Source organism: Scytonema hankhaensis NUACC26, assembly GCF_045865695.1.
Lineage (GTDB): Bacteria > Cyanobacteriota > Cyanobacteriia > Cyanobacteriales > Nostocaceae > Scytonema.
In genome coordinates this window covers 1-57,671 of record NZ_BAACAP010000217.1, presented here as the reverse complement: position 1 = coordinate 57,671, position 57,671 = coordinate 1, and the positions used below count along the sequence as shown (strand labels likewise).

51 protein-coding genes, 1 pseudogene and 3 CRISPR repeat arrays (1 of these 55 running past the window's edge) are annotated in these 57,671 nt (G+C 40.7%); of the genes and pseudogenes, 28 read left to right on the top strand and 24 right to left on the bottom strand.

Going from position 1 to position 57,671, the window contains the following annotated elements:
* The 3 genes from ACKTT2_RS29230 to ACKTT2_RS29220 all read left to right on the top strand — a co-directional run.
* Positions 1-112: the 3' end of a Uma2 family endonuclease gene (locus tag ACKTT2_RS29230; protein ID WP_407893255.1), read on the top strand. Its footprint begins 893 nt before the window's first position; the window shows 112 of its 1,005 coding nt (coding positions 894-1,005); its start codon lies beyond the left edge, outside the window; its stop codon occupies positions 110-112.
* 105 nt (positions 113-217) lie between these two features.
* On the top strand, positions 218-535 hold the full coding sequence (locus ACKTT2_RS29225; RefSeq protein ID WP_407893253.1) for a hypothetical protein: 318 nt from the start codon (positions 218-220) through the stop codon (positions 533-535).
* Between the two features lie 188 nt (positions 536-723).
* Positions 724-1,119 (top strand): alpha/beta hydrolase family protein, encoded by a 396-nt coding sequence (locus ACKTT2_RS29220; protein ID WP_407893251.1) that lies wholly within the window; start codon positions 724-726, stop codon positions 1,117-1,119.
* 36 nt (positions 1,120-1,155) lie between these two features.
* Here ACKTT2_RS29220 and ACKTT2_RS29215 read toward each other — a convergent pair whose 3' ends face one another.
* From ACKTT2_RS29215 to cas1 (ACKTT2_RS29185), 7 genes are all read right to left on the bottom strand, one after another.
* A complete protein-coding gene (locus ACKTT2_RS29215) occupies positions 1,156-2,946 on the bottom strand; it encodes a diguanylate cyclase domain-containing protein (RefSeq protein WP_407893248.1) in 1,791 nt (596 codons plus the stop codon).
* A gap of 9 nt (positions 2,947-2,955) precedes the next feature.
* Positions 2,956-3,936, bottom strand: a complete 981-nt coding sequence (locus ACKTT2_RS29210) for an ABC transporter substrate-binding protein (RefSeq protein WP_407893246.1) — start codon at positions 3,934-3,936, stop codon at positions 2,956-2,958.
* Between the two features lie 407 nt (positions 3,937-4,343).
* Positions 4,344-4,631, bottom strand: a complete 288-nt coding sequence (locus ACKTT2_RS29205; protein ID WP_407893244.1) for a type II toxin-antitoxin system TacA family antitoxin — start codon at positions 4,629-4,631, stop codon at positions 4,344-4,346.
* A 321-nt stretch (positions 4,632-4,952) separates the two neighbouring features.
* On the bottom strand, positions 4,953-5,246 hold the full coding sequence (locus ACKTT2_RS29200; protein ID WP_407893317.1) for a hypothetical protein: 294 nt from the start codon (positions 5,244-5,246) through the stop codon (positions 4,953-4,955).
* Positions 5,247-5,267: 21 nt separating this feature from the next.
* On the bottom strand, positions 5,268-5,528 hold the full coding sequence (locus ACKTT2_RS29195; protein WP_407893242.1) for a hypothetical protein: 261 nt from the start codon (positions 5,526-5,528) through the stop codon (positions 5,268-5,270).
* Positions 5,529-5,850: 322 nt separating this feature from the next.
* Positions 5,851-6,129, bottom strand: a complete 279-nt coding sequence (cas2, locus tag ACKTT2_RS29190; protein WP_407893240.1) for a CRISPR-associated endonuclease Cas2 — start codon at positions 6,127-6,129, stop codon at positions 5,851-5,853.
* A 2-nt stretch (positions 6,130-6,131) separates the two neighbouring features.
* Positions 6,132-7,157 (bottom strand): CRISPR-associated endonuclease Cas1, encoded by a 1,026-nt coding sequence (gene cas1 / locus ACKTT2_RS29185; RefSeq protein WP_407893238.1) that lies wholly within the window; start codon positions 7,155-7,157, stop codon positions 6,132-6,134.
* 243 nt (positions 7,158-7,400) lie between these two features.
* Between cas1 (ACKTT2_RS29185) and ACKTT2_RS29180 the strand changes: the two genes are divergently transcribed.
* A complete protein-coding gene (locus ACKTT2_RS29180) occupies positions 7,401-8,975 on the top strand; it encodes an ATP-binding protein (protein WP_407893236.1) in 1,575 nt (524 codons plus the stop codon).
* A 74-nt stretch (positions 8,976-9,049) separates the two neighbouring features.
* Here the strand turns inward: ACKTT2_RS29180 and ACKTT2_RS29175 are convergent, their stop codons facing one another.
* Together ACKTT2_RS29175 and cas1 (ACKTT2_RS29170) are read right to left on the bottom strand one after the other, a co-directional pair.
* Positions 9,050-9,211 carry a type II toxin-antitoxin system TacA family antitoxin gene (locus tag ACKTT2_RS29175; protein ID WP_407893234.1) on the bottom strand — a complete coding sequence of 54 codons (162 nt, stop codon included), beginning with the start codon at positions 9,209-9,211 and terminating at the stop codon, positions 9,050-9,052.
* Between the two features lie 108 nt (positions 9,212-9,319).
* Positions 9,320-10,376: a CRISPR direct-repeat array (repeat unit 35 nt; unit sequence GTTTCCGTCCCCGTGAGGGGAAGAAGAATTAAAAC).
* 679 nt (positions 10,377-11,055) lie between these two features.
* Entirely contained in the window at positions 11,056-13,074 is a 2,019-nt protein-coding gene (gene cas1, locus ACKTT2_RS29170) for a CRISPR-associated endonuclease Cas1 (RefSeq protein ID WP_407893231.1), read from the bottom strand.
* 136 nt (positions 13,075-13,210) lie between these two features.
* Here cas1 (ACKTT2_RS29170) and ACKTT2_RS29165 point away from each other — a divergent pair, with 136 nt between their 5' ends.
* The 6 genes from ACKTT2_RS29165 (at position 13,211) to ACKTT2_RS29140 (ending at position 26,276) form a co-directional block, all read left to right on the top strand.
* Complete coding sequence (locus ACKTT2_RS29165; protein ID WP_407893229.1) at positions 13,211-13,963, top strand: DUF4384 domain-containing protein; 753 nt, start codon at positions 13,211-13,213, stop codon at positions 13,961-13,963.
* Positions 13,964-14,008: 45 nt separating this feature from the next.
* Positions 14,009-17,791, top strand: a complete 3,783-nt coding sequence (locus ACKTT2_RS29160) for a tetratricopeptide repeat protein (RefSeq protein WP_407893227.1) — start codon at positions 14,009-14,011, stop codon at positions 17,789-17,791.
* A gap of 461 nt (positions 17,792-18,252) precedes the next feature.
* Positions 18,253-19,808: a CRISPR direct-repeat array (repeat unit 35 nt; unit sequence GTTTACATTTCTCTTCCCCTCACGGGGACGGAAAC).
* 70 nt (positions 19,809-19,878) lie between these two features.
* Entirely contained in the window at positions 19,879-20,022 is a 144-nt protein-coding gene (locus ACKTT2_RS29155) for a hypothetical protein (protein WP_407893225.1), read from the top strand.
* A gap of 454 nt (positions 20,023-20,476) precedes the next feature.
* Positions 20,477-21,070 (top strand): MarC family protein, encoded by a 594-nt coding sequence (locus ACKTT2_RS29150; protein ID WP_407893223.1) that lies wholly within the window; start codon positions 20,477-20,479, stop codon positions 21,068-21,070.
* Positions 21,071-22,129: 1,059 nt separating this feature from the next.
* Positions 22,130-25,093 carry a zinc-dependent metalloprotease gene (locus tag ACKTT2_RS29145; protein WP_407893221.1) on the top strand — a complete coding sequence of 988 codons (2,964 nt, stop codon included), beginning with the start codon at positions 22,130-22,132 and terminating at the stop codon, positions 25,091-25,093.
* 295 nt (positions 25,094-25,388) lie between these two features.
* Positions 25,389-26,276, top strand: coding sequence for a DUF4388 domain-containing protein (locus ACKTT2_RS29140; RefSeq protein ID WP_407893220.1), 888 nt, complete (start codon positions 25,389-25,391; stop codon positions 26,274-26,276).
* A gap of 6 nt (positions 26,277-26,282) precedes the next feature.
* On the opposite strand, the gene ACKTT2_RS29135 is transcribed toward ACKTT2_RS29140, so the two are convergent.
* The gene (locus ACKTT2_RS29135) at positions 26,283-27,017 is read right to left on the bottom strand and encodes a DUF1995 family protein (RefSeq protein WP_407893218.1); all 735 of its coding nucleotides are present in this window, start codon (positions 27,015-27,017) and stop codon (positions 26,283-26,285) included.
* Between the two features lie 256 nt (positions 27,018-27,273).
* Positions 27,274-27,705: a peptide-methionine (R)-S-oxide reductase MsrB gene (msrB, locus tag ACKTT2_RS29130; protein WP_407893216.1), complete on the bottom strand. Its 432-nt coding sequence runs from the start codon at positions 27,703-27,705 to the stop codon at positions 27,274-27,276.
* A gap of 674 nt (positions 27,706-28,379) precedes the next feature.
* Here msrB and ACKTT2_RS29125 point away from each other — a divergent pair.
* A complete protein-coding gene (locus ACKTT2_RS29125) occupies positions 28,380-28,568 on the top strand; it encodes a hypothetical protein (RefSeq protein ID WP_407893214.1) in 189 nt (62 codons plus the stop codon).
* On the opposite strand, the gene ACKTT2_RS29120 is transcribed toward ACKTT2_RS29125, so the two are convergent.
* Positions 28,565-28,846: a DUF7219 family protein gene (locus ACKTT2_RS29120; protein WP_407893212.1), complete on the bottom strand. Its 282-nt coding sequence runs from the start codon at positions 28,844-28,846 to the stop codon at positions 28,565-28,567. The genes ACKTT2_RS29125 and ACKTT2_RS29120 overlap by 4 nt on opposite strands.
* Positions 28,847-29,092: 246 nt before the next feature.
* Between ACKTT2_RS29120 and ACKTT2_RS29115 the strand changes: the two genes are divergently transcribed.
* From ACKTT2_RS29115 to ACKTT2_RS29105, 3 genes are all read left to right on the top strand, one after another.
* A complete protein-coding gene (locus ACKTT2_RS29115) occupies positions 29,093-29,734 on the top strand; it encodes an IS607 family transposase (protein WP_407893210.1) in 642 nt (213 codons plus the stop codon).
* Position 29,735: 1 nt separating this feature from the next.
* Complete coding sequence (locus ACKTT2_RS29110; RefSeq protein WP_407893208.1) at positions 29,736-30,881, top strand: RNA-guided endonuclease InsQ/TnpB family protein; 1,146 nt, start codon at positions 29,736-29,738, stop codon at positions 30,879-30,881.
* Between the two features lie 175 nt (positions 30,882-31,056).
* Positions 31,057-31,623 carry a GNAT family N-acetyltransferase gene (locus ACKTT2_RS29105; protein WP_407893206.1) on the top strand — a complete coding sequence of 189 codons (567 nt, stop codon included), beginning with the start codon at positions 31,057-31,059 and terminating at the stop codon, positions 31,621-31,623.
* Positions 31,624-31,994: 371 nt separating this feature from the next.
* Here the strand turns inward: ACKTT2_RS29105 and ACKTT2_RS29100 are convergent, their stop codons facing one another.
* Positions 31,995-32,339 (bottom strand): antibiotic biosynthesis monooxygenase, encoded by a 345-nt coding sequence (locus ACKTT2_RS29100; protein WP_407893204.1) that lies wholly within the window; start codon positions 32,337-32,339, stop codon positions 31,995-31,997.
* 65 nt (positions 32,340-32,404) lie between these two features.
* Here ACKTT2_RS29100 and ACKTT2_RS29095 point away from each other — a divergent pair, with 65 nt between their 5' ends.
* Entirely contained in the window at positions 32,405-32,530 is a 126-nt protein-coding gene (locus tag ACKTT2_RS29095) for a hypothetical protein (RefSeq protein WP_407893202.1), read from the top strand.
* 225 nt (positions 32,531-32,755) lie between these two features.
* Here the strand turns inward: ACKTT2_RS29095 and ACKTT2_RS29090 are convergent, their stop codons facing one another.
* From ACKTT2_RS29090 to ACKTT2_RS29070, 5 genes are all read right to left on the bottom strand, one after another.
* The gene (locus ACKTT2_RS29090; protein ID WP_407893200.1) at positions 32,756-34,105 is read right to left on the bottom strand and encodes a TMEM143 family protein; all 1,350 of its coding nucleotides are present in this window, start codon (positions 34,103-34,105) and stop codon (positions 32,756-32,758) included.
* 223 nt (positions 34,106-34,328) lie between these two features.
* Complete coding sequence (locus ACKTT2_RS29085) at positions 34,329-34,607, bottom strand: hypothetical protein (protein ID WP_407893198.1); 279 nt, start codon at positions 34,605-34,607, stop codon at positions 34,329-34,331.
* Between the two features lie 41 nt (positions 34,608-34,648).
* Entirely contained in the window at positions 34,649-39,331 is a 4,683-nt protein-coding gene (locus ACKTT2_RS29080; RefSeq protein WP_407893196.1) for an nSTAND1 domain-containing NTPase, read from the bottom strand.
* A gap of 182 nt (positions 39,332-39,513) precedes the next feature.
* A complete protein-coding gene (locus tag ACKTT2_RS29075; protein WP_407893194.1) occupies positions 39,514-40,557 on the bottom strand; it encodes a DUF1822 family protein in 1,044 nt (347 codons plus the stop codon).
* A 31-nt stretch (positions 40,558-40,588) separates the two neighbouring features.
* Positions 40,589-42,013 (bottom strand): hypothetical protein, encoded by a 1,425-nt coding sequence (locus tag ACKTT2_RS29070; RefSeq protein ID WP_407893191.1) that lies wholly within the window; start codon positions 42,011-42,013, stop codon positions 40,589-40,591.
* A gap of 181 nt (positions 42,014-42,194) precedes the next feature.
* Between ACKTT2_RS29070 and ACKTT2_RS29065 the strand changes: the two genes are divergently transcribed.
* The 4 genes from ACKTT2_RS29065 (at position 42,195) to ACKTT2_RS29050 (ending at position 45,004) form a co-directional block, all read left to right on the top strand.
* The gene (locus ACKTT2_RS29065) at positions 42,195-42,917 is read left to right on the top strand and encodes a pyridoxine 5'-phosphate synthase (protein WP_407893189.1); all 723 of its coding nucleotides are present in this window, start codon (positions 42,195-42,197) and stop codon (positions 42,915-42,917) included.
* A 176-nt stretch (positions 42,918-43,093) separates the two neighbouring features.
* Positions 43,094-43,750, top strand: coding sequence for an ester cyclase (locus ACKTT2_RS29060; RefSeq protein WP_407893187.1), 657 nt, complete (start codon positions 43,094-43,096; stop codon positions 43,748-43,750).
* A gap of 186 nt (positions 43,751-43,936) precedes the next feature.
* Positions 43,937-44,266 (top strand): MgPME-cyclase complex family protein, encoded by a 330-nt coding sequence (locus ACKTT2_RS29055; protein ID WP_407893185.1) that lies wholly within the window; start codon positions 43,937-43,939, stop codon positions 44,264-44,266.
* Between the two features lie 60 nt (positions 44,267-44,326).
* On the top strand, positions 44,327-45,004 hold the full coding sequence (locus ACKTT2_RS29050) for a hypothetical protein (protein WP_407893183.1): 678 nt from the start codon (positions 44,327-44,329) through the stop codon (positions 45,002-45,004).
* A 78-nt stretch (positions 45,005-45,082) separates the two neighbouring features.
* Here ACKTT2_RS29050 and ACKTT2_RS29045 read toward each other — a convergent pair whose 3' ends face one another.
* The 3 genes from ACKTT2_RS29045 to folD form a co-directional block, all read right to left on the bottom strand.
* A complete protein-coding gene (locus ACKTT2_RS29045; RefSeq protein ID WP_407893181.1) occupies positions 45,083-45,556 on the bottom strand; it encodes a divergent PAP2 family protein in 474 nt (157 codons plus the stop codon).
* Positions 45,557-45,657: 101 nt separating this feature from the next.
* Positions 45,658-46,584 carry a geranylgeranyl diphosphate synthase CrtE gene (gene crtE, locus ACKTT2_RS29040; RefSeq protein ID WP_407893179.1) on the bottom strand — a complete coding sequence of 309 codons (927 nt, stop codon included), beginning with the start codon at positions 46,582-46,584 and terminating at the stop codon, positions 45,658-45,660.
* 151 nt (positions 46,585-46,735) lie between these two features.
* Positions 46,736-47,614: a bifunctional methylenetetrahydrofolate dehydrogenase/methenyltetrahydrofolate cyclohydrolase FolD gene (gene folD, locus ACKTT2_RS29035; RefSeq protein ID WP_407893315.1), complete on the bottom strand. Its 879-nt coding sequence runs from the start codon at positions 47,612-47,614 to the stop codon at positions 46,736-46,738.
* Positions 47,615-47,896: 282 nt separating this feature from the next.
* On the opposite strand from folD, the gene ACKTT2_RS29030 reads away from it, so the two are divergent.
* From ACKTT2_RS29030 to ACKTT2_RS29010, 5 genes are all read left to right on the top strand, one after another.
* The gene (locus tag ACKTT2_RS29030; protein ID WP_407893177.1) at positions 47,897-48,304 is read left to right on the top strand and encodes a hypothetical protein; all 408 of its coding nucleotides are present in this window, start codon (positions 47,897-47,899) and stop codon (positions 48,302-48,304) included.
* Positions 48,305-48,371: 67 nt separating this feature from the next.
* A complete protein-coding gene (locus ACKTT2_RS29025) occupies positions 48,372-48,821 on the top strand; it encodes an NUDIX hydrolase (protein WP_407893175.1) in 450 nt (149 codons plus the stop codon).
* A 49-nt stretch (positions 48,822-48,870) separates the two neighbouring features.
* Positions 48,871-49,989, top strand: a complete 1,119-nt coding sequence (locus ACKTT2_RS29020; protein WP_407893173.1) for an AI-2E family transporter — start codon at positions 48,871-48,873, stop codon at positions 49,987-49,989.
* A 31-nt stretch (positions 49,990-50,020) separates the two neighbouring features.
* Positions 50,021-51,202, top strand: a complete 1,182-nt coding sequence (locus ACKTT2_RS29015) for an AAA family ATPase (RefSeq protein ID WP_407893170.1) — start codon at positions 50,021-50,023, stop codon at positions 51,200-51,202.
* Positions 51,196-51,828 carry a DUF4276 family protein gene (locus ACKTT2_RS29010; protein WP_407893168.1) on the top strand — a complete coding sequence of 211 codons (633 nt, stop codon included), beginning with the start codon at positions 51,196-51,198 and terminating at the stop codon, positions 51,826-51,828. Before ACKTT2_RS29015 ends, ACKTT2_RS29010 begins: the two co-directional genes overlap by 7 nt.
* Positions 51,829-51,883: 55 nt before the next feature.
* A CRISPR array of direct repeats spans positions 51,884-52,431; the repeat unit is 35 nt; unit sequence TGTTTCCAATTATTCCGAATTAACCCAATCGGTGG.
* A 743-nt stretch (positions 52,432-53,174) separates the two neighbouring features.
* Here the strand turns inward: ACKTT2_RS29010 and ACKTT2_RS29005 are convergent.
* Together ACKTT2_RS29005 and ACKTT2_RS29000 are read right to left on the bottom strand one after the other, a co-directional pair.
* On the bottom strand, positions 53,175-53,639 hold the full coding sequence (locus tag ACKTT2_RS29005; RefSeq protein WP_407893166.1) for a GNAT family N-acetyltransferase: 465 nt from the start codon (positions 53,637-53,639) through the stop codon (positions 53,175-53,177).
* Between the two features lie 22 nt (positions 53,640-53,661).
* Positions 53,662-54,615 (bottom strand): MDR/zinc-dependent alcohol dehydrogenase-like family protein, encoded by a 954-nt coding sequence (locus ACKTT2_RS29000; RefSeq protein WP_407893163.1) that lies wholly within the window; start codon positions 54,613-54,615, stop codon positions 53,662-53,664.
* Positions 54,616-55,005: 390 nt separating this feature from the next.
* Here ACKTT2_RS29000 and ACKTT2_RS52395 point away from each other — a divergent pair.
* Positions 55,006-55,565: pseudogene (locus ACKTT2_RS52395) on the top strand (transposase family protein); the annotation flags it as partial.
* Here ACKTT2_RS52395 and ACKTT2_RS28990 read toward each other — a convergent pair.
* Complete coding sequence (locus ACKTT2_RS28990; RefSeq protein WP_407893159.1) at positions 55,451-55,687, bottom strand: hypothetical protein; 237 nt, start codon at positions 55,685-55,687, stop codon at positions 55,451-55,453. The pseudogene ACKTT2_RS52395 and the gene ACKTT2_RS28990 overlap by 115 nt on opposite strands.
* A 204-nt stretch (positions 55,688-55,891) precedes the next feature.
* Between ACKTT2_RS28990 and ACKTT2_RS28985 the strand changes: the two genes are divergently transcribed.
* The 3 genes from ACKTT2_RS28985 to ACKTT2_RS28975 all read left to right on the top strand — a co-directional run bounded on the left by ACKTT2_RS28985 (position 55,892) and on the right by ACKTT2_RS28975 (position 57,576).
* Positions 55,892-56,314 carry a restriction endonuclease fold toxin-2 domain-containing protein gene (locus ACKTT2_RS28985; RefSeq protein ID WP_407893157.1) on the top strand — a complete coding sequence of 141 codons (423 nt, stop codon included), beginning with the start codon at positions 55,892-55,894 and terminating at the stop codon, positions 56,312-56,314.
* Between the two features lie 22 nt (positions 56,315-56,336).
* On the top strand, positions 56,337-56,723 hold the full coding sequence (locus ACKTT2_RS28980) for a hypothetical protein (protein WP_407893155.1): 387 nt from the start codon (positions 56,337-56,339) through the stop codon (positions 56,721-56,723).
* A 490-nt stretch (positions 56,724-57,213) separates the two neighbouring features.
* Positions 57,214-57,576: a hypothetical protein gene (locus tag ACKTT2_RS28975; protein WP_407893153.1), complete on the top strand. Its 363-nt coding sequence runs from the start codon at positions 57,214-57,216 to the stop codon at positions 57,574-57,576.
* Positions 57,577-57,671: the final 95 nt, after the last annotated feature.

The following is a 57,671-nucleotide window of genomic DNA, read 5'->3' as shown; positions in this document are numbered from 1 at the left end:
GCAATTGCTACAGGTAGTGCGAAATTTACTTGAGATAGGAATGTCAATCACACAAGTTAGCCAACTTACTGGATTACCTGAAATGGAAGTGCAAAAGTTGCAAGAATTCTAAATGAGCTACATGCTCAACTTAAAGAAAGACAAATGTTTGTTACAAGCACCGTAAAACTTTTTTTGATAAAATTGATTTCAGAACGTAAAAATATAGAGAAACCAAATGACAGAAATATCTTCTAAGAAAAAATTCCAGCAGAGAAGAACCCTTCCAGGACACAAATTATCTCTGGGGGAAAAATTAAAATTGCCAGCTGAATCTGAAGCGTTTTATCAGCGTTGTTATGTGATTTTTGAGAAATTACGTCCTGAGTTGATGTCACAGCATTACAACTGGTTTCTTTCTATTGAACCAGATACTGGGGATTATATCATTGCCCCCAATAGGGACAATCTGTTGTTACAAAGTTGTCAGAAATATCCACACAAACGGTCTTTTATCTTTCGGCTGAATGAGACTGGAGTCTGCGGCATAATATGATTCAAGGCGAGTTTGATGATGAGGTCAAACTGTTTTTTGTTATTGATTTAATTGACACTGAGGTGAGCCTATTGAAGTTAATGCCATGTTAGATACAGGTTTTACAGACTGGTTAACTATGAACAATTCAGAGAACGTGTAAAACAAATTACTCAGGAGTTAATCGGTGGATATAAAATTGAATTTAGATGAAAGACCGTCCACGTATCCAGTCGTGTGAAGATACTAAAAAGTACTTCACCAACTCAGATACTTTTCCTTTCCTTGCATTTGAGAATTACTTTTGCAGTTTGGTCGCTGAGAGTGCGCGAATTAGCAACCAGCGCAGAAATGTTGAAGGAGGAGGGCTTTATATTTGCGACCCGAAGATCCTATTTGATATACCTATATGTGTGATTACAGGCGACCAAGACCCGCGCCATCCTCGTGAGGTAGATGCTCTAACTGCAAAATACTTCGGTGGTGATTTTATTTGGCTTCCGGACGTTGGACTCCCAGGTCACGGTCATATGCAAATGCTTGAACACGGTAACTTAGCTATTGCTGAGGTGTTTATCAATTGGCTGCATAGCAAAGGTCTATAGTTGGCAAGCAACAAATAACTAAACTCAAACCAATAATTAATCTAAATGAGTACAATAGCGATCGCGCCCCTTTTGTTTGGCATTGTACAGTGCTTTATCGGCTGAAGCGATGAGTGTATCTGGCTTGATATCGCCAGTGGGTATGACAGAAGTAATACCCAAACTAATTGTGACGATCTCCTTGATATCAGACTTTGCATGGGGAATGGCCCGAGCGTGAATTGCTTGTTGAATACTTTGTGCTACTTCGATCGCTCCTACTAAGTCAGTATTGGAGAGGAGTACCACAAATTCTTCTCCTCCGTAACGTGCTACTAGATCGGCAGGACGATGAACCATCTGTTGCAGTGTTTGCCCTATCCCGATTAGACACTCATCGCCTGCAAGATGACCATAGTAGTCGTTGTAAGATTTGAATTTATCAACATCGAATAAAATCAGTGACAGGGGTTGTTGTTCTCGTGCAAGACGTTTCCATTCTGCTTGCAGTCGTTCATCGAAGCAGCGACGGTTAGCCACCTGAGTCAAACCATCTATATTTACCAATTGTTCTAGTTTCTGATTTGCATCTTCTGCTTTTTCTTTAGCAATTACTAACTCTGCTGTTTTTTCCTGTACCCGTTGTTCCAAAGTTTCAAAAGATGTTTGTAACTGAAGTGCCATGTTGTTAAACGATTTTGCCAGTTGACCTATTTCGTCTTTTGAGCTAATTTGGGCGCGGATATCTAAGTTACCTGCGGTCAACTGGAAAACTATATTGGTAAGGTAAATTATTGGCTTTGTTAGCAGTTGCCCAATGGCACAAGCGATGATTGTCACTACTCCAGCGATAAATGCAAATAGAAACATTGCGTCACGAATTTGCTTTTCTACAGGTGCTAGGGCAACAACAAGGGGCTGTGCGAACAACACAGACCAAGGTTTATATTTTAAATGAGCGATCGCAATCAGATTTACCTGATTACCTGTTGCTGACAAAGATGCAATTAAATACGACTGTTTATTATCCAATGCTTGCTTAAGTTTTAAGTCATTAGTTGCCAATTCTTGGACAGGAGAATTAGGCAAACGCCCTGCTTGTTGAAGTTGAATTACAACATCGGAAGGCAGAGGCACAACTGATTTGAAAAGTAGTTCTGATGCAGTGCCATGTGCGAGATAAATATTATTTTCATCTAAAAGAATAGCAAAGGATTTTGCCCCACCGCGTTCAGTTTGTCGATTGACTAACTGTTGGACAACAGTAGCATTATATGAAACACGCAATACACCCAATATATCTCCCTTAGTATTGCGAACCGGACTGCTGAAAAAGAGGGCAACAAGGTTAGGAATTGTCGGCGCTCCCTTCATGCTAGAAACAAAGGGTAACCCAGTTTCCACTGTTTTTTTAAAATAATTTTGAACTGATTCATCTTTGCTAATGTTCGATGTATGCGTATCCAATACATTTTTCCCTTTTAAGTCGAGCAAAGCATAGGAGAGAATATGGAGCATATCTTTGCGACTGAGGCGGATTAATGTTTCTGTCGCCAATTGCATTTCGGGGCTGTCATCTCGCTGTTTTGGATTTAGGCTGAGGTAGCGTGCCAAACCTGGTAAAATCGCCTCTCCGCGCACGGCATTGAGATTTTCATCAATAAAGGCATCTATTCTGTTAGCAGTTTCGTTAGCCGCTGCAGATAGAACTTGTTGGGCGTTTTCAGTTAGTGCTTTTTCAGTTGTCTGTTTGTTGATAAATGCCAATAATAGCAAAGGAATCAAAGCAACAATAAGAAAAGAGGCGATCAACTTTCTACGGATACCGCCTAAAAAAAGCTGCTGCATGGCTTGAAACTAGGAGGGAGGGTTCAAGAAGGAAGAATTGAACAAACTTTTTAGCTCGGGAATGCGCGTCACGTTTCCAGAGCGAATAAAAAAGTCTCTATATATCTTGGCAGTTTTGTAGATGGAGTTAGGGTTGCTAGATTGAAAGAATTTTTGATTTTCAGCTAAATCAGTTAGGTTTACTCCCTCCAGAGAGATTGTATTGCTAGGAATTTTTAAAGCTTTGCTGATGATAGCGTTTCCTTCCCGAACATTTGCTTTCCAGTAAGTCGCAGCTTGCAGCCATCCTCGCACAAATGCACGAATGTCTTCAGGGCGAGCGCGGATTATATCACCGCGAAAGACAATCATGTCTATAATCAAGCTAGGAGTTTGTTTGCTGGTAAATAGGATATGTCCCCCTAATTTAATAGCTTCAGAAAGATGGGGTTCCCAAGTGTGTCCGGCTTGAATAACATTATTTTTGAGGTATTGAGGAATTTCTAAAGCCTCTAATTTAACCAATTTCACATCATCGCTGGTTAAGTTGGCAGTTTTCAACATCTCAATCGCGAAAACTTCGCTAAAACCGCCTAGATTTGTACCCAGCTTTTTCCCTTTCAAGCCAGCAACGGTTTTAATTTGTGATTGGGCGACTACCACATCTGCTCCTGTTGATTCACCTATAACGAGCACGCCTTGTATATCTGGATTTGCAGCACTCAAGATTATCACACTTCCCAAGGACAATGTAATACCATCATACTTACCCGCACTGAAATTTGCTTGTTCCAATCTATTGAATTGTTTATAAATTAGTTCTACATTTACCCCTTGGGCTTTGAAGAACCCTTTTTTTTGAGCAATGATGCCGGGATACTCTCCAACAAAAGATGTAAATTCCACTTTCAAGTGAGGGCGTTTGAATTCGGTCGGGGCTGAAGCATGACAAGCAAATAGCAAACAGACGGTAATGAGAAAAATACTAACGTATTTAAGTATTTTGAACATATAATATTTGATATTTTCTAATCATTGCTGATGAAATATTCAACTAAATCAGCTATCTGTTCAAATTCAAATTGACTGACAAATTTTGTTAAATATTTGATGAAAAAATTTTTCATTTTAGAAGTTTATCTAATTAATACAAGGGACTGGTGAAATTGCACAGCTAGCATCCTAATTCGCTCGATAATTTACTTGAAATGAATTTCAAAACCCGATATACAATTGGATAACATGGTAAAATTATAAGCAAGAGCAAGTTAATTAAGTAAATTTATTGTAATGTATTAGGAATCATTCGTGATAATAGAAGATAAAATTATTTTTGTCAAGTAGTAATAATGAGGAATTGGTTCAACGCTTCATTACCACAGTCAAAGCCATCGCGATCGTGATGCTTACCTAACAGTTCAATGACTCTCACTAAAAAATTCCTTATATTTTCGCATTGCCACTTTTAATCTTGTATTAGGTGCAGGAGGATTCTCAATCAAGCTAAATACCTTGTCAACATCTGAAACTGACAAAATTATCAGCTTTTCATCTTCTATGATTTTTTTTGCTTCTTTCAATGCGGCCTGAACCATAAATTGATTTAAGGTAGCACCAGACAACTCTGCTGCTCTTGCTAGAGTTTCTTGAACGCTCATAGGAATTCTGGCTATGATCCGGACTGTATTTTCGTGACTGTTAGGCATATGCAATCAAACAAGATATTATCTGAACTCTAACTCAGCGGTGTCATTTTGGCACTATCGATGTGTATATCCTTTTCGTCCGTCATAGTGCTCAAAAGCCGCTTTCACTGGAAGAAGAGTGACATTGCCCCACACTTTAGGCGGAGCCTCTAAAGAAGGCATTCCCAGGCAGAGCCTGGGAACGAGGTGAGGGGTCTGACTCACCATTCGCCAACAGCATCCTTTTAGGTTAGGAGATTCAGGTCTGTCTAACTCACGTTTGAATTACCTGGTCATTGCTCATTGGTCACTCGTTACTGGTCATTGGTCACTGCTCACTGGTCACTGAAAGTGCAGCCAGTGCAAAACCTGTTCGGGGATTTCCTCAAAGTGTTCTAGGAAAAAATCCATCAGAGCAAGATGCAGCAGATCGTTATGCGTGGGATAGCGTCGATTACCATCGCTCCTAAACCAGCCGCGAACTGTTGAATTGGAACGGGAACAGACTAAAGCCATTTGTTCGTAACTGACAGCCCACTTGTCATAAAATTGAGTTGGTGTCATGCCAAACTCCCAGTTGCTGTAAAGTGAAATGATCTTCTGTTCTCGTGGGGTGATTCGACGAGGATTGTACATCATAAAAAAAGTAATTGTGTACTAGTGCGAATCTAAATGCGTGATGAGAATGCTGTGTTCCTCCATGTAACGCCAATAAAATCGTTTTGCCATCGAAGCGGAAGAACTCCAAATATCATCGTCTTTGCAGCGATATCGATGGGTTCTCAAGCTAGGATAAACAGGACCATTATTTGCTAAACATTCAAAAGCTTTATCGTACTGCTTGCGGTCTTTTGAGGATAATGAATCAAGTTGTTTTTGAACTTTGCCAACAAAAATCAAACGAAACTTGATATGCATTGGCGCTATGTGTAGAATCCAAACCAATACCAATTTGAACAAAGAAGGCGACAGATAGTTGGTTGAAATCAAGTCTAGGCAAGACTTTCTCAATCCAAAATCTAAAATCTAAAATCCAAAATGGTATAACCGCGCACAGAGATTGCACAACGGTGGAGCGCGTGCTTTTTTGCAAATGTTCATTTGGTTATAAAGAAAATGCTGTGTGTCATACCAATTTGAACAAAGAATGCGATAGATAGTTGGTCGAAATTAAGTCTAGGTATGACTTTCTCAATCCGAAATCCAAAATCTAAAATCCAAAATGGTGTAATGGCTGTAATTAGACGATAAACGCTGCGTCGTCTACTATAAATTCAGGTTGCGTTCCCATGACTGCGACTTTACAACGATTGTGTGCTGACATGGGGTAAAATCTCACTTGGTCTTCGCGTTTGTTAACCAGTCGTGTGAGGTATTTGGATACGGTTTCGTACTGCTTCTCATCCAACACGCACTCAAAAACAGACTTTTGCACCCGCAATCCATAACTTTCAAGGATTTTCGACACCTTATTACGACGGCGATCGCTAACAATGTCATAGCAAACTAAGTAAAACATGACTACTTCACCAAAGCTAATGGTGCTTTTTCAGGTTCAGCGACATTGAAAGTAGGATTTGGGTGAAACTTCAAGGCTAAGGGACGGTAAAAATCCACTTCGCCCAACAGACAAGCAAGATATTCGCGCACCTGCAAGTCGAGACACTGACGGTAGCTGACTTCCCCAGAGTAGGGATGCAGTACAAAAGTCCGAAGTTTTGCTTCCCACTGCTGGAGGAAAGATTGTAGCAAGCCGTGTGGCTGACTCTTACCGTTTCCGTTGGTGTTAGGAAGATTTCGTACAAAATTGAGTACCAAATCATCAACGATAGGGGCGCGAAATTCTGCTGTAAAGTCCCACGCTAAAGGGAGGTCGTAATGCGTGTCCCGGTGTAATATTGCATAGTCAGGGTGAAGTTCTCTAGTATTGAGAAGCGCGTATATATATTGATGCAGCAGTTGATTTCCCAAGTTACAAAATTGGCTAATTCGCTTTGCAGTTGTCTGCGGACACTGGCTGTAGAAGTTGAGTAGGGAAGCAATAGCCCAATAGTAAACCTTATCAGCTTCCTCGCTATATTCCCGCAATTCGCTCAGAGATTTTGCGATCGGTAGACTGTCCATCAACAGCATTAAGTAATTTAACGCTCGTTGGTTGACGTGGTTTATGTGATGGCGAGTCCAACTTTGTAAAAAAACGTGTTGATTGTGTAATTTTGCCCAGATAATACTTTCAGCAGTTGCACGTAAAAACTCAAAATCGCGCACGCGCTTGCGTTGGTAGGTTAAGTATTTTGGTTGGAGTTGAGATGGGTTTTCTAATCGTCCTAAATATTCACCTGTTTGGGTTAAATATAAGACGGGAATGTTGTGCGATCGCAAGAGTTTAATAATATCTTGTGGTAGATTGACATTACCAAAGATAATAAGTTGAGTGAGATTGCGAAGTGGTATGCTAATGCGTTGTTCCTGTTGATGAAACACCTTTAAATAACGGTGTTGAATTTTGAACGATACATCTTGTTCCGTGATGTAAATTGTAGACATAAATGAAAACCAACTAGGTTTGTTTGTAGATAAGAAAGTTTGCTTTTCTTATCTATATTTCTATTTTTTCAGATAGCTATATGAGTTCGTATCTGTGTAGAAGCAATTTTTATATGACTTCGTATATGAGTTATATGAGTTGCCAGTCCGATTCGGAACGAATCTTGAAAACTGTTTTTATGTCGAACTCAGGTTAAAGTAAGGTAAACTCATAGAGTATCCGCCTGAACGTAGTTTTGTTCCATGTCTCGTTGGTTCAACATCGCAGGTCCTTGCCAAGACGATATCCACTATATGCTACCGCCAACTGCTCGGTTGCCGGATTTAGACGAGCTCATTCAACAGCGGAGTTATTTTGTAGTTCATGCACCCCGACAAACAGGGAAAACAACCGCGATGCTAGCCCTGGCAAAACAGCTGACTCTAAGTGGGCGCTACACAGCAGTCACCGTATCAGTAGAAGTCGGAAGCGCTTTTAATAATGATGTCGGTGCAGCAGAATTAGCGATTCTTGGAACATGGCGCGATACAGTTGCAGATATATTACCCAAAGAGCTACAACCACCAGTTTGGAATACAGAAGAACCCGGACGGAGAATTCAAGCTTCTTTACGAGCTTGGGCGCAGGCTTCACCCCGACCTTTGGTAATATTTATCGATGAAATTGATTCGCTACAAAATGAAACCTTGATTTCAGTTTTACGCCAGTTACGTGATGGTTATCCCAGGCGTCCTAATAACTTCCCTTTATCTGTAGGGTTGATTGGCTTACGTGACGTGCGTGATTATAAAGTCGCATCCGGTGGTAGCGTTCGCGAAGCGTCTCCTACGGAGAATCGCTTAAACACGGCGAGTCCCTTCAATATTAAAGTGAGTTCCCTAACACTGAGAAACTTTCACGCTGAGGAAGTGGCAGAATTATATCAACACCATACTGACGAGACTGAGCAAGTTTTCACCCAACTTGCAAAAGCAACAGCATTTGATTTGACTCAGGGACAACCTTGGTTAGTCAATGCCCTCGCCAAAGAAGTTGTTGAAAAAATGGTAAAAGATAGAAGTATTACCATTACCCACGAACATATATTAAAAGCCAAAGAAATTCTCATTGCACGTCAGGATACCCATTTAGACTCCTTGGCAGAAAAACTTCGCGAAAAACGAGTCAAAGATATTATTGAACCGATGCTTGCTGGAGGAGCCTTAGGGGATACGACCGCAGATGACCGACAATATTTAATTGATTTAGGATTGTTGCGACGCGACCCCGCAGGAGGACTCGTGATTGCCAATCCCATTTATCGCGAGGTCATTCCCCGTGTTTTAGTGCAGGGGACTCAGGATAGTTTACCCCACATTAGCCCCAGTTGGTTGACGGACTCTGGAGAGCTAAACATTGATGACTTACTACAAGCATTTATGAGATTTTGGCGTCAGCATGGCGAACCACTCTTAGGCAGTACTGGATATCATGAAATTGCGCCTCACATAGTACTGATGGCATTTTTACATCGCGTCGTTAATGGTGGTGGAACCTTAGAGCGGGAATATGCTATTGGTAGCGATCGCATGGATTTATGTTTAAGATATGGTTCTACGACTTTAGGTATCGAATTAAAAGTATGGCGCGAGAAGAAAGGCGATCCCCAAGATGAAGGGCTTGAACAATTGGATTCATACTTAGCGAGATTGGGATTAGATTTTGGTTGGTTATTTGTATTTGACCGACGGAAAAATGCACCGCCGATGGAAGAAAGAATATCAACCCAAATTGTTACCACAAAAAATCACCGCTCTATTACTGTTATCCGTGCTTAAGAAGTTCTTTTTTACTCATCTACAAAACATAACCACAGTCAAAGCCATCGCGATCGTGATGCTTACCTAACAGTTCAATGACTCTCACTAAAAAATTCCTTATATTTTCGCATTGCTGCTTTTAATCTCGTATTGGGTGCAGGAGGATTCTCAATCAAGCTAAATACCTTGTCAGCATCTGAAACTGACAAAATTATCAGCTTTTCATCTTCTATATTTCTTTTATACAGCATCATTGCCTTTGTTGATTGTTTCCGCTCTAAAGAACTCGGCAAAATGGCCCCGTAACTTCGGTATATGATAAACGCATCACCGCCTTTGTTGATTATACAGTTATCAATCGTGTTTTCGTCCCCGTGAGGGGAAGAAGAATTAAAACAGAATAAACTTAGAAGAGTAAGGCCTTTGTGGCTGCAAGGTTTCCGTCCCCGTGAGGGGAAGAAGAATTAAAACGGAAACTTTGCAGTAAAATAAAATCTGTTTTTCAAGTTTCCGTCCCCGTGAGGGGAAGAAGAATTAAAACTTAATAGATCTGGAAAACAGGTACAACCTGGCTAGGTTCTGTTTCCGTCCCCGTGAGGGGAAGAAGAATTAAAACGATTTTGTTTACATTAGAAAATTCTTAGGAGTCTGTACGTTTCCGTCCCCGTGAGGGGAAGAAGAATTAAAACTCCTTCCGGAGAAGGTAAACCTCCGGCAACAAAGAGTTTCCGTCCCCGTGAGGGGAAGAAGAATTAAAACAGTTCTATTCCAGGTTGTAGGACCAATAGATTGGAGAGGTTTCCGTCCCCGTGAGGGGAAGAAGAATTAAAACCCCAGGAAATGCTAGTACTGAAGTTAATGCGCTACAAAAGTTTCCGTCCCCGTGAGGGGAAGAAGAATTAAAACATAAGTTAATCCAGTGGGGAGAAATTTTCTACCTCCCTGTGTTTCCGTCCCCGTGAGGGGAAGAAGAATTAAAACCGCACAAGCGCTCTAGTTCTACCTCTTACTGAGGTAGGTAGTTTCCGTCCCCGTGAGGGGAAGAAGAATTAAAACCTTATGTTCAAGGAGGTAAGGACTACCCCAACTATAGTTTCCGTCCCCGTGAGGGGAAGAAGAATTAAAACAAGACAAAGACGTCACAATAGGTGGATCAGCATCAGTTTCCGTCCCCGTGAGGGGAAGAAGAATTAAAACAAAAAATTCCTCCTACAAAGAGGGAGGATCAGATGAGTTTCCGTCCCCGTGAGGGGAAGAAGAATTAAAACTCTCAGAAAACTTTTACTTGACGCTATCAGCGTGGAGTAATGTTTCCGTCCCCGTGAGGGGAAGAAGAATTAAAACAGGCTATACTCTGGAGTGCTTCCTGGTTTGGGACAGCAAAGTTTCCGTCCCCGTGAGGGGAAGAAGAATTAAAACCCTACCCTGATAGAACCCTTACTACAATTGGGTTTGAAGATGGCATTTTCGCGGGGGGTGTAGTTTCACTGTCAACAGGCGTGTTTTAGTGTCAATAACTCATCCCCACACCCATCTCAAACTCTTACACTACAGACTTTCCGAGGGGGTCAACGAAATCATAAGCTTTCCAGCGATCGCCATACCCCCGCGAAAAGCTTGCGTGTAGAAAGCAAAAAGTAATACCTTCGCTTTCAATTGGAAACTTTAGGGGAATTGCAAAAGACAAATTTTCCCCTCTTATGGAACAAGCATTGCGATCGCTATCTTAATGAACAACGGGCAAGACACGCTATTCCACTAGAAAACTTGGGACATTTTTTGTTTGGAAGTCTCTTATATTAAACTGTCAAGGTTCTGTTTTTTGAAGTATAACAAATTACTCTTCATTTTTAAAGCACGGTTTGTCAACTTAACATAAATTTTTACTCTTGACTCAGATAGAGATAGTTACTCGTGTAAACTGCGAGTCAGAGCCTCTCAAGAAGGCATTCCCAGGCGGAGCCTGGGAACGAGGTCACTGGTCACTGGTCACTGGTCACTGGTCACTGGTCACTGAAGTATAGTTACCAATATACATACGCCTATTGGTCACTGGTCACTGGTCACTGGTCACTGGGTACTGGTCACCGGTCACTGATTACTTTTCCCAAACCATTGGACGGTAAACTTCCACTTCTCCTTTCAAACAGGAGATGTACTCGCGTACCTGTAACTCGATCGCACGACGAAACACCACTTTTTGTCCACTGTGAGGGTGTGTTAATTCAGATTGCAATTTTTCTTCCCAATGCTTGAGAAACTTTTTGAGGGCGTGCGGCTGAAAATACACCCCGCCTCGTTCATCAGGTAACGTAAAATCATCAATCGTAAAAATTTGAGAATTTACCAAATAAGCCACCAGAGAATCAACCGACGCCCTCCACTCCTCAACAAGATCGCTGACGAGGGCAGGATGGTTGTCTCTTGGAACGTGAAGATTGCCAAAGTGAGTATGCAACCCTATTGTTTGAACGAAAGAAAAAACATTTTGACTTAACAAAGTGTACCCCAAACTGAACATACTATTAATTGGGTCAGTAGGCGGACGCTTGGTACGCTTTTCAAATTTAAACGAACCAGAAAATAAACTTCCCAGTGCTTGAAAATAAATTGTCGCCGCCTTTCCTTCATATCCCCGCAGCATATCCATATTCTCTGCAAAAGGTAATTTGCTCATTAAAATCTCTAGATCGCGAGCCGCCGTTTTGATAACTGTTTCATCTACATCTTGAGATTTACGACGACGGTTTAACCTCATGAGCAAGATTCGCGAGTTATGCAACTTGGCTCTGACTATGGCTTCAGCTTGACGGCGTGTGAAATCAGGATTTTGACAGCACTCAACCTGTCGCATCAAATATTCAACTTTTGCATCACCTTCTACTTGTAACCTCCCAAAATATCTTCCCTTCTGGGACAAATACATAATTGGTATCCGTCGCTGCAACGCCATACTGACCGCACCATGTGATACATTGCAACAACCAAATAAAACAACATTACTGACCCTGCTGACTGGAAGCTTAATCCGTAACTCTCCCTGATAGAATACTTGAAACTGCTGATTTTTGACACTTAGATAAGCGCCTTGATCGGTTACGTATAATGTAGACATAGACTCCTGCCAAAGATGAGAAATTGGTGCTGAAGGAAATTTGATAGGCTTATCGGTACTGCAAGCTTTTGGAGGACGGGAAACAAATTTTACAGGGCGTTCCTTGGGACGAAAATAAGGTAAACCTGATTCGTTTGTCACCCATACCCCTTCACGAGTAATGACTGGTGGGGGTGGTGCGTAAACTTCACCTTTAGCAAAGCGATACCCAAGAAAGGTAAATTCGTCACCAGGAGCAAAAATCTGGGTTTTTTCTAGCTGAAGATTTAAATACAATTCCCCCAACCAAGCAGCCACCTTATCTAGAGTGCGAGTCGCTTCCTGGAAACTGCTACAAGCAATTGCAAAATCATCTCCGTACCGAACTAGATTGATAGACTGATTAAGGCATTTTTTGTCAAATTCATTCAGGTATAAATTTGCCAATGCTCCAGATAAAACCCCACCTTGCAACACTCCTTTACCTGGGTAAATCGGTTTACCATTGATGACAATTCCCGATCGCAATTGCCCTTCAAGCAATTGAACTACAATTGGTTCGAGCAGCAGTTTTTCCAAAGCAGTTAACAGTAAAGCCCAAGACAAACTGTCAAAAAACTCAGCAATGTCAGCCTTAATAATCCACTTTGGTTGCAAGTGGTAGTATGAATATAAATGCTGTACTGCTTGCTGTATATTCCGTCCGGGACGATAAGCGTAGCTGCAATCAAGAAACGTATCTTCCAATGGAAAATACAGTTCCTCTAGTAGCAAACGTTGCACAATTCTGTCCCGAACGGTAGGAATACCAACCAAACGCTTGCCACCACTGCTTTTAGTGAGATAAAATCCTTTAGCAGGGCTAGCGTGGTAAGATTCTTGTTGTAATTGATGCAAAAGAATGCGTAACTGGTCATTGACAGCAGATGCAAATAAGTCAACATCAATTCCATCTACACCTGCACTTTTAGTTCCCGCACGGACAAGAAGCCATGCAGAAGTGATTTGTTCAATAGTGAACATAATTAAGTAGTTAGAAAATTTGTATTGCCCTTAAATCTAATTGTTGCAGTCGCGTATATGAGTACGTATATGAGTTATTGACTTCGATATATGACTTCGTGTATGAGTTGATGTAGTTGGGTTTTTACGATAGGCTATGAATCAGCGCTCAGTTATTGCATCGCCAGAAGGCATCAGTCGCGCTAAAGCCGCCTTAGCTCGTCAAAATTTCAATCAAAAGGCTTTTGCTTTAAAAGTAGGGCTTGCTTACTCAACAGTCAATCATTTTTTTACTAGAGTACCGATCTACCGCACCAATTTTGAGGAAATTTGCAAATTTCTCGATCTAGACTGGCAAGAGATCGTCGCAAAATCTGAATCTGTAGAAGAAACTCAAAAACTGTCACCTCTCGATAAACTTTGGCAGCAACTTCAAACACTTGGCTCACCTACGGAAAAAATGGGACTCGTCTTGGTACAAGAAAACACATTAAGCTGGAACTGGCAAACTCCGAGTCCTTATGAAAAATCTGTACGTGTGGGTAACCACATTCAATTTGAAATCAATTTTGATAAGCCCGGTTATTTATTGCTTCTACAAAAAGATACATCGGGAGAAGTGTGGTGTTTTTGTCCCTCATGTTTTGCTTCCCAACCATACCTAAATACAGGTAAAACCATTTTGCCCCAGGAAGGTTCCTCCATGAGAGCTTTTCCAATTGAAGGGACTCCAGGTCAAGAGGAAATTTTAGCAGTTGTTACTAAAACAATGCCCAGTTTGGATTGGCTACCTCAAGAGAGCGACGATCCTTTGCAAATAGAAGCAAGTCATTTAAGCCGATTATTAGAATATATTAATCAAACTGGAGAGTACCAGGTTATGTATACACAATATATGATTACAGAATAATTTCCTCTTATCGAAATAAAACGTTCAAGTTGGATTTACCCTCATATGACACACATAATTGAGCGCTTAAACACTCTGAACGCGCAAGTTGTACAACTATTTGGACAAGGTGACTTAGAGCAAGCAGTTATTGTTGCCAAGCAAGCCATCTTGCTAGCACAAAGTACACAAACTACCGAACATCCGGTTTATTGCGATAGCGTGAATAATCTAGCAGAATTATATCGCATACAAGAACGTTATTCAGAAGCAGAATCTTTATATCAACAAGCTTTAAATACGAGAAAAAGATTATTTGGGGAAGAACATATAGATGTTGCACAATCTTTAAACAATCTAGCAGCACTTTATGTATCACAAGGGCATTATTCTCAAGCCGAACAATATTTCTTAACTACCTTAAATCTTTGGAAACAGTTGCTAGGAGATGAACATCCTCAAGTTTTAATTGTTCTCAATAATATAGCAAACGTTTATCGAGAGCAAGGACGTTATCAAGAGGCAGAAAATCTCTATTTACAAATTATCAAAATCCAAAAGAAGAATCCGAGTGAATATGAATCTCACGATATCTGGCGGACATTAAACAATTTTGCTGTACTCTATGAGTCTCAAGGACGTTATCAAGAGGCAGAAAATAAGCATTTAGAAGCCATAGATAGAATCAAACATCTTCAGGGTTCAGAACATCATGATATAGCTGTCAGCTTAAATAACATAGCAGTACTGTACGATTTACAAGGACATTACTCCCAAGCAGAAGAAAACTATCTGCAAGCCTTGGCAATCTTGAAAAAATTGCTAGGTGACGAGCATTCCTATATTGCATCAACTTTAAATAATATAGCAGGAAATTACAAAGAGCAGGGACGCTATTTGGAAGCAGAAAAAAAATTCATAGAAGCTTTGGTAATGAGAAAAAGCGTCTTTGGAGACGAGCATCCTGAAGTGGCAGCTAGCTTGAGTAATTTAGCAGAAATTTATCTTCTACAAGGACGTTACCCAGAAGCAGAGAAAAATTATCTAGCAGCCTATTCTATGAGGAAACGTTTGTTTACTTCAGAACATCCCAATATTGCAGAGAGTTTAAATAATCTCGCAGTGCTCTACTTCTATCAAGGACGCTACACTCAAGCAGAGCAAATGCATTTCGAATCATTATCAATGTGCGAACGTTTACTAGGTAAACAGAATCCTGACTACGCCGACTATTTAAACAATCTGGGAAAGCTTTATCAAAATCAAGGACGTTACTCGGAAGCCGAACAAAAGTATTTGGAAGTTTTAGGAATTAGAAAAATATTGCTAGGTGAGGACCATTCTTCTATTGCGGAGATATTTAACGATCTAGCAGAAGTTTATCGTTTTCAAGGGCGATATGTTCAATCCGAGCAAATGCACCTAGCAGCATTAGCCATGAGAAAAAAATTGCTAGGAGAACAGCATCCCGATGTGGCTGCAAGTCTCAATAGCTTAGCAGTATTATATAACACTCAGTTTAAATATTCTCAAGCCGAGTCATTATTTTTAGAAGCTTTGACAATTTTCAAAGTCGCGTTTGGGGATCGACATCCACAAGTCGCAAGCAGTATGAATAATTTAGCGGATATTTATGGTTCTCAAGGGCGCTATCTGGAAGCCGCACAGATGTATACGGAAGTGTTAAAGATGAGAAAATCTTTATTAGGAGAAGAGCATCCTGATGTGGCTCGCAGTTTAAATAATTTGGCAGAAATAGACTTTTCGCTTGGGCGATATTTTGAAGCAGAGCGGAAATACTCGGAAGCTTTGGAACTGAGAAAACGTCTACTAGGCGAAGAACATCCAGATGTTGCACGAAGTTTGAATCATCTTGCCACTATATTAACAGCTAGCGATCGCCCTGCTGAAGCTTTGTCTTACCGTATCCAAGCAAGTTATATTAATGATAAATTAATTAGTAGAGTTTTTGCCTTTAGTTCCGATAACGATCGCTTCGCATTGATTGAAAAACTTCGAGGCAATTTTGATTTATTTCTCTCCTTAATATACAAGCATCTGTTTGACTCAGATAGCGCCAAGCAGCAAGCATTGGACTTTGTTCTGAAACGCAAAGCTCTAACAACTGCTTCCCTAGCTGCTCAAAACCAAGCCTTAGGAAGCGATCGCTATCCTCATCTTCAAGACAAGTTTCATCAACTGAGCGAGTTGAACGCGCAGTTAGTCACCTTGACTTTCTCCGCTTCTCGAATCAACGATTTCACTGCGTATCAAGAACAGTTAGCGCAACTTGAAGAGCAACACGATCGCCTACAAAAGCAACTCGCATTAGAAATTCCAGAAATTCAACTCTCCGAGCAACTTCCCAACCGTTTTGCGGTAGCTGAAGCATTACCAACCCATTCGATTTTAATTGAATTTGTCCGCTGCGATGTTTTCGATTTTCATGCAGTCCGGGCTAAGGGAGATACACAATGGTATGCTCCTCGTTATCTGGCGTTCATTCTACCATCTGGGCAACCGGATGCAGTACAAATGATAGATTTAGGAGAAGTAGAACGAACTGATAACCTCATTCAAGTATTTCATTCACAGGTATCTGACCATACCAAAAAAACACTAGCAGTGGGAAAATCCGTTTCTCTACCTAAGTTGCACGTTAAACAATATGATTCCAAAACAGCTATTAAACTCAGTCAAAGACTTTTTCAGCCAATCCTTGAGGGAGTCAGAGGCTACAAACATTTGATATTTGCACCAGATGGAAACCTCAACTTAGTGCCGTTTCAAACTTTACCACTTGATGAGACAGGTACGCATCTTCTTATGGACGAATACACTATCTCGTATTTAGGAGTTGGACGCGATATTCTCCGCTCTAGAGTTCAGACAAAAAGTACTGCGAACACATCTATAATAATAGCCGATCCAGATTTTGATTTAGCTAGCGAGCCGATAAGATGGGGAGTGGGGAGTGGGGAGTGGGGAATGGAGAAAAGGTCACACAACACTCAAGTTAAAACTGCGATCGCTTCACAGCAACCTTCAAACGAAGAATTTATCAACACTCTTGATGGTAAACTTTTGTCCCCCACTCCCAGTACAAGATTTCTTGGTGAAAGTGTTGCCAAAAAGCTCAAAAATGTACGTTTATATGTAGGAACAGAAGCACTTGAAACGCACTTCACCACTCATGAATGTCCCAACATCATGCTCATCGCTACTCACGGTTTGTTCTTACCAGACGTACAACAAGAACCACCCAAGGTAGGGAGTGAAGAGTTCGAGCATTTTGTATCAACAGTAAAAAATCCCATGATGCGATCCGGACTTGCTCTAGCAGGAGCTAATACTTGGCTCTCTGGTGGGACTCTACCTCCGGAAGCAGGTAAAGGATTTCTCTTAGCCCAAGATATTGCCAGTTTAGACTTGTGGGGGAACGAACTCACTGTGCTATCCGCCTGCGATACTGGTAGAGGAGACATCAAAATTGGCGAAGGCGTATTTGGATTGCGTCGGGCTTTTGTCGTAGCAGGAGCAAAAACATTAATTATGAGTTTGTGGAAAGTTCCTGACACAGCAACTGCATTGCTGATGGAGCGTTTCTTCGACAACTTACAGAACGGGATGAATCGTGCAGAAGCGTTACAGAATGCTCAGAATTACATTCGTAAGCTGACAGTAAAAGAATTGCGACAGTCTACTTTGGGTCTTGAAGTCTTAAAAGATCTGTTGAAAGTTAACAAATTGTCACAACAAAGCAAAATTGATTGTAACGAAGAAGATACGCCTCTTGAGCATCCTTTCTACTGGGGAGCATGGATTTGTCAGGGAGACACAAATCAGTGACCAGTGACCAGTGACCAGTGACCAGTGACCAGTGACCAGTGACTAGTGACTAGTAAGCAGTTTTGGGCATCCCGATATTTTTTGGATAAAAAATTATGTAAAACAATAGAACATTCGCGAAGTTAGCAAGGTGGGTGTTGAAAAGTGAGAAGTAATTAGTTATACTATGAGAAATTTAAGCCAAACTTCAACAGAACCTTGACAATTAGATAATAAGTTTCCAAATGAAGGAAAGAGTGTTGTTTTTGACTTTTAACACTTAGGTTTTTCGCGGGGGTCTAGCGATGGGTGAAACCCTTGTAGTTTCGTTGACCCCCTCGAAAGCCGGATACTCTAAGGATTTAAAGTGGTTGGAACAGCCATTTTTTGTCAATAAACTCAAGCTTATTGACACGACAAGTACACCGCCGCGAAAATAGCACCTTCAAAGTCAATCCTGGTAAGGTTTCTAGAACGGTAGGGTTTACATTTCTCTTCCCCTCACGGGGACGGAAACGTTGTAAGGCCGGACGTGCCTTACAGATTGGACAAAAAGTTTACATTTCTCTTCCCCTCACGGGGACGGAAACGAATTTTCCCTTGAGGAAAGGCGTACTCAATAAGCTTAGTTTACATTTCTCTTCCCCTCACGGGGACGGAAACGAGTTTTCTCTCATAGTAGTAACATGTTCTTCTGGTTTACATTTCTCTTCCCCTCACGGGGACGGAAACCCCCCAGCCTGGGCCGGAAGAGAATAAAAAAACAAAAGTTTACATTTCTCTTCCCCTCACGGGGACGGAAACTGGCTCATAGAAATTGATTTCCCAGTAGATTTGCTCTAGTTTACATTTCTCTTCCCCTCACGGGGACGGAAACCTCATCTAAGAGATAGAGTACGAGGCCTCCACCTGCTAGTTTACATTTCTCTTCCCCTCACGGGGACGGAAACCGGGAGACAAGGGGAGCTGCCCTTGGTTATTCGCAGGTTTACATTTCTCTTCCCCTCACGGGGACGGAAACGGAAAGGGTGTTAGAGTGGTCAGGATTTGCCACATTTAGTTTACATTTCTCTTCCCCTCACGGGGACGGAAACCGCTCGCTAAACCGATAAGGTCGATTTGAGGAAATTGGGTTTACATTTCTCTTCCCCTCACGGGGACGGAAACCATTTGCATTTTGGAGCTGCAATTGGCGATATTTGTTTACATTTCTCTTCCCCTCACGGGGACGGAAACTCCAATTTAAACGGAACATTTGGGCTGACAATTGTTACGTTTACATTTCTCTTCCCCTCACGGGGACGGAAACAGTAGTAGCACCACCTTGCGTAACTTCTTCAGCAAAAACAGTTTACATTTCTCTTCCCCTCACGGGGACGGAAACTTGATTTTCGTCCGGAAACTAGATTCCAAGCAAAAAATGTTTACATTTCTCTTCCCCTCACGGGGACGGAAACGAGAGGTAAGCTCATTGGTCCATCAATCAATAATAGTTTACATTTCTCTTCCCCTCACGGGGACGGAAACTTGAGGCAGAATTGCCCGTCCCATGGGGCAATAACATAGTTTACATTTCTCTTCCCCTCACGGGGACGGAAACCTTTCGCCGGGAAAGCTCTTCAGCCATCGCAGCGAGTTTACATTTCTCTTCCCCTCACGGGGACGGAAACCTGGGCCAAAACAGATCCGGCACCGCTAAAGCCAACAAGTTTACATTTCTCTTCCCCTCACGGGGACGGAAACTCTCGAGCCCTTTCCCATCCGCATACTTAATTACTTGTTTACATTTCTCTTCCCCTCACGGGGACGGAAACAGAAAGAAGTGCTCTAGATCGATTGCCTCTGGATAGAGCTGTTTACATTTCTCTTCCCCTCACGGGGACGGAAACAAGGACACGGAGACCGATAAGGGCTACTAAACCAGCAAAAGTTTACATTTCTCTTCCCCTCACGGGGACGGAAACTATCAAAGTTCTTTGGTTGATAACCGGGCGGAAATTCTGGTTTACATTTTTCTTCCCCTCACAGGAATGGAAACAATTGTCACAGTTGTATCTAAACTTTTTAGCATCAAGCGTTTAGGCGTTGCTGAATCAAAATATGAATCAGTGGATGAAGACAGAATCGCGATCGCAGGCTCTTCTTTTGGTGGAATTCAAACCGTACTTGCAACTGAGAAAGAACTTGGTTTGCGGGCTACCATTGCCTTTGCTCCGAAGGAACCGCAGCCTATAGCAGATGAACACAGATAAATCTGTACTTCATTCAAGTGAGAACCGCTATAATGACCTAGTTACAGCAGTTTTCACCTAAATGAACTACACCATATGTAAGGGCGCAAGGCCGCCGTGCCTCTACAGCTGTGGTCTATTTACCTGAAAATGGCTGTAGGACGTACTTTCTGCCAACTTTAGGCAGATTCGAGATGACTCTGGTTTGATAAAGTTGAGCTTGTAATATTTTTCTTTTCTTGTTGCCGTTTACGCCATTTATCAGCGACTTTTTTAAATTCTTCTATTTCTTCAAAATCAACTTGTACAGACGCATTTTTAAATTTTATACCTAGTGCTTCACTGACATCTAGGATTTCTAGAAAAAACTAGTAATATCATACTTTGTTAAGGTAATTTTTTAACCTACAGATTGAGTGAAAGCACTCCTAATTCAAGTACCTTTGTTAGAGTAACCTGGTTTGAGCTACCTAGTGTGGACACATCTATTCTACTTAAAACCTTTCTTGCTGTCTTTGTGCTTGCAGATGCTATAGGAAATATACCCATACTGTTGGTTTTAACTAAGGGTATGGAACCAGATGACAGAAACAAAGTTATAGACAAAGCTATTTTGATAGCAATAGCAGTTCTTTTAGTTTTTGCCTTCGGCGGTAGATTTATCTTAAGTTACTTGGATATTAGTTTGGGATCTTTGCGAGTAGCAGGAGGATTGCTGCTGTTGTTAATTGCTTTACAAATGCTCCAAGGAGATATGGATACACCAATTATCGATCGCGATCGCGATGTTGCAATCACGCCATTAGCTTTGCCATTGCTAGCGGGACCTGGTACACTCTCAACAGTAATGCTACTTATGTCTGAATCTCCTAGCCCACACCTCAGTGTAATTGCAGGTATTGTGGGAGCAATGTTTCTGAGTTGGTTGATTTTGCGTTTATCAATTTATATTGATAAATGGATTGGCGCGGAAGGAGAGGTAATTATTACTCAGCTTTTAGGTTTCTTGTTAGCTGCACTAGCAATAGAAATTGGGAGTACGGGGATTAAAGAATTATTTTTGACGTAGCTCATACTGATACTTTTAATCCAAACAACTTCTGACATCTAGGACATCATCGGACAGGCTCTCTTTTTTACATTTGCTGCAAGAAATGTAATATCGTTTCTTAAAATGTTAGCGAGGGACGATCGCCCCTTGAAAAGAGAGAAAAATACTTTCACTCGTCCCCCTTTTCAAGGAAATCTAGGGCGATCGCTTTGCGAAATATAAAATCTTTTATCTTATTTTTCATGAATTGTTACTAATAATGACATTTTTTTAACATTGAGAGGTTGTTTGAAAAGTAGTTGGCTGTGATTTTAGGTACTTATCGATCCCCCCTAGCCCCCCTTAAAAAGGGGGGAAAATACTCTCACTCGTCCCCCTTAAAAAGGGGGGAAAATACTCTCACTCGTCCCCCTTAAAAAGAGGGGAGAATACTCTCACTCGTCCCCCTTAAAAAGAGGGGAGAATACTCTCACTCGTCCCCCTTTTTAAGAGGGGAGAATACTCTCACTCGTCCCCCTTTTTAAGAGGGGAGAATACTCTCACTCGTCCCCTTTTTAAGGGGGAGAATACTCTCACTCGTCCCCCTTTTCAAGGGGGATTTAGGGGGATCTTGAATTTTTTGCTACTAATAAAAGGACTTTTCAAACATCCTCTAAGAGATGTAGCTTCCAATATCCTTGGCATACTAAGTTTTTTGGCGCTGACTCCAAAAGTTGCCAAAGTTGAGATAAATTTAAAGTAGGTCTATATTTTATACTAAACTACCACGGAAAATTATTCAACAACTAAAATTTGGTCACTGGTCACTGGTCACTGGTCACTGGTGACTGATTACTGGTCACTAGTCAGGTGATTACTGAAAAAAATAATACGTATTATGTGAGACAGAAGCCATTATTGGGAAAAATATTACAGTAAGACACAGCAACAAAGTTAAGCAACTGACTCCAGAAATTTGACTATCTGGCGTACAGCAGCTACGGATATTTTCCAGATCGCCTCTAAGGTGAAGCGAAATTAGCTTTGTTGGGCACGTATTAAACAGAGTAGATGGGAGCAACACTGGAGATAGATTGAATGAAAAAATTGACCTTTTACGTTGTTTTGTTGCATTGCTTATTTTTGGGAATGTCATCTGCTAGAGCAACGGATGGCAAACCAGATGTAACGCGGGTAACGGATGTGGTAGATAGGTTATCTGTGAAGGATACTGATGTCTTATCTACTACAAAATATACTGATAAATCCATTCTTGACACATCCTCTCGCACGGGGTTAAAGCAAAACCAAGTCTGGGTTCTCGACCAAAAAAAGCCGCAAGCACAACGCAAACCTTTTACTTGGGTTGTTAATGATACCAAAAAAGTCGGTCAGCAACCTCTTCTACAACTACAGAAAAACTTAGATAAAGCCGAAGAACCCGATGAAAAAGCAGGTACTACTGCAAAACCCGCACCGAAGGAGGAATTTGAAGCCTTTGACAAAGTAGTTAAAGATACTGAAAAACTTCAAGGATTGTTCACACTATACCGAAATAAAGAACAGAATAAGATATATCTAGAAATTAATCCGAATCAATTAAGTAAAAATTACTTAGCTACAGCAACATTGGAATCTGGCATCGGTGAAGCTGGAATCTATAGTGGTATGCCCTTACAAGATTTCTTATTTTACTTTCAACGGACGAATAAAAACATCCAATTTGTAGTTCGGAATGTGAATTTTCGCGCTCGTGAAGGAGATCCCCAACAGCGATCGCTCGCCCGCTCGTTCAGCGATTCAGTTCTTTACTCTATACCAATCAAAAGTATCCATCCACAACGCAAAACCATACTTATAGACTTAGGCGAACTCTTACTTACAGATTTAGCAGGATTATCTTATGGTTTGGGAATTTCTCCAAGCACAGATAAATCATATTTTGGGAATGCCAAAGCCTTCCCTCTCAACATGGAAGTTGAGTCAGTCTTAAATTTTTCCAGTACGAGCGGTAGCGACAGCAGCATGTTCCGGTTTGCTTCCCTAGCAGATAGCCGTGGATTTAACTTGCGCGTTCACTACAGTTTCTCTCAACTTCCTGACAACGGTTATCGTCCGCGTTTAGCCGATGAACGAGTCGGTTATTTTATTAGCGCGTACCAAGACTTGTCCGATGACGAGCGCAAAGAACCCTTCGTCCGCTATATCAACCGATGGAATCTCAAAAAACAAGATCCCAAGGCAGCTATTTCACCACCTGAAAAACCTATTATTTTCTGGATTGATAACGCAATTCCTTTAGAGTACCGAGATGCTGTCAAAGAAGGCGTTTTGATGTGGAATAAAGCCTTTGAAAAAGCTGGATTCAAAGATGCCATTCAAGTTCGTCAAATGCCAGATGATGCCACTTGGGATCCAGCCGATATACGTTATAACACCATACGATGGATTAACACGGTAGATGGTTATTTTGCTTTAGGACCATCTCGTGTTAATCCCTTGACTGGAGAAATTTTAGATGCTGATATTCTCGTTGACGCTAGCTTCATCAGAGCACTGAAGGGTGAATATCGCAAAATCGTCCAACCCAACCAAACACAAGCCCGAACTCCTCTATCAGCATTGATGCAAGAACGTCTTCTATGTAACAATCGCTTAGACGCTAAAAATAATGAAACTCCTGACAAAAATGCATCAACAGATGGATTTGGTAACCGTCTCTCACAATTAGCAGGGACGTTCGATCTTTGCTACGGAATGGAAGCAGCCAACCAATTTGCTTTTGGTTCCATGGCAATGTCACTGCTGCAAGACACACCTCCAAGTAGCGAACAAATAAAAAACTATATTCATCAGTATTTACGTCTTATTATTGCTCATGAAGTCGGACACACTTTAGGGTTAAGGCATAACTTCCGTGGAAGTACTTTGCTCGCTCCCGAACAAATGAACAATATGGAACTTACTCGCCGTAAAGGTCTTATCTCATCAGTGATGGACTACATTCCACCTAACATTGCACCTAGAGGAACCAAGCAAGGTGATTATTTTCCTAGCATGGTAGGGATTTATGATGAGTGGGTCATTCAATACGGTTACACACCCCTACCAGCTGCATCCACAACTGCGGAAAAGTCCTTCTTGGACAAAATGGCTAGTGAGTCTTACAAACCCGAATTGAGTTACTCCACAGACGAAGATGTTTTAGACCTCGACCCAACTTCTAATGCATGGGACAATAGCAGTAACGTTCTAGCATATTCTCAGGAACAGTTGGATAATGCACGGTTTATGTGGGAACGCCTTAACAAGAGTTACCCTAGTGCTGGTGAAAGTTTTAGTGATGTCAAAGAACGATTTGGCACCGTGTTTAGTAATTATGTCCAGAATATTTACTATATTTCAAAATACATTGGCGGTCAGTCTTTCTACAGAGTCGATCCCAGTAATCCCCAAGGGCAACTACCCTTTCAACCCGTACCCATCGTACAGCAACGGCAAGCACTAGAAATTTTACAAAAATACGTTTTTGCTGAAGATGCTTTAATTTTTCCACCAGAACTACTGAATAAATTAGCACCTTCTCGCTGGCGTCACTGGGGAAGCGCACCCCGAACTGGTCGCTTGGATTATCCAATCCACGATTTGGTGTTATTCATGCAAGGTTCCGTGTTAACAGATTTGCTTTCAGGCGATCGCCTTTCTCGTCTTAAAGACCTCGAACTGAAAAGCGAAACCGAAAAAGCACTGACTTTACCAGAACTATTCGATACATTACAAACTGGGATTTGGAGTGAAGTCCTCAAACCAAACGGTAAACCCATCAAAATATCTAGTTTGCGACGGGGTTTGCAAAGAGAATATCTCGACCTTTTAGTGAGTATGGTATTGCGGAAGAAGAATGTCCCAGAAGATGCTCGCACGCTTGCATGGTATAAATTGAAACAATTAAATGAAAAACTGGATGGAGCAAATTCCAACGATGATTACACCAAGGCTCATTTGCTAGAAACACGCGACAGAATCAACAAAGCTCTAAATGCTCAGTTAGAGGCAAATTGAGAGGTTAGTAGGGTGGGCATTGCCCACCACATAAACTTTAATTGAGGGGTTAGTTAGTAGGGTGGGCAATGCCCACCACATAACGCTTTTGTGTGGCATAGCCCTACCTACTACGTATATTTCAAAAATTAAATACAAGACCTATACATGATAAACATTTGTAACAAATTAAATATTTACGTAATAGCTCGGTTTGATATTGAAACTTTCAAAAAGCATAATCGAGTATAACAACCAACAACAAACAACTAACTACTAATAACCAACAACTTTTTAAACAAAATTTTAAAAAATTATGGGCATCGCGGGTAACTTAGCAGACTTTTCCTTATCCGAACTTTTCCAATTTTTGGAACAAGGACACAAAACAGGACGGCTAACAATAGAAGTTCTCATTGAAGACAACAATCAAAAAATGAGAGTTCATCACCTCTGGTTACATCAAGGTCGTGTTATTGCTGCATCCGATCGTTTAGATCGACAAGGGTTAATGTTAGCCATCGCTCAACGGGGATGGATGACGGAACGTGTTGTCTCTAGAGTCGTTCAAATTTGCCCGATTAATACACCCATGGGATTGTGTTTAAAGTCTCAAGGTTTGTTGCAAGCCGAACAACTGAAACTGTTATTTAATTCCCAAGTTCTGCGCCAAGTTTGTGCGTTGTTTCAAGTTAAAGATGGGCTGTTTACGTTTCGTCCCATGAATTCTACAGAAACATTACCTTTTGCTGAAATGACTGGGTTGAGTATGCCTGCAACTGAGACAACTCTCATGGGATTGCGAGCATTAAAAGACTGGAGTGCTTTAACAGAAAAGTTACCAGACCCTACTTCTGCTCTAACAGGTTTAGTCTCAAAACAGCTAGATATGCAGCTTGATGCTCGGGAATGGCAAGTGTGGGAATTTGTCAATGGTAATATTTCTCTACAAAAAATTGCCAAACATTTGAGAGTTCCTGTGGAAGTTGTGCAGCAGATTGCTTTTCGGCTGATTGTTGTAGGTCTAGCCGAAGAACAATTCATGTCTGCTTTTAATCCTACCTGTTCCATAGAAGAGTTAACTCCCACAATAACTCATACAATGTCTCCTCCAGAAATACTCCCAGAGATTTCTCAGCAAAAACCTCCTGTGAGTCAGTCTTTTCTAAAAAATCTCATGAGTTTTTTAAGAGTTAAAGTTTAGGTCAGTTTAATTCCTTAAAGCACGTAAGAAACGCTGCAAACTTTTGAACATATTGGGCTTTTTCGGAACTTGTGTACCTGATGTTCCAGATGCAGAACCTTGTTGAGCTAGGATAAGATCTAGTTCGTCTCCAGAGGGCTTTTTCGGGAGTTCGGCAATTTTTTGATACTCCCCAGAGTTTTCTAACCAGACTTCCCATTGACTGGGATAACAGCGAAAGACTGCTGTTTCATTATCCACAGGGCGAAGATAATAGCAGTTTTCAATTGTACTGATAAAGCGATCGCGTAACTGTCTTGCTGCATAACCAATACCCACCGCCCCTAAATCTTCCAAGCGCGGATTCAAGATGACGATGGGGCGATCCCCTACCAATTGAGCCATCTTCTCGACTTCTCCTACTTCCACTACAGTAGGAGCAATCAGGAAGAAGATTTCGTCTTCCGGCTCGATCTTTTTCTCCAAAGATAATTTGCCAGTGCCTATGTCAAAAATTTTAAATGGCACATCCGTCCACTCCCGACTCGCAAGGGCTGCTCCGCCAGCATCGGGAAAGAAAACCTTGAGTTTTGACCCATACTCTGCAAAAACCGACAGAAATTGTTCTGCCACAGGCATTGGTTTGAGTTCTGGAAACAAAAAGTCAATTTGTATCCGCTTGCATCCATCTACTAGTGCTGCTTTCGTTGCTTCGCGAGCTTGAGCGATCGCATCTTCAAGACTGTTTGGAAGTTCTGCCATATTAAATAAATTTTTGATTTAAGACTTTAGATCTTAGCAACAGATGGGGTTGCAAGATCCCTGACTTCTTAAAGGATGCTGTTGGTACTTGATGGGTCTGACCCCCCACCTCGATCCGGTGGCTCCGCCTGGGAATGACTTCCCAGAGGCTCCGCCTCGCTTTATAGGATCGGGAGGCGGAGCCTCTAAGAATGCATTCCTAGCCAGAGGCTAGGAACGAGAGATGAAAGGTCAAATGAGGGGAGTAAAGCTGATTTTATTCGGAAACAGTTGACTCTGACTCCGGAATAAACTTTAGAGCAACGCCATTAATACAATAGCGTTTGCCAGTAGGTTTGGGACCGTCATCAAAGACATGACCTAAATGCCCGCCACAACGACTACAGTGGACTTCCATTCTCGTCATAAATAAAGACTTATCCACAGATATATCGATCGCACCTTCAATAGGATTAAAGAAGCTAGGCCAACCAGTGCCACTGTTATACTTAGTACCTGATACAAAGAGTGGCTGACCGCATCCAGCACATAAATAAGTACCTTGAGCATACTCCTTGTTCAGTGGGCTTGTATGAGGACGCTCTGTCGTATGCTGGCGGAGTACGCAATATTGCTCTTGAGTCAAACTTTCTTGCCATTCTTGTTCGGTTTTCTTGACTTCAAACTCTCTATTTTTTGAAGTTGTCATAATTTTTGATTCTCTTATTATATGTATATAGCAATCCTAAATCATTCTTAGCAAAATTTTAAGAACTGTAGGGTAGGTATTACCCATCAAAAGTTTGTAGGGTAAGCATTGCTATTTGCGTTGTAAATAATTAACAAGGTAATTTTTTCCAAAAAATTCTTGATTTCAAAATAACTATTTTATTGAAATTAAATATTAATATATTTTTAAAATAAAATAAGAATGTTCTATTTTTTACTAATATTAACAGCTTAAATGCTTGTGGTAAAAACTTATATGAAATTATAGCTTTTGTAAAAGCTTCATACCATGAGCTGGTGTTTTACCACACCCTGACCCTCCCCTTACTACTACGGTGTAGACACAAGTCGAATTTACCCCCCTTAATCCCCCCGCGTGAAAGGGGGAAAACTAGATTTCTTATTCCCTCCCCTTTTACAAGGGGAGGGTTAGGGTGGGGTAAAAACAACGCTAAAACCTCGACTCGTAAACTATTTCAGACTTATCTGTACACCGTAGCCTTTATAAGGGACGACTAAGAGAAAGATAAATCCAACTTGTGTACAAACTAAGATAAGATTAAGACAAGGTTATTAAATTCTTCGGAATTTACGGGTATAAATTTTTGTATTATTTCAGTGAGGAGTGCTATTAACCCCAAAATAGGAGACAAGGTGCTGATTTTACGTCCAGCATATGTGGCTGGAAAAATAGGGGAAATTTGCGGTCAAGAAGGTTTGGGCGAGCGCAATCAAGAACGTTGGCTTATCCGAGTTGACGACAAAAATGCCGCAGAAAGTATAGTGGTATCGCTGTTTCCAAAAGATTTTGAGGTTTTTAAGAATGACTTTGAGCCATTTTAGGGTTCATTTGGTGGAGTTTCTGTGTCGTTCGGCGGCTCCTCACCAATTCTCAGTTCCTTTTTACTACGCTTTAACTGTTTCCACAGCACTTTAATCTGGTTGTAAGCTTCTTCAGGCGAAAGTTTCCCAGATGTTTCTAAACTGGTTATGATACCCACTCTTTGGGCAAATTCTTGAAGATTGGCGTTAAAAACTAAATTTTCAGGCTTGACTTGACCGTAATAGCGACCCCGAGGGTAGAGAAAATTTTCTTTGTCTCCGTCGTTTGATTGTTCCATCTATCTGTTTGCCTCCCCATTGTGTGGTTATTTTTCTATTATACTTAATCTTTTGTTAACCAAAGTCGTAAATATAACACTTAAATTTAAATTATGTGACAGACACCACGGGAGCTACTTTTCAGAGCCAGAACAAACTAAACTATTTCAGAGGGATACCTTCTGTAAATTAATTATTAGACAACCATTGACATAATTTCTAAAATGGGTAACTATAGTACTGTAGTCTATATCAGTTGAGTTGATATGGAGAGTACATCAGAAGTGACGATTAGTATTGGAGATGCAGCAAAAGAATTAGGTGTCTCCACAAAAACTCTAAGACGTTGGGCTGATTCAGGGAAGATTAAATCCGAGCGTTCACCCACAGGACAAAGAAGATTTTATCTAGCGGACATTAAACGCATAACGCCTAGAGATTTAAAGCAACTAGATGAACGCATAACCATTAATTACGCTCGTGTTTCAAGCTACGACCAGAAAGAAGATTTAGTACGTCAAGCACAAGTCTTAGAAGCTTTTAGCAGCGCTAATGGTTGGCAGTTTGAAACTATTCAAGATTTAGGAAGTGGCTTGAACTACCAGAAAAAAGGACTTCAAAAGCTACTCAAACGCATCATGCAAGGAGATGTAGCCAGATTAGTACTAACTCACAAAGACAGGCTATTAAGATTTGGTGCAGAGCTTGTATTTGCTATGTGTGAAGAGTTTGAAACTGAAGTAGTTATTATCAATAAAACCAATGAAGAAATCACTTTTGAGCAAGAGTTAGTGCAAGACATGATTGAACTTATCACTGTGTTCTCAGCACGGTTATACGGTTCTCGTAGTAAGAAAAACAAGAAGTTAATTGACGGTATGACTCAAGTTGTAAACGAGGTGAAATAGAATGCTGTTAGGTTTTAAAACAGAATTAAAACTGAATAACCAACAGCGTACAGAGTTACTAAAACATTGTGGTGTAGCACGCCACGCATGGAACTGGGGATTAGGTTTAACCAAACAAATACTTGATTGGAATAAGGCTAATCCTACAGAAAAAATCAAGTTTCCTACTGCGATTGACTTACATAAATGGTTGGTAGCATTAGTAAAACCTGAATGCCCCTGGTATTACGAATGCTCTAAATCTACACCACAATCCGCTCTGAGAGCGTTGAGAATTGCATGGAAGTCTTGTTTTGAAAATAAAAAAGGAGTTCCACAGTTCAAAAAGAAAGGACAGCACGATAATTTCACTCTCGAAGGAAGCATTAAAATTTTAGGAAGTCACAAAATTCAAGTTCCTAGAATAGGAGTGCTGAAAACTTCCGAGTGTTTGCCAACACACTGTCCTCGAAAAAAGAAAAAGTCTCCTAATAAAGTTCCTCCACATCATTTTCAACCAAAATCAGTGACAATCAGTCGTGAAGCTGATAGATGGTTTATCTCCTACCGATTTGACGTGAAACTAGAAGAAACGACTTCAGATAGCATTGTAGGTGTTGACCTTGGTGTTTTGAATCTTTGCACTCTCAGCACAGGAGAGATTATCGAAGGAGCTAAATCTTATAAGAAATTCCAAGATAAGTTAGCTAGAATGCAATGGTTGAATCGCCATAAAATTAAAGGTTCAGCTAACTGGAAAAAAGCCCAAATGCAAATAGCTAGGCTGCATAGAAAGATAGCCAACATCCGAAAAGATACATTGCAGAAGTTAACCACACTATTGGCTAAGAACCACGGCGTGATAGTTATTGAAGACTTAAATGTATCTGGCATGATGGCTAATCACAAACTGGCAGCAAGCATTCAAGACATGGGATTCTTTGAGTTTCGGAGACAGCTAACTTATAAGTGCGAGCTATATGGCTCAAAGCTTGTCATTGCTGATAGATGGTTCCCATCTAGCAAAACTTGCTCTAATTGTGGAACTCTAAAAAAAGAACTCTCTCTTAAAGAAAGAGTTTTCAATTGTGGTTGTGGTGTCAGTCTCGACAGAGATTTAAACGCTGCCATCAACCTGAGAAACTATTCGTCCGTTGCTGCTAGTTAGGCAGTGTGAGCCTGTGGACTGGTTGAGTGCCGACACCGCCAGAGTGAAGCAGGAATTAAGTTCCAAAGTTCAGCTAGACCAATGACGATAAATGTCTAGCATTGGGTAACTTTGGGTAAGCCTTTTATAACGGAACAAAGAGCACCTGTTCCCCATTAAATGCACCATCTTTGTCATGAGTATTCATCTTCCTCTAGAAACTCCACGTCTTATACTCCGCGACTTTGTAGAATCAGATTGGCAAGGAATCCATAGCTATGCTTCCGATCCAGAAGTCGTTCGTTACTTACCTTTTGGTCCCAATACTGAAGACGACACCAAGAACTACCTCCAGACAGAGATTAAAGCTCACCGAAAAAGAAACCGTCAGAATTTTGCCCTTGCGATCGCTTTAAAAGAAGATAAGCAATTCATTGGTACTTGTCGTATTTCCATCACAGATCCCAATAAGTCAGAAGGTTCTATAGGGTTTTCTTTAATTCAGAAATTTTGGGGACAGGGCTATGCAACGGAAGCTAGTCAAAAACTTTTAGAGTTTGGGTTTCAGCAGTTGAAAATGCATCGAATTTTTGCGACTTGCGATCCTCGGAATAATCTTTCTGCAAGGGTGTTAGTAAAAATTGGCATGAGACAGGAAGGCTATCTCCAGGAGTATGAATTGATAAAAGGAGAATGGCGAGATAGGTTGCTGTACGCGATTCTAGAGAAGGATTGGATACAGATGCAGATTCGGAATGTTTAGCTAAAAGCGAGGGGAGCATCCCTACGAGTGCAAAATTACCCTCAGAATAGAATTCTCTTGCTATACAAACCAAGTCCGCAAGACAAGGACTTCATCAGGGCTTACGCATAGCCCCCCTTTTTAAGGGGGGCTAGGGGTTCCCTCTGGGGTTGGGGGGAGATGGAGGGATCTCCAAAGCGTGAAATCCCTAAAATACCGTTGAGGTTGCGTAAGTCCTGTTCATATTAGTCCACGAAGGTGGACTTAGTTTGTATAGCTGCGATTTCAATCGCTCTTGGTGTTTGTTCCAAATTGGGATGCTCCCAAAGCGAGTAATATTGGGATAGAATCCACCATTCTGTGTGATATGAGGCTCCAACTAAGGATTCCTTTTAATTGCTTTCAATACTTTGTTCTACTTTTGGCTGAATCTCGCAGACAACTTCATGGAAAAAAGTTGTTGGAGGTTTGACAAACAAATGTGACATTTCATGGAGAATGTTATCGTAAGCTTCGCTATGGTTAGTGTCCATATCTTCAACATTTTCCCAAAAAATCACAGCGATTCCTTTGTCGGTTCCTGGTTCTTGTAGAAGGTATGCTCCTTTGAAGCCATGAGTATATGTTGCTACTGCTTGTTCGTAGAGTCGCTTGGCTTCTTCAAATTTACCCGGTTTAAATTCTCCTATGGCGACGTATGCAAATTGGTGTCTTAGAAAATCTTGAAAATCTGACATAGGTTTTCTCCTGGAAAATCTTTTTAACTACAAATGAACGCAGATAATTATTGATTACTCATTTTATGCTGAATAATTCAACTAGAATGCGACAAGTGGGCGATCGCAACGGTTACTGGTCACTAATTGGTTTGACAAATCCAAGCACTCCAGTAGAAAGAATGTCTCATACCGATTCCTTATATCTTTGAGACAAATGCGATCCCCCCAACCCCCCTTACTAAGGGGGGCTAGGGGGGATCGTGTATAGCAATCATTTGGTGAAATGGTATCAGTGGTGTATCATCCTCACTACAATTTATTTTACTTTGTGCAGATAATTCTTTTACAGACAAACTCTTTTATTGCTCTAGAGAGAATAATTAAGGCGACTGGAAGTCGCGGCTATACAAACCAAGTCCGCAAGACAAGGACTGCTACAAAGCAATTCCATTGTATTGAAAAGCATTGTCCCAAACATAATCGATAACAGTCTTCGCATCATCTAAAGACAGAACGTGGCAAAAACCCTGGCGATCGTAAGTCAGTAGAGGAATCTCAGATATATTATCAACTTCCTTTCTATTTCCCAACACTTTGCCACGAATTTCTTCTAAATTATTTAAAGGACCATGGATATCAAAGTTAATTTTGATACCAACTTTTTTCTCCATCCAACTTTCAATTCGGGAGTCTAGCTGTTGTGGATTTAGAGGAATTTGACTAGTCAAAAGATGATAATAAACTAAAATAATTTCCTTACACTCCTGCTCTTCCGCAATATCCATCAACATCTGAAAAACACTCGTGTTATTAGCTAAATTTTTAAAAAATAGGGTATCAGTTACGTCTTTTTGAAATTTGATTTTTTTATTTTTGTAATTATTATATTGTTGAACAGCAAAACCCCCTAAAGCGATCGCTAATGATAGTGCTGCTACTAGAATGGGCATGACATTTTGGCTTTTATATTGTTCTACAACCAAACCCAACGAGATCAGTAAAGACTTTGCATTAAAAACTAACAAAATAGCAGCTATAAGTAATAACAGATTTGGTAATGCTTTTAAAAGCAAGGGAATTGCTGCTCCAATAGCAGGAATGCCAAATAGCAAGCGGTCTTTCCAAGTCATACTCGTGACAACATTGGGAAAGAGCAAGTCAATATCTAGTTTTGGAATATTTTTATAGAAGTAAACATACATTTTGCCCGGTGTAAAGTTTAATTCTTCTATCTTAATTTTCTTTTTGCGAAAATAAGCAACTTCTTTAAACTTAATCAATAAAACAATTCGTTCAAAAGTCTCAATAATTTTTTCTTTTTGCCAAAAGAATAGCTTTTTGAAAAGAACTGTGTTGGTAGTCTCGCCTTGATAATAGCAGAAAAAGCGCTCGAAGTCTTCAAAATCAACTTGAGTTTTTAAATCGATTAAAGATTTCTTATTTAATGCTTGTTTTACAATTAATTCAGGTAAAGGAATATAATTAGCTCTTTCTAAAATGTAATGAAATGAATCAACTACTTTTGATTCCATCGCGTCATATTGGTCAAAAGTTGGTTCATTCAATGATTGAACATCTGCACTAGGATTGAATGGTACGTAGTTATCTTTGATAATTTCTAAGGTTTTGTGAAAGCGAAAGTGGTAGTATGCGGCTAAAATTTGGCAAAAATCTTTAAACTTTTCAATATCAACCGCATTTAAACAACCATCTTGCAGGCAAAGTTCAATAATATCGATACGACGGTAGGGAATAAATGCTTCTCGATTTTCATAAATTGCCATAATCTTACATTATGCCAGATAAATTTCATAATGCTACTTTTGCTTTGGAATTGTAACTCCTTGAGAGGATGTTTGAAAAGTCCTGGGCGAATAGAATGAGACAGTTGGTCAATTCGTGAAGGGTTAGACCCTTCATAAACTCGTTCCTAGCCAGAGGCTAGGAATGCAGAATTCGAGGCTCTGCCTCCACGTGCAGGAGGTCGAGGCGGAGCCTCATTGTCTGTTATCTAGGTTTTGGTTGTTGACCGCCAGAGCCATGACTTGTTGGTCTTAACCCTCTATCATTTTCTTCATCAGCACAGACTAAAAGTTTGTTGCCATTAAATTCTTTACCATGGAGTTTTTCAATAACACTATTTTCAGTTTCTTGATGTTCTAAGTTCACCTCTACTTGAGCTTCCAACAAAAATTTAATTTCTCGAACTTCTCCATACTCAGCAAACAAATTCTTTAAATCTTGCTCTGTAAATTGTAAAGGTAGATTTGCAACCCTAATATTCATGTTGTCCTCCTAAGTTAATCAAACTAAAAAACGACTCAAATTTAAGAACAGAGAGGGTTATCTTTGGATTGGATATCGGTGTTTGTGCGAAGATAATCTCTTAACCACTGACAGCCGTAAACTTGAAGTTCATCCTGTTGGAGAAATTGTTTCCAATTCCATAAAAGCACTCTTTTATCTTCATCAATAGAGACAATTGTTTCACCATCGGGGCTAAACGCGGCTTTCCAAACGATCGCATTATGTCCCTTAAAAGTAGTTAGCAAACTTCCATCTGTTGTCCTCCATAATTTCACAGTCTTATCGCCGCTTGCTGAGGCAATAATTTTACTATCGGGACTAAAGGTAACCCCAAAAACTTCACCCTCGTGACCAGTGAGGGTTTTCACGAGAGTCCCATCGGGTTTCCACAGTTTCACTGTTTTGTCCCAACTTCCTGTAGCCATTAACTGACCGTTGGGACTAAAAGCAACTGAGGTCACCGGAGAACCCACATTCACAGTCTTTATGAGAGTTCCATCTCGTCTCCAAAACTCCATCGTCTTATCTCGACTTGCTGAAACAATTCTGTGACTGTCCGGGCTAAAGGTAACAGCCCACACCTCATCGGTATGACCGGTGAGAGTGGAAATTAGAGTTCCGTTGGGTTTCCACAGTTTTACTGTTTTGTCATCACAAGCAGATGCTAACATCTGACCGTCAGGGCTAAAAGCGACTGCATTGACATATAAGTGATGACCGACAAGAGATTTTATGAAAGTCCCATCTCGCTTCCAGAGTTTCACTGTTTTATCCCAACTAGCTGTGGCGACGAGTTGACCATTGGGATGAAACGCAATATCCCATACAGCGTTGTTATGACCGATGAATGTTGTCACGGTTTTACCATTAGACCTCCATAGTTTTGCTGTCTTGTCTTCGGAAGCAGTGGCAATGAACTGCCCATCCGGGCTGAACTTTACGTTATGAACTGCAGCACTGTGACCGTTGAATGCAGTGAGTAAAGGATGTTTCCACCGCCACAATCTCACAGTTTTGTCATCAGAAGCGGTGGCGATTGTATTACCTTGTGGGCTAAAAGTCACGCCCCAAATGATTCCACTGTGACCTCTGAGTACGGCAATCTCAGTGCCATCAAGCTGCCAAAGTCGGATCGTTTTGTCCCAACCAACAGAAGCAAGTCTCTGACTGTCGGGGCTAAAGGCGACTCCATGAACTTCACCCTCGTGACCGTGCAACATTCGGTAGGGACGTGTTTCAAAACTTCCCAAACCATTCTTTTTCCAAAGTTTCACTGTCTTATCAGCACCCGCTGTGGCGATCGCCTGACTGTTGGGGCTAAACGCGAGCGCTAAAACTTTATCATTATGCTGAAGAGTTGTGACTAAAGTGCCATCTCGCCTCCAAAGTTTTACTGTTTTGTCCCAACTACCGGAAGCAATGGTGTGACCATCAGGGCTAAATGCCACAGCATCAACGCTTTCTGTATGACCTGGAATGGTTAACAACAAAGTGCCATCTCGCCGCCACAGGTAAATTTTACCATCCCAAGTTCCAGAAGCCAGGGTTTCCCCGTCTGGGCTAAATGCAACTGTATAAACTTCAGATGTATGCTTGAGAGTTGCGAGTAACGTGCCGTCAATCTTCCACAGTTTGAGTGTTTTATCCTCACTTGTTGAAGCAATGGTATTACCATCCGGGCTGAAAGCGACTCCGTAGACAGCATCTTTATGCCCGGTAAGAGTTGCGAGCAAACGACCGTCTCGCTGCCACAGTTTGACTGTCATGTCTGCACTAGCTGTGGCGATAGTCTGACCGTCTGGGCTGAAAGTCACTTTGTGTACTTTAGCTCCATGTCCTGTTAAGCGATTATATTCGTTGGCTCCATATATTGCCTGTCTCATCGCTAGATCGACTTGAGTTTTTATTTGTGGGATACTCATGCCAATTGTTCGTAATTTTCGATCTGCTTTCAGTGCTTCTACGAGGGCATCCATTCTTCTATCGGAGGCAAATAGAGCTTGTGAAGATTTCGTGGTTGCCTGAATTTCATTAATTCGAGCTTTTTGCCATTGCCACCCAGCAAATGCAGCTAGGATTGATGCGATCGCCATACCACTAGCAAGACCTAGAATAGTAGTCTGCTGTCGTCGCTTTTGTTGTTTGACTTCACGTTCCCGCAATTCTAGAGAAGAGTGAATAAAATTGCGATCGCTTGCACTCAGTTCTTCCCATCGTTTTGTTTGCCAATATTCTGCATCACAAAGGGGTTTGCCTCGCAACAGTGCTCCTTCATCTAAATTGCTACTCTCCCACTGACGAATTGCCACTCGCAACTTTTCTTGCCAGTTACGGAACTCCCCATCCATTTGCAGCCAGTATTCCAAGCGCCCCCAGCTTTTAATTAATGCTTCATGCACAATTTCTACTGTTTCGCAATAGGTCTGCCCTTTAAGATTTGTTACGACCAAACGCTTCGATGCTAAGTGAGCGACTAAATCCCAGTTTTCTTCTTTGACTTCAGCGCGACTCGCTAACCTCCGGGTCACTTCGCCACCTTCTGCTAACTTGACTAACTGCATGAATACCCGTTGCGAGCGCTGTCTGTCTATTTCACAAAGTTGGCTGTATACTCCCTCTGCATGATTCGCTAACGCTTCTTCTACACCACCAATCTCCTCATAAGCCTCAACAGTCAGCAAGCCGTCAGTTTGTTTTGACCAAAGTTGTGTTAGCGTAAACTCCAACAGAGGTAACCGCCCCGGTTGTCCTTCTAATGCACAAACAAGCTTATTTGTCAATTCTCTTTCTACTTCCACCTGCATATGTGCTGCAGGCTTTTCAATACAATCGCGCAATTCTTCATTGGACATAGGCGCGAGGTTAAGAACTGCTCCTTGCAAAGCATCACTCAAAGGGCGATAAGAAAGAGCATAGCCGTAAAAGTCAGCGCGTAAAGTTGCGACCAAAGTAAATCCGGGGGCGCGAGTACAGGCGTTAAGTAATAAGTCTAGAATATGCTCGCGTTCGCGATCGGGACAAAGGGTGTAGAGTTCCTCGAATTGATCGACAATGAGTACTAAGCGAGTTCCAGAATTTTGTTGAATGTAAGTTTCAATTATTTTGTATAAAGCACTGTTGTCGCGTTCGAGTGTCAGTTCCAATTCCAAATTTACCAGGGAACGGAGATTTTCATCAGAAAAGGATGAATTCCTTTCACTCGGAGAATTTAAACCTGCTTCCAATTGATAATTTGCTTGCGTTGTCAGTTTTAATCCCGCACTCTGAAATCTGTCACTGTCGATTGCTTGCGAGACACGCAAAGGTGCAAAAGCTTCTGCTAAGGCTGTTATTGGCTTATTTCCAGGACGAAAAGAGATAATGTGCCAATTCACATTTGTATCTTGACGCAAACGAGGTATCAATCCGGCAAAGACAACGCTAGATTTACCACTTCCACTAGCACCAACCACAGCCACAAATGGCTTTTTTTTCACGGCTGTCACTAAATTTTGGGTAAACCTTTCCCGTCCAAAAAATAGGTGTGCATCTTCTTCTCTGAATACAAATAAACCACGGTAGGGACACGGCGGTCTTCCAGACAAAGTAAGCCAAGTTGGCGGTTTGACGGCGGGATTTTGACAAATTGTTGGCAACCAAGAAGCACCAGGTAAGTCATCTTCCAAACCTTGTAATTTTCGGCGTGCTTGTTGTACCGAGAGATACAAAGAATGCCGTTCAATAGCGAAAGCTTCTAAAAAATGTTTAAAAAACTCTTGAGCAACATAATTGGGTACTGGTTCCCGCATGACAATTACTGTGGGAATATTTAATTTTTCCAGCGCTAAAGATAATCCCAAACCATCGCAAGAATTGAAAATTGCTAGCTTTAAACCTTTTTCAATCGCTGCTTTGAGTGCTTCTTCTAACTGTTCAATCGTCAAACTGTTATTGGTTTCGTTTTCATTTATATAAAGTCTGCCAGTTTCACCTTCGGTTTGACTGTGACCAGCAAAAAATACAACGTCCCAGCCTGTGGAGTCCCAAAGGTGTGTATTTAATTCTTGCCTTGAGGGCTTGACAAGAAATACCACTTCTGAATTAGCTAAATTGTTAAGAAATTGACGTTCTTTATCCAAATTGATCCCATAGCTGTTCCCCAGAATCGCCAAAATTCTCACTCTTGTTCTCTTGACTTTAGGTTGCGAGACTCGAGTGCGTTTGTATTCTGGTCTGGAAAGAGCAATTTCTGCTAAAGGATAATCTTGAAAGAAATCACAGCGATGCCATGGTAATTTTCTTAGCAGTAGGTCGTTGGTTTGAATAATGACTCGAATTTCATCTGTCGGGTTAAGTGCAGACCGCAATTGTTGGCTAATCTTAAGAACTTCTTGGGATTGTAACCAATCATTCATTCTTTGTTGTATTCTGCTACTTACGCTATGAAAATCTAATACTGAGACGTTGGTGACAGCACCTTCATCAATTTCTAATTCATCATCTTCGTCATCTACTGGTGAAGAACGCCATTGTTTGCGTTTGCAAATATTTTGGTAGATTGATTGCCAATTTCTACAAAGTTCAACAAGATCTGGTGCAGGGGGTAAGCCGCCAACAAATTGCTCTGGAAGAGCATATTCTACCCCCCATAGCTGAACAGTAACTCTTGGAAATCCTTGGTCTAAGCTACCCTGACCTAAATTAATAACAATCGACTTGCTCATTCAAAGATGCACTTGATTGTCCAAGATTATAATGGGTTTTCCTTTTATACCATATCCTTACATTGTCCTGCTACGTAAATAAGATAGAGTTCGGTGAAAGCTTTGAGTGTCGGAGGAGCATAGAGAAACAGGATGCAGGAAATTCTATGCAATGCGTAGGTAAGCGAATTGAGAAAGCTGTTTTACAATTCAAAGTACTCTCTAACTTTTACATCTTCGAGACTAACTTCTAAACTAAAACGCTTTCCTTGTTCGCCTTTAAATGGCTTGAGTTGAATGAAGTTGTCTTGACTTCTAGCGGTAACCTCTTGAAGAGTTTTTCCAGCTTTAGAATATAGTGTTAATTTAATGTCAGATGGTAAGACTCTTGCTCCATTGGTAGGATGTAACTGAATCAAAACACCTAATTTTTCTTCAGGTTCTTCTGTGATATTAACTAACAAAGCTACTGTTTGATTGCCTAGTTGCACGCCTAAGTCAATTAACTTAGCTCTCTTAATACCCGATTGAGCTTGCCTAGTATTAAATGCTAAATTGGTTTCGCGCTCGAGCATAGTATCGATTATTTTCCAACTTTCATCGCAAACACCTTGAAACCATTGGCTCAATTTAGTGCTTGTTTCATGTAAATATGTTAATATCTTGTCTGATACCTTTTCGGTTGAAGCCACGGGTAAAGGAATAGAACTAGGTTCTAAGTAAAGATAGTAATATAACAAATGGTTGAGTTCTGGATCGAATACTGATAGTGGTAATTGGTAAGAGCCATTTTGTAAGCGATCGCTAGTACAATAAGTCACTAGGCGATCGTATCGCAAGCATCCTCTAAGAATAGCTTCTTCTTGTTCTTCCGAAACCTCCATCAGGACATAAAAATGAGCGACTTGTTCGGGATGGTAAATGGTATCTTCTGGTATACTTACCATTTCATCAAGCAAATGTTCGGTAGAAATCACGCAAAATTTAAATTCGGCAAGTTGAAGTTGAGCACAAGTTTCAATGACACGAGTTTGTTTTTGAATAGGTTGTTCTGGAAGGCGTGCGTTTAGCCATTCTTCAAATCCCAATAATCCCAAGCTATTAAGATAAAATTGCCACTTTTGTGCTTCATTCATATTATTTTGGTTACTTATTTGAATTGCTTGATGAAAGTGTTCTGGTTCCAACCATACACTTTCCGGCAAAATCAACCTGATACTAGTTGGAGCGATTGACAGGTGGGACATAATTAAGTTCTCTCCTCATTTTAGACTGTGTTTATTGCTGTTCTAAGTATTGAATAAGTTGTTGTGCGTATACACTATCCATGGAACGATTTTTCCCAACTCTAATTTCTTCCGATGCTTTTTGAAAAATTTCTTCATCAACAAAAGCTTCTATTTGTTCGGAGAGAGTTGTAAGATAATCTGGTTGTGGAGGAATTTGAGTTAAACCTTTTTCCTTCGCCTTATGTAAAATTTTCTCAAGCAGTTTTTGAACTGTCACATAGCGGATTTTATTTAACAGTTCGCCCGGATTCAAGATTCGTCTTGCTTGATCCCAGCTACTCATTCTCAATTGAGAAGAGATTTCCTTAAGAGCTAATCCTTGACCGTAATATAATTTTAATCCAGGAATGAACTGTTTAGCTAGAGGTGCATACTTTTTGCTTTTTTCCAATCGGCTAAGACTCGCTTGAACTTCTTCTCTAATCGCTATTAGCAAAGCTAATTGTAGTTGCTCGTGTAAGAACTCCAAAAGTTCTCGTTGTTCCACATCAAGTTCGCTCAAGGATTCATAAGGTAAATCGGTTCTTAGTGTATAACCTCCAGTTTCTGGGTCTTGAATTTCTATTGATTCTCTATGGCTCCAGATATCATACTGCCTGAGTTGTGCAACAACCAATTTGAGTTCTTTAATTAACTCCATTGAGTCATTAATAATAACATTTCGTTGTTGCAACTGAGCTACCATTTCTTGCTGTTGAGCGTTAGTAGGATCGGGGCATCGTCTCGTTTGATAAGAACGCTGCTGTTGGCGATCGCGACGATAAACAGCATGAAAAACTTCTACCAAATGACGTTCGCGTTGTGATAAACGTTCTAGTTGTTTAGGTCTAGCACGATTCAACAGCGCCCAATCACTCAGATGCTGAAAACCAAATTCTGATAAAAACTCTTTTAGCTCTGGATTTTGTCGGGTTTGTAAATAAGCCCAATTCTCCAAGCTCATCCGAGATTGAGACTCTGGCTTGTAAGTTTGCAGAACCCTCAGAGAAAAGAATTTAAAACTTGCTGTCTTAGCTTGACCGCTTTTATCTAAAAGCAGTTGATTTTTGCCACTTTTATCCAGAATCATTAGACTTTCACCATCATCATTAAGAACAAATGGCAGCAAATCTTGGTATGTAAAATGCTTTTCTGTCCCAAATAAATTGTCAAGTTTTTGACAAGCTTTTAGTATAGGCTCAGAAATATAACATCTGAGACAAAGCCCAGCAACAGCACGATTTTTGTCATCCACCTCAAGTTTTTGATTGTAGAAAAAAGCGTAAAGTGCTGTTTCCACATCTCCATTCTGGGAATGTGGCAACTGTTTGTGATAAAAATCCTGTGCCAAAGGAACCAAGAAGAGTTTATGCCTCGCTTGTTCGCTGGCTGGATTAATCCGCCAAATTTTCCAGTATCTAGATGAAGCACCCATAGCTTGTATGCTCTCTTATGATGAACTGACCTAATTCTACAGTTGCATTAAGATATAAATGTTGTTCTTTTTATCTTATGCAGTTGCTGATTGGGAAGTGAGTATAGAAAAGCGATCCAACTACAAACGAACGATTTCCAGTAAAATCAAGACCTGAGAACTATCAACAGGGAGACTCAGGTTGGCTACACTTGGTGTAAATATAGACCACATTGCCACCATTCGACAAGCGCGGCGGACAGTAGAACCAGACCCCGTAGCTGCGGCGGTGCTTGCAGAATTAGGAGGTGCAGATGGTATTACCGTGCATCTGCGCGAAGACAGGCGGCATATTCAAGAACGCGATGTACGCATATTGCGTCAAACGGTCAGAACTCATCTCAACTTGGAAATGGCAGCTACAGATGAAATGGTAGCTATTGCCCTAGACATCAAACCCGATTATGTTACTCTAGTTCCGGAAAAGCGGGAGGAAGTCACCACAGAAGGTGGGCTGGATATTGTTGGTCAAATTGATAGAATGAAAGCAGTGACCGATAAACTGCAAGGCGCTGGTATTCCAGTTAGTTTATTTATCGATGCCGAACCTTCACAAATTGAAGCTTCTGCCAAAATTCAGGCACAGTTTATTGAACTCCACACTGGACGATACGCTGAAGCTAAAGGTGAAACAAGTCGCCAACAGGAGTTAACGTTCCTAGCTAAAGGATGCGAACAAGCAATACAAGCAGGATTGCGAGTTAATGCAGGTCACGGGCTGACTTACTGGAATGTCTTCCCTATTGCCACTTTTCCCGGTATGGAAGAACTTAACATCGGGCATACCATTGTTAGTCGCGCTGCGTTAGTGGGTATGGAAAGAGCAGTCCGTGAAATGAAACTAGCCATACGAGGGGAACAGTGACCACCTGACCAGTGACCACCTGACCAGTGAACAGTGACCACCTGACCACCTGACCAGTGAACAGTGACCAATGACCAATGACAAATGACAATTAATAACTGAAATAGAGGGGTTGTCAATGCGAAAATCCAGAAACTTGTTTGTATTTCACAAGTTAAATCGGAATTCAAATTTCTATGAACGCGGAACAATCTAACAACCTTCCTCTTTGGGTACACGACAGAGACACAGTTATAGCAAAAAGTGGTGACGCTGAATGGCGTTTTCAAACTCCACCAGATTACACTGAATCGAACGTTGGTCTGGCAAAAGAAAGCACTGCCAAGCATTTTGAAGGTTCGCTTGAAGCAATTGTTCAAAATTTGGTGAGAACCTTTGAGATGGAAGCATCTTTCAAGACTAACCCCTCTCAGTGGTTATCTGTTGTCAACGAACAATTTCGTATGAGTAGCAATGGAGGTGTAGAATACACAGCATCAGATGTAATAAAGGCAGGCACTTATAATCTATTTATGCCAGATACAGAAGCTTACAAAGCTTCGGAAGAAACTTTTGAATCTTCAGGAAAACTCTTCCGCACCGCATTTCCCAAGGGTTTTTTGTGGGAAGTTTTAGAGGTTTTCTCCAGCCCTCCCAACGTAGCATTTAAATGGCGACATTGGGGAACTTTTAGCGGTTCATACAAAGATTATGCCTCAACAGGGGAGACAGTGGAGATAGTCGGTATGAGCGTCGCTCGTGTCACTGATGATTTAAAAATTATCTCCGTGGAACACTACTTTGACAACAGTCAGTTTCTGAAAAAGTTAACTGCTGGTAAAAATAGGGATTAGGGACTAGGGATTAGGGACTAGGAAATAAGAAAGAATTTATTATACATTGCTCCAATCCCCAATGCCCATTGCCCCTCAACAAGGAGGGGGCCCCGAGTTCCCCATCGCCCCTCAACAAGGAGGGGACCCCGAGTTCCCCAATCCCTAATGTTATACGTCATTTCATTCATCAAACAAAGACGAAAAATGCAAAAATACTATTACGTTTTGGCAAGTCAACGATTTTTACTTGAAGAAGAACCCATGGAGGAAGTTCTCAAAGAACGAACCCGTCATTATCACGAACAAGAAAAAGAAATAGATTTTTGGGTGGTGAAGCAACCTGCTTTTCTAGAAGCACCTCAAATGGCAGCCATTAAGGCAAAGTGTCCTCAACCAGCCGTGGCAATTGTTTCTACTGACTCTCAATTTATTTCCTGGTTGAAGTTAAGATTAGAGTACGTCATTACAGGCGAATTTCAAGCTCCTTCCCCAGACATCCCTGATGCTTTGGCATCTGTTGCGACCGTATTCTAAATGTAAAGACGCGCCATGGCGCGTCTTTGTACTATTGAATGAGAAAAAAAGAATAAAATCATGTATCAAGCTATTGCCCGGACATTAACAAAATCTTTGCTCGGTAGTTTATTGCTAGCATTTGGCGGCTCGATCGCTGGTTTAGATTCTGTCATCGTTCAAGCACAAAACGCGCCTGTCTGTCAACCTCCTAGTGCAGGTGAGTATCTTTTATTGGTTATCAGTCCCACATCCAATAACCAAAATCAGTTGCGTCGTGCATTGCCAGGAGAAATCAAGACAACTACTTGTAGGTATCTAAAAGATACAGTGACGCGGATAGGTGGATTTCGCAGCATAGACGATGCTAATCGCTGGGCAAGATACATCAGCAGTGTTGTTGGGCTATCTGCGATCATCACGACTCGACCAACAGATAGCGCACAAGCGTCAGCATCATCTCCAAACACTAGTCAAAGGGAAAGAGTCAGTTATAAACCAGAACGATTGGGAGAGGGCTATGCGGTATTAGTCGATTACTATAACCGCCCAGAAGTTGCCAATCAAGTCCAGGAAGTGGTAGGAGGAGATGTAGGTTTTGCTACTTACGGACAACGCCCTTACCTGTTAGCTGTTTACACAAATAACCAAAAAGAGGCATACACTACATTGCAAAAGCTAAGCGAACAAGGCTTATCTGCCGTACTAGTAGATAGTCGCAAAGTGTTGCTGTTACGCTCAGCTGTACGCTTACAGTAATTAACCGTTAATACTGGTTACTGGTCAGGTGGTCAGGTGGTCAGGTGGTCAGGTGGTCACTGGTCAGGTGGTCACTGATTAAGGATTGACCACGAGTACGCCGGTAGACTTAGCTAACCATGATATAGTTATACCTAAAGCTGAACCGACGATCACTTGAACGGGTGTATGTCCCAATAATTCCTTAAGTCGATCGCCGTTAAAATTTGGGTGTTCGTGAAATAATTCATCAATCATTTGATTGAGGATGCGAGCTTGTTGCCCTGCAGCTTGTCTCACGCCTGCTGCATCATACATAACGATGATGGCAAAAACAACAGCAACAGCGAATTCGGAAGAAGCCCAACCTAGAGTTTGTCCAATACCAGCTGCTAGGGCTGTCACCAATGCTGAATGAGCGCTAGGCATTCCTCCTGTAGTCACGAGAACATTGACATTAAGCTTGCGATTTTTCACTAACTCAATAATTAACTTTAGCCCTTGAGCAATCAAACTAGAGATGAGAGCTACGAGCAGCACTCGGTTTTCTAAAATGTCGCTTATGTCTTGCATACTATTTATGAATTATGAATTATAAATGATGAATTATGAAAAGAAATATGAATGATAAATGGTGACTTGTAAAGCCGTCTTTCATCATTCATTTTTACGCTCTAGCGATCGCGACTTATTATGAAATGAGCGATCGCAATTAATGCTTGTGCTTTTGCTCCAAAAGGTTCTAGTTCAGCACAAGCCTCTTTAATTAGTTGTTGAGCTTTGGCGCGAGATTCGTCTATTCCCCAAAGACTAGGATAAGTAACTTTATTAGCTTTTAAGTCTTTTCCAGCTGTTTTGCCCAATTGCTCGGCAGTCGCGGTAATATCTAGAATGTCATCGATAATTTGAAAAGCAAGCCCAATATTTTGCGAGTAGCGAGATAGGCGTTGCTCTTCTTCTGGCGTTGCTCCTGCCAAAATACCGCCACAAACGACACAAGCTTCCAAAAGAGCACCTGTTTTGTGGCTGTGAATAAAATTTAATGTTTCCACAGGAGTATCGGTTTTGCCTTCCGATTCTAGATCGAGGACTTGACCGCCTACTAATCCAGTTGCTCCTGTTGCTTGACCCAACCGCGCAATCACCTTTAACACTCGTTCAGCAGGAACGTTTCGAGTTTGAGTTGCAACAAACTCAAAGGCATAAGCGAGTAAACCATCTCCAGCTAAAATTGCAATATCCTCGCCATACACTTTATGGTTAGTCAGCTTACCGCGTCGATAATCGTCATTATCCATTGCTGGTAGGTCGTCGTGAATTAACGACATTGTGTGGATGCTTTCCACAGCAACAGCAGTCGGTAGAGCCATTTCAATAGTACCACCTAGCATCTCATTGGTGGTCAAACAAAGAATTGGACGCAATCGCTTCCCACCTGCGAGTAGAGCATAGCGCATTGCTTCATATATTTTTTCTGGATAACGCACGGGTAAAGCCTTATCCAAAGCTTCATCACAAAGCTGTTTTTTCTCTTTGAGATACGCTAACAGGTCAAATTTTTCTACCTGTGAAGCTGTCTGAATATTATCTGCTGCTACCATCCTTAATTATCCTTGATGTTCCGTCATCTACGTAACAATTTTACGGGAAAGCGTCCTTCGTCATTCGTCATTCGTCATTGGTCATTAGTCATTGGTCATTGACCGAGAACAAATGACAATTGACAAAGAACAAATGACAATTGACAAATGACTAATTTTGTAAATGTTGCCTGTAGCTATCTACAGTATTTTGCATCAACATAGCTACAGTCATAAGACCTACGCCACCAGGCACTGGTGTGAGAAATTCCGCAACTCTAGCAACTTCTTCAAAGCGAACGTCACCCACGATGCGACTGTTGCCACTTGAGTCTGTCACGCGATTGATCCCCACATCTACCACAACAGCACCTGGTTTTACCATGTCAGCAGTTATGAATTCGGGACGACCAACTGCTGCAACTAGAATATCAGCATTCTTTGCGATTTCTGGTAAGTTTTGCGATCGCGAATGAGCGATCGTCACGGTAGCATCTGCTTCCAGTAGCATTAAAGCCAAAGGTTTACCGACCAAAATACTACGTCCTACCACTACTGCCTGCTTACCTTGTAAAGGAATTTTATATTCTTCCAGTAAACTTATAACGCCAGCAGGAGTGCAACTGCGTAAACCCGTTTCTCCTCGCACCAGTCGTCCCAGGTTTATAGGGTGTAAGCCGTCAGCATCTTTATCTGGAGAAATTTGATACAACAGATGCTGAGCATCTAAATGATTCGGGAGAGGCAATTGTATAAGAATACCATCCACTCGCTCATCTTCGTTGAGTGCAGCAATAACTCCCTCTAACTCAGCTTCAGTCGTTTCTGTTGGAAAATGCCTCCCAAAAGACGCAATACCAATCTTCTTACAGGCGCGTTCCTTTCCACGTACATATGCTGCAGATGCGGGATGATCGCCCACCATCAGCACTGCCAATCCGGGCGGGCGTCCTATTTTGGGTTGAGCTTCTTTAATGACAGCAGAAAGTCCTTGCTGAATTTTTTCTGCCTTAGCTTTACCATCAAGAAGTTTGGCTGTTTTTGTATCCATCACAATTCGTAGAATAAGAAAGCTACGCAGTGGCATTGCCATCTCATGCACAATTCGCATTCGCGCTTAAACACCACATTCAATATCTTCTCAGATTGCTTGTAAGTCAGTAGGCAAAGATAAAAGTAACTGTGTAAAGAAATGTAAAATTAGGGACTGGGGACTGGGGACTGGGGACTAGGGACTGGGAATTAATTTCCCAATCCCCAATCCCTAATCAACAGATATAAATTGTCACTTGCCGATCCCTGATGCCAAAATTGGCAAGTACAGGTAATCATTATGCAAAAAATGAAAAATTTAAATATATTGTTTTTGTATCATCACGGCATAGCTTTATCCTTACGCTTGGGATTAACAGTTCTCCTTCTTACAGGAGCGTTAAGTTGTACCAATTTAGGTCGATATGGCTGGAACACAATCGGAGCCAATATCACTCCCATTCAGGAAATCAAACCACAAAAGGAGGATGACGCCACAGTTTACATACAAGGAAAAGTTGAGAAACGAGTAGCATTGTTAAAGCGGATGGCATATCAAATTGACGACTCTACAGGCAAAGTCTGGGTAATTACCAATCAAACTGGTATAAAAGAGGGAGATAAAGTCGTCTTCAAAGGTAAAATACGCTACCAATCTATTCCAATTGCAGGGAAAGAGTACGGGGAAGTGTATTTAGAGGAAGAGTAGAGTAGGGGTAGGGGTTAGGGGGTAGGGAGTAGGATACAAATGACAAATGACAAAAGACAAATGACAAATGACAAATACTAAACAAGTTGCTATTGCGATACTCTATCGAGATAATAAATTTTTAATGCAGTTGCGGGATAACAAGCCAAATCTTCTCTATCCAGGACACTGGGCGTTTTTTGGCGGACATATAGAACCGGGCGAAACTCCAGAAGAAGCAGTACAGAGAGAAATTTTAGAAGAAATAGGTTATACTTTACCACCAACCTTTTCCAAGTTCGGCTGCTATTCTGATGAAATAGCTCTCCGTCACGTTTTCCATGCACCACTGTTAGTAGAATTAGATCGATTAGTTCTGAATGAAGGTTGGGACATGGGTTTAGTAGCACCAGAATACGTTCGTCAAGGGAGTTGCTACTCAGCCATTGCAGGAGAAGTCAGACCGATGGGAGCAGTCCATCAACGTATTCTGTTAGATTTTATAGAGAGACAACCTATAGCGATCGCTAATATCTAATTACTAACTCCAATTAGTCATAAGTCATTAGCAAATAGTAAATCATTCAATGACTACAAACAAATTACAACAATGGTTAAGTCTAGGCTTAGCATTTCCCCTTGCTATACTCAACGCTTGGGTATTGCTTCAAGTCGTACAGTATTTCCAACCCCTCGTAAGTATTCTTGTCGCCGCCCTCTTACTAGCTTTTGTTTTAGATTATCCAATTCGGTTTTTTCAAAAACAAGGCATAAATCGTAACTTTGCTATTGTCAGTGTCTTACTGTTAGCTGTAATAATTGTTGGAGCTTTAGCTGTTACCTTAGTTCCCTTAATTCTGCAACAGCTCAACGAACTAGTGAACTTTTTACCAAATTGGATTGATTCTGGAACACAACAAATTCAAGCCTTTCAAACTTGGATTGCTACCCAAGCAGCCACCCAAGAACTTCCAGTTAATTTAAGTAGTTTAGTCACTCAACTGTTAGATAGATTTTCCAACCAACTTCAGTCCTTAACAGGTCAAATTCTTGGTTTTGCAGTAGATACTATTGGTAGTTTAGTAAACGTACTGCTGACAGTCGTTATCACAATATATTTAATACTAAATGGAGAAAAACTTTGGGATGGAATTTTTCAGTGGTTTCCACCTTACATTAGCTCACCAGTGCGGCAATTATTACGTGAAGATTTCCAAAATTATTTTATTGGTCAAGCAATCTTAGGTGCATTGCTAGCACTGACACTCATACTCATATTTTTGACACTGCAAATTCCCCTAGCTTTACTTTTTGGGCTGGGAATTGGATTTTTCTCCCTCTTCCCTTTCGGGACAGGTATAGGAATTGCAATAGTCACCCTATTAATTGGATTGCAAAATTTTTGGTTAGGGGTAGAAGTTTTAGCTGTTGCTGTACTCGTGGACCAAATTAATACTAATTTTGTTGCTCCTCGACTTTTAGGTAATTTGACTGGCTTAAACCCTGTTTGGGTTGTTATTTCCTTATTGGTAGGCGCAAAACTTGGAGGACTATTAGGTTTGTTGGTTGCTATACCCATCGCTAGTTTTATCAAAGATGTAGCAGATAGCTGGCGTGATGGAGGTTTTAGAGTTCCACTTGCTGAGGATGTCCCAAATGATGGCGTTGCTACTGAACAAAGGATAAATGTAGTTGTGGAGCGATAATGTAGATAACAAATAATCGAGAGGGATTTAGATGGAAGGTAAAAGATTTATCCATAGCTTGCAATTAGAAAATCTCTTATCTTATGGTAAAGCAGAAGAAATTGAACTACAACCGTTGAATGTATTAATTGGTTCTAATGCATCTGGTAAATCCAATTTAATTGAAGCGCTAAATATTTTAAGGGCTACACCCACAGACTTACTAGTTCCATTTCGTCAAGGAGGAGGTATTAGTGAGTTTTTTTGGAAAGGTGATAAAGGGGTTCCAGTCGCTAAAATACAAGTTATTGTTGAGTACCCAAATCAACCGTTATCCTATAGATTAATGTTCACTATAGTTGGTCGAAGGCTCGAACTCATCGAAGAAGAAATAGAAAACGAATATTCATCTATCAGTGAAAACAATAATGAATTTTATTATCGTTATCAAAGCGGTCACCCAGTTTTAAAAGTAAAATCAGATAATTTAGTACAACAGATACGACGGTCTATAGTACCAGAACGGCTAATTATAGATCAGTCAATTTTATCACAAAGAAAAGAGCCAGAGTTGTATCCTGAACTTTCCTATTTAAGCCATAAATTTTCTAGTATAGGAATTTATCGAGAATGGGATGTAGGACAACAATCAGAAATACGTAAACCTCAAAAGACTGATTTAGTAGAACATCCTCTTTTTGAGGATGCAAGTAATCTTGGTTTGTTTCTAAATAACTTACAATACGAGTTAGGAAATAGACAAGTTATAGACCAACTTAAGAAATTTTACGAAATTGCCGAAGAACTTAATATAAAAGTATACGGTGGTACGGCACAAATATTTATCCGCGAACAAGGGCTTACGCAACCAATTCCCGCAAACCGGTTATCTGATGGTACATTACGGTATTTATTTTTAATGGCTTTACTTCTTGACCCAACTCCACCACCTCTTATTTGTATTGAAGAACCAGAAATAGGTCTACATCCAGATATTCTACCTACAATTGCAGAGATGCTTATTGACGCATCTCAAAGAACGCAACTGATTGTAACAACTCATTCTGATGCTTTAGTTTCTGCAATTCCACCCGAATCAGTGTTGGTTTGTGAAAGAGATGACAAGGGAAGCCATTTACGTCGCCTTGAACCAGAGAGGTTAAAGAATTGGCTGGAAAATTATACTCTTGGCGATCTGTGGCGGATGGGTGAAATCGGAGGAACCCGATGGTAAAGGAGATTCGTCTCTACATTGAAGGTGGTGGCGATGGAAAAAATACCAAGGCTTTGATTCGTGAAGGATTTAGCAATTTTTTACAAGAGATTGTGAAATTAGCACGTAGTAAAAAGATAAAATGGGGAATTACTGTTTGTGGTTCTCGTAATAACGCATTTCGCGACTTTAAGAATGCTTTGAAATCTCATCCAGATGCTATTAATGTGCTGCTTGTTGATGCAGAAGCTCCAGTTAAAAAATCTCCTTGGGAGCATTTAAAGAATAGGGATAATTGGGAGATACCAGAAATTGATAATTGCTATTGTCATTTAATGGTTCAAGCAATGGAAGCATGGTTTATTGCTGACATCGATACTCTTAAAAAATTTTACGGACGAGGATTTAAGGAAAATGTACTCCCTAAAAATTCTAATGTAGAAACTATTGATAAAGATAGCTTGGAACCATGCTTAAAAAATGCAACTTGCAATACATCTAAGGGGGAGTATCAAAAAATTAAACACGCTTCCAAACTTTTAGAACTATTAAATACTAACAAAGTACGTAGCGCTTCTCCTTATTGCGATCGCTTTTTCACTATGCTTATAGAAATGATAGAAACTTCTACTGAGGATAGTAAGTAACTAACTCAATCGGTGGGGTTTCTATGCAGGCTCATTAACTCTGGAAAGTGGCTTCAGTTTCCAATTATTCCGAATTAACTCAATCGGTGGGGTAATTGTGCCACCTAGTATTCAAAAGCCATACCAGTTTCCAATTATTCCGAATTAACCCAATCGGTGGGGGTATTGTTGGGTTTGCTGGATCTTCTTTGCTTCTAAAAATTGTTTCCAATTATTCCGAATTAACCCAATCGGTGGTTTCCCACTTCTACTAAAGTAGTTGCTGAGGCTCCTCTTGTTTCCAATTATTCCGAATTAACCCAATCGGTGGCTTCACCTATCCGGAGGCTTTACAGGCCGGACTGTAAAATGTTTCCAATTATTCCGAATTAACCCAATCGGTGGGAAATAGCAGTTTAACTGGATCAGGTAACTCTTACAATGTTTCCAATTATTCCGAATTAACCCAATCGGTGGCAACTTTGAGAGGAGGTTTTAGCTCAATTATAAATAAGAATGTTTCCAATTATTCCGAATTAACCCAATCGGTGGAGGGAGCGTTATCCCAGAGGAGTAGGACGTTCTTATCTGTTTCCAATTATTCCGAATTAACCCAATCGGTGGGGTTCATCTAGGAGACCTTACCCAGTAAGGGTTTTAGACGCCAAATCGACACACCTCTGAAAAACATGATGCAAGTCGTGTAAAATTGAGCAAAACACATACCTCAAATCCTTACTCAGTGGGCAATCGACACACCTCAACGGAAAATATAGGGTTTCAGGGATTGGGCGAGGTGTGTAGATGAACATCTCAAAGCCAGCTTCAAATTACCCTCAAACCTAGATAACATAATAATTTGGCGGTATTTGTGGTTCTTACCTGCCAACAATTAATACCTCAAAGCTGCTTCGATGATATCTCCAATAAAACCAAACATTATCCTCCACGAGCTTAACTAACTTTTTGACTTATTTGTATAGTTGATACATCTCCTCTAAACTAAAAATATAAACTACACAATTTCATGTGTTTTTTCTTATCAAATATCATACATTACAAGCACTAGCATCAAAAAACTAGAGAAAAAATAATTAACAAAATTACAAGCTGTTTTACAAACTAATTCATCATTAAAAATTTTCGGCAACTACAGCAGTAACTAAGTGGAATTTTGCTTGCTATTCAGCTTTGAGGGTGGAATTTTCTATACAACCTATTCTTTATTGACAGAAATTTATGCCACGAGCATCCTTATATGTTGCCGCTCAATTGTAAATTTTTGTAATTCTTTTAAACTACAGGATATGAGTTTTCAGTAGTAATCTCTCAATGTGCAGAGAGCGCACTTAATTTACTCTTTAAATTCAAAAAAAATTTTGATACGTTACTCCATCAAGAGTATCTTCGTAATAACGCGGCATGATGTATGCACACTGATAACCAACGGCTTCGTAGAAGCTTCGTCCTAAAGCATTTGAAACTGGCGTATCAACATAAATACCTCGTGCCTTTTTGCAAAGTGCAAAAGCTTCTGCTTTATCTACTAGTGCTCTTGCTATACCTTGTCTGTGATAGGTTGGATCGACTGCCAATCCTTGAATTTGAGCAAGTTGATTCCAAACATGGAATTGCACGTAGATGAATCCAATCGCGATATCGCTGTGAATAGCAACGTATATGCCATATATATTAGAATTCTGAGAAAAAATGTCAGCATTGTATTCGCTAGCAATAATGTATTGCTCTGCCCAGCCTATATGTTCGAGAATCCTGCGAATTGCAGGGCGATGTTCGTTTGAGTAATCGACAATTGAAACTCTACTTTTCATAGACTGAACTCACCACTCCCCGCTAACCGATGTCCAATAAAACTTTTAACACGCCTTTACCTTGAGCGCGTTCAAAAGCAGCCAGCCCTTCTGTAAGGGGATAACGTGCATGAATGAGGGGTTTTACATTTACTCTTTCTTGTGCTAGAAGTTCGATCGCGGGTTGAAAGGAACCGCAACGAGAGCCAACTAAAGTGATTTCGTCCACAACTAAAGAAGAAGCATCAAAGCTCAGGTTACCTGCATATGTACTTTTGAGTACGAGAGTTCCTCTTGGACGCAAGGCGCGAAGAGCAATGGCAAATCCTTCAGAGTTACCAGTGCATTCTACCGAAATATCAAAAGTTTTGTCTTTAACCGCATCAACTAAACCAGTTTTAATACCCCTGTCCTCTAAGTTAGCAAGTTTGTCTCGATGACGTCCCACGGCTAAAAGCTCGCACCCAGTTAAAGCTATTGTCTGCGCTACTAATTGCCCCAGTTTACCATCACCAACAACGAGTACTCGATCGTCAGGGCATAACTGTATCTGCTGCTGAATTTCCAACGCTGCTGCTAAAGGTTCTGTAAAAGTTGCGACTTCTGTAGGAATATTGTCAGGTACCCGATATAGGTTCTCTATGGGTAAAGTCAGATAATCAGCAAAAGCTCCATTGCGGTTGACAATACCAAGAACAGTACGATTTTCGCAATGAGTAGGTTGTCCCCTACGACAGAACCTACACTGTCCGCAAACAGCGTTGATTTCTCCAACTACACGTTGATTCACTAGGTGCTCTGGTCCTTGTTCAACAACACCAACAAATTCATGTCCAAGAATACCAGCGTAGGGATAGTAACCTCTCTTAAGTTCTATGTCGGTGTTACAGATACCAGCACACAAAACACGTACTAAAGCTTCTCCCGGTGGTGGTTCGGGAATAGCGATGTTGGTACGGAGTTGAATTTGGTTGTTTTCGAGCCAAAGTCCTTTCATAGTTAATAAGTGTAGGTGGAAAATCTCGATTAGATAAGTGAATCAACCAAAATAAATATAACACTCCAGAAATTAGGGGATAGTTAGTGCATAGTAATTTTTATTACAGTTTTTCAAATAAGTATATATCGCCAATCAATTAATCTCTCGAAAGACGGAGAATTATCTCTTGCTTTAATACCGTCTGGACGGTATAGTAAATTTGTGTTTGATACACCGTCTAGACGGTATAGTTCAGCGACTGAGTAATGTGCTACTTCCTAACTGTTCTCAGCTATCCCTTTGTTCCTATGATTGGTACTAACCCAAGTTGCTAGTTATGCATTTAGGCGATCGCTTGGGTCGATAAAGCAATAAAATCCCCTCCAGAGAGAAATGTAGGAGGGGAATATGCTTAATGAAATAATTACCATCTATGCTATCATTGACGACTTGTTAAAGGCGATCGGACATCATGAAGACTGCCGCCGTGAAATGAGTGATGCTGAAATTATCACAACGGCAATGATTGCAGCGATATTCTGAGCGTGGGAATCATAGCATGGCTTGCAGCTATATGAAAGACCATAAATTCATCCCTTATATGTTAGAAAAATCACGTTTCATATGCCTCCTTCGTCGGCACGCTTCGCGAACGGAGATTACACAACGTTTCAATGCTCATCAACGATTTATTTCATCAAATAGGAATGATACTAAAAGAGACTAGTGATTGTACTGAATACCTTTTAGACTCATTCCCTGTGCTAATGTGCGATAATATTCGGATTTTCAATGTGAGGTTAATTAAGTCAGAGGAATACAGGGGTTATATTGCATCTAAAAAACGTTATTTTTATGGGGTTAAAATACAATTATTAACCACTAGAAGCGGAATTCCAGTAGAATTTGTGTTTTTACCAGGTAGTGCCTCTGATGTGCGTGCATTGAACGCCTTGCGGTTTTCACTCGTCGGTGTTTGTGCAAAAGCCCTTAAGATAACTGTCTCGCTTGTTTTCAGTAGAGAAGGAACAGCAACAGACAAAAGTAGTGAAGATGTAATCAAAACAGCAAACTTAAGCCGATAGTTCATAGTTCACCTCTAGGGTATTCTGCGTTACACGATAAATATCTAGCACTCACTAGTATTTTTACGTATAAATACTATATGATGGTTTTACATTTATGTATATTTCTAGAGGAATGTGGGGTATGCAATTGTAAGCCGGGTACAGCTTGCGCCAAAAGCAAATGCTAAAATCACTAAGTATATAAGATAACTGGTAGTGGGCAATTAATGAGCGAAAGTATCGAAAACTGGATAAAAGCATTGCCCAAAAGACCAACCCCTACTCACAATCAACGTTATCAATTTCAAATCAGACATTGCGGTACTGAGGAAATTCAAGTTAAAGACGGAGGAGAACAAATATGGGCTGATGGAATAAATACTCAAACCGGAGAATTACTCGAAGCAAAATTTATTGATAATCCTGTTAGTAGCCCCTATATAAGTTGCTCTAACATCCCGCCTTTTATTCGTACTAAAATAGTTAATGAGGTAGAAAACGAATTTAGGCGTTATGCAGCAGTGATTAATGACCCGAATACACCAGTGGAGTCACTACAGGTAATTGTTAACATTCAAGAAGCAGTACCATTTTTTGAAAATTTACTTAAAAAATATAATATACAAGGTCATGTTGTGGTCAGGTTTTAATAGGTAAAGAGGTCGGTAGTCCATGGAATATTTAATCACCCCACCAGCAGAAACGGATTGGCAAATTAATCAGTCAGATTTTGCTGACTGTCTTATGAAGAAATGGTCACATATTCAACTAAAGCAAATTACTAACTCAGATGACTATTATTGCCTTGAAGGATCGATCTCTGTAGCTGGTGATGGGCTGCTTGAAGTGGCTTTACACAGAGACAGGCAAGGTGTAAGTCTAGATGGTTATTTAGAAGATTGTGCATTTTTTGCAGTTTGGCTGCGTTCACTCGTTCCTCAAAATCAGGAGTTAGTGTTTTATGACCAAGGATATAACGTCCACATTGAACTAAAGCAAAACACAACCGAGTCAGAAATTATTAATTCATTTATTGGCACTGCCCAGCTATTGCTATAGTCGTTACCACTGATATTATAAGTGTTTAACTGAACCTGATGTCAAGCTATTCCAAATCGTCATAGACGATCGACTCCTTAGAAGCACTACCACAGAATCATCCCTTACGTTCAGTTTTTAGTAGAGAAGGAACAGCAACAGACAAAAGTAGTGAAGATGTAATCAAAACAGCAAACTTCAGCCGATAGTTCATGGTTTTCCTCTATAGTATTCTGAATTACACGACAAACACTTAGCTCTCGCTAGTAATTTGGCGTAGAAATACTAGATTATTGTCTTACATTTATGTATATTTCTGGAGGAATGTGGGGTATGCAATTCTTGACACCAAGTCCAAACTTTACAGAAAAATCATATTGAGACTGGCTACGTAACATCTCTAGCACTCATAAAACTGCATATCCCTAACCTGCTGAGATTTAAGAATCAATAACAGCAATAGTTAGGGAGAAAAGCCAAGTAAAAATTATTAATTATTATTAGCAAATTCATGAACAAGTTAGAATACTGGACTTTAGTCATGCTGAACAGCGCTGGAAATCGCCAACTTAGAGAAATCCAGATAGCGAAGACATTTTTCGTTGATACCTTAGCTGATTTAATCAGTATAGATGAAGTATCAGACACATTCATCCAAAAGCGATTACTAGAGTTAACTCAGAATAATTCCAGTCAACAAAGTTTATTAGCACAACGCTGTTTACTCTGCTTTATTTCTTGGCAAGTTGAGAAAGTATGTTTAAGTCTCGAACAGCAATTTGGTAATTTTCACGGCTTTACTCATCGCGATCTATTACCGTATGTTCTTGATGATGACGGTGGTTTGCAGGCTTCTACTACCTATCAATGGTAACCGTTCACGGGGGGAACGCCCTTAACGATACCCGTTGTCTAAGAACGTTCGGGGAAAGCCAGATATGATTGAACCAAGGTGGATGGAGGAAGATT

Bases quoted from the DNA above. Each gene is read 5' to 3' on its own strand.
- ACKTT2_RS29225 (WP_407893253.1), top strand. From the start codon at position 218: ATGACAGAAATATCTTCTAAGAAAAAATTCCAGCAGAGAAGAACCCTT.
- ACKTT2_RS29220 (WP_407893251.1), top strand. From the start codon at position 724: ATGAAAGACCGTCCACGTATCCAGTCGTGTGAAGATACTAAAAAGTAC.
- ACKTT2_RS29215 (WP_407893248.1), bottom strand. From the start codon at position 2,946: ATGCAGCAGCTTTTTTTAGGCGGTATCCGTAGAAAGTTGATCGCCTCT.
- ACKTT2_RS29210 (WP_407893246.1), bottom strand. From the start codon at position 3,936: ATGTTCAAAATACTTAAATACGTTAGTATTTTTCTCATTACCGTCTGT.
- ACKTT2_RS29205 (WP_407893244.1), bottom strand. From the start codon at position 4,631: ATGCCTAACAGTCACGAAAATACAGTCCGGATCATAGCCAGAATTCCT.
- ACKTT2_RS29200 (WP_407893317.1), bottom strand. From the start codon at position 5,246: ATGTACAATCCTCGTCGAATCACCCCACGAGAACAGAAGATCATTTCA.
- ACKTT2_RS29195 (WP_407893242.1), bottom strand. From the start codon at position 5,528: ATGCATATCAAGTTTCGTTTGATTTTTGTTGGCAAAGTTCAAAAACAA.
- cas2 (WP_407893240.1), bottom strand. From the start codon at position 6,129: ATGTTTTACTTAGTTTGCTATGACATTGTTAGCGATCGCCGTCGTAAT.
- cas1 (WP_407893238.1), bottom strand. From the start codon at position 7,157: ATGTCTACAATTTACATCACGGAACAAGATGTATCGTTCAAAATTCAA.
- ACKTT2_RS29180 (WP_407893236.1), top strand. From the start codon at position 7,401: ATGTCTCGTTGGTTCAACATCGCAGGTCCTTGCCAAGACGATATCCAC.
- ACKTT2_RS29175 (WP_407893234.1), bottom strand. From the start codon at position 9,211: ATGATGCTGTATAAAAGAAATATAGAAGATGAAAAGCTGATAATTTTG.
- cas1 (WP_407893231.1), bottom strand. From the start codon at position 13,074: ATGTTCACTATTGAACAAATCACTTCTGCATGGCTTCTTGTCCGTGCG.
- ACKTT2_RS29165 (WP_407893229.1), top strand. From the start codon at position 13,211: ATGAATCAGCGCTCAGTTATTGCATCGCCAGAAGGCATCAGTCGCGCT.
- ACKTT2_RS29160 (WP_407893227.1), top strand. From the start codon at position 14,009: ATGACACACATAATTGAGCGCTTAAACACTCTGAACGCGCAAGTTGTA.
- ACKTT2_RS29145 (WP_407893221.1), top strand. From the start codon at position 22,130: ATGAAAAAATTGACCTTTTACGTTGTTTTGTTGCATTGCTTATTTTTG.
- ACKTT2_RS29140 (WP_407893220.1), top strand. From the start codon at position 25,389: ATGGGCATCGCGGGTAACTTAGCAGACTTTTCCTTATCCGAACTTTTC.
- ACKTT2_RS29135 (WP_407893218.1), bottom strand. From the start codon at position 27,017: ATGGCAGAACTTCCAAACAGTCTTGAAGATGCGATCGCTCAAGCTCGC.
- msrB (WP_407893216.1), bottom strand. From the start codon at position 27,705: ATGACAACTTCAAAAAATAGAGAGTTTGAAGTCAAGAAAACCGAACAA.
- ACKTT2_RS29120 (WP_407893212.1), bottom strand. From the start codon at position 28,846: ATGGAACAATCAAACGACGGAGACAAAGAAAATTTTCTCTACCCTCGG.
- ACKTT2_RS29115 (WP_407893210.1), top strand. From the start codon at position 29,093: ATGGAGAGTACATCAGAAGTGACGATTAGTATTGGAGATGCAGCAAAA.
- ACKTT2_RS29110 (WP_407893208.1), top strand. From the start codon at position 29,736: ATGCTGTTAGGTTTTAAAACAGAATTAAAACTGAATAACCAACAGCGT.
- ACKTT2_RS29105 (WP_407893206.1), top strand. From the start codon at position 31,057: ATGAGTATTCATCTTCCTCTAGAAACTCCACGTCTTATACTCCGCGAC.
- ACKTT2_RS29100 (WP_407893204.1), bottom strand. From the start codon at position 32,339: ATGTCAGATTTTCAAGATTTTCTAAGACACCAATTTGCATACGTCGCC.
- ACKTT2_RS29095 (WP_407893202.1), top strand. From the start codon at position 32,405: ATGCTGAATAATTCAACTAGAATGCGACAAGTGGGCGATCGCAACGGT.
- ACKTT2_RS29090 (WP_407893200.1), bottom strand. From the start codon at position 34,105: ATGGCAATTTATGAAAATCGAGAAGCATTTATTCCCTACCGTCGTATC.
- ACKTT2_RS29085 (WP_407893198.1), bottom strand. From the start codon at position 34,607: ATGAATATTAGGGTTGCAAATCTACCTTTACAATTTACAGAGCAAGAT.
- ACKTT2_RS29080 (WP_407893196.1), bottom strand. From the start codon at position 39,331: ATGAGCAAGTCGATTGTTATTAATTTAGGTCAGGGTAGCTTAGACCAA.
- ACKTT2_RS29075 (WP_407893194.1), bottom strand. From the start codon at position 40,557: ATGTCCCACCTGTCAATCGCTCCAACTAGTATCAGGTTGATTTTGCCG.
- ACKTT2_RS29070 (WP_407893191.1), bottom strand. From the start codon at position 42,013: ATGGGTGCTTCATCTAGATACTGGAAAATTTGGCGGATTAATCCAGCC.
- ACKTT2_RS29060 (WP_407893187.1), top strand. From the start codon at position 43,094: ATGAACGCGGAACAATCTAACAACCTTCCTCTTTGGGTACACGACAGA.
- ACKTT2_RS29055 (WP_407893185.1), top strand. From the start codon at position 43,937: ATGCAAAAATACTATTACGTTTTGGCAAGTCAACGATTTTTACTTGAA.
- ACKTT2_RS29050 (WP_407893183.1), top strand. From the start codon at position 44,327: ATGTATCAAGCTATTGCCCGGACATTAACAAAATCTTTGCTCGGTAGT.
- ACKTT2_RS29045 (WP_407893181.1), bottom strand. From the start codon at position 45,556: ATGCAAGACATAAGCGACATTTTAGAAAACCGAGTGCTGCTCGTAGCT.
- crtE (WP_407893179.1), bottom strand. From the start codon at position 46,584: ATGGTAGCAGCAGATAATATTCAGACAGCTTCACAGGTAGAAAAATTT.
- folD (WP_407893315.1), bottom strand. From the start codon at position 47,614: ATGGATACAAAAACAGCCAAACTTCTTGATGGTAAAGCTAAGGCAGAA.
- ACKTT2_RS29030 (WP_407893177.1), top strand. From the start codon at position 47,897: ATGCAAAAAATGAAAAATTTAAATATATTGTTTTTGTATCATCACGGC.
- ACKTT2_RS29025 (WP_407893175.1), top strand. From the start codon at position 48,372: ATGACAAATACTAAACAAGTTGCTATTGCGATACTCTATCGAGATAAT.
- ACKTT2_RS29020 (WP_407893173.1), top strand. From the start codon at position 48,871: ATGACTACAAACAAATTACAACAATGGTTAAGTCTAGGCTTAGCATTT.
- ACKTT2_RS29015 (WP_407893170.1), top strand. From the start codon at position 50,021: ATGGAAGGTAAAAGATTTATCCATAGCTTGCAATTAGAAAATCTCTTA.
- ACKTT2_RS29010 (WP_407893168.1), top strand. From the start codon at position 51,196: ATGGTAAAGGAGATTCGTCTCTACATTGAAGGTGGTGGCGATGGAAAA.
- ACKTT2_RS29005 (WP_407893166.1), bottom strand. From the start codon at position 53,639: ATGAAAAGTAGAGTTTCAATTGTCGATTACTCAAACGAACATCGCCCT.
- ACKTT2_RS29000 (WP_407893163.1), bottom strand. From the start codon at position 54,615: ATGAAAGGACTTTGGCTCGAAAACAACCAAATTCAACTCCGTACCAAC.
- ACKTT2_RS28990 (WP_407893159.1), bottom strand. From the start codon at position 55,687: ATGAACTATCGGCTTAAGTTTGCTGTTTTGATTACATCTTCACTACTT.
- ACKTT2_RS28985 (WP_407893157.1), top strand. From the start codon at position 55,892: ATGAGCGAAAGTATCGAAAACTGGATAAAAGCATTGCCCAAAAGACCA.
- ACKTT2_RS28980 (WP_407893155.1), top strand. From the start codon at position 56,337: ATGGAATATTTAATCACCCCACCAGCAGAAACGGATTGGCAAATTAAT.
- ACKTT2_RS28975 (WP_407893153.1), top strand. From the start codon at position 57,214: ATGAACAAGTTAGAATACTGGACTTTAGTCATGCTGAACAGCGCTGGA.